Genomic DNA, 57,671 nt, shown 5'->3' with positions numbered 1-57,671 from the left:
ACGTTTTGAGTCATCACTTAATTGGTCGCTTAAAGGCTCTAAATAATCAATTAATGCTTGGCGATAAACCATACGATTTTCTCTTGTTCCAAGTGAGTTAATCACTAATTGAGTATGTGTCACGCCTAAACGTTTAAAGAAATCTAGTGCGACTAAAATCCCTTCAACATCTGTTGCTGGATTACTACTACCTAATACTTCAATCCCCATTTGGTTAAATTGACGTAAACGTCCTGCTTGAGGGCGTTCATAGCGAAACATTGGGCCAATATAAAAAGCTTTAAACGGATTTTGATGTTCCGGTCCGAATAATTTATGCTCAACGTATGAACGAACTAATGGAGCAGTTCCTTCAGGTCTAAGCGTAATATGGCGATCACCTTTGTCTTTAAAATCATACATCTCTTTTGTCACGATATCTGTTGACTCACCAACACCTCGTGTAATAACTTCAATATGTTCAAACATTGGCGTTCTGACTTCATGAAAGTCATATTTTTTTAATACGTCACGTGCAGTTGATTCTACAAACTGCCATTTTTCTGATTCACCTGGTAAAATATCGTTTGTTCCTTTTGGTTTCTGATATTTCATCGTCATACACCATCCTTTTCTCGTTATATTCATACTACATAATATTGATTCGATACTCAATAGTTATCACGACTTATTTAAAAATAAAGCTCTGAATCTTAATCAATTCAGAGCTTTATAAGTGGTTTATTTATTTTCTAAAATCAAATTCGATATCTAAGTCTACAACTTCTTCAACAGCTTTTAATAATTCGCCATTGATTAATACATCTGTGGCTTTTTCTAATTCGTCATACATTTCAATATCTTTATCTAGATCAATGAATTTCACATATTTTCTAAAGACATCATACGCTACTTGAGTTCCTTTACCTAATACACCACGGTCTTTAATGAAGTCAATAGCTTGACATGCTGCCATCATTTCAGTTGCGACGATACGACGAGAGTTTTTCGTAATATCTCTAGCAGTTCTAGCTGCTGTTGTTCCCATACTGACAAAGTCTTCTTGGTTTTCACAAGATGTAATTGAGTCCACACTTGCTGGATGTGATAAGATTTTGTTTTCTGATGCTAATGATGCTGCAGCATATTGTGTAATCATAAATCCTGAGTTAACGCCTGGATGTTTCACTAAAAATGAAGGCAAACCACTTAAGTTAGTATTTACCAAACGTTCCACACGACGTTCAGACACATTTCCAATTTCTGCTGCGCCAATTCCTAAGTAGTCAAATGGTTGTGCCATTGGTTCACCGTGGAAGTTACCTCCTGAAATAACATCTCCACTACGAGTGATAATTGGATTATCTGTTACAGAGTTAATTTCGATTTCCACTTTTTTCTTCACGTAAGCCACAGTATCTTTACTTGCACCATGAATTTGAGGCATACAACGTAATGTGTAAGGATCTTGTACACGTTCAGCTGTTGCTTGCGTTGTTAAGGTACTTCCTTCTAACATGTGACGAATATTTTTCGCTGTTGCAAGTTGCCCACTTTGAGGACGAATAATATGTAACTCTTCATCAAAGGCATTTACAATACCATTGTGTACTTCTAATGATAATGCTCCGGCAATGTCTGAAAGTTTTAATAACTCGATTGAATCATGTGTTGCTAATGCTCCGATAGCGGTTAAAACTGTTGTACCGTTAATTAAAGCCAAACCTTCTTTTGCTTCTAAGTGAATCACTTCAACACCAGCACGAGCCATTGCTTCTTTACCTTCTAATAATTCACCATTGTAATAAGCACGCCCTAATCCTAACATTGGTAACACCATATGTGATAATGGTGCTAAATCTCCTGAAGCTCCTAAAGATCCTTTTTCTGGAATATGTGGTACAACGCCATTATTTAACATAGCCATTAAGGTTTCAATGGTACTTAAACGAATACCTGAATAGCCTTTTAATAAAGAGTTGATACGGATTAACATAATAGCACGTACTTCATCTTCTCCTAAAGGATCACCAAATCCACTTGAGTGAGTACGAATTAAGTTTTCTTGTAATTGTCTAGTTTCTTCTTGTGGAATACTTACTTTAACAAGGGAACCAAATCCAGTATTGACACCATAAGTTACTTTTTTACTGTCGACAATATCATCAATAATTTTTCTTGAAGCATTCACTGCCTCGATTGCTTCTTGTGATAACGTAATTGTTGCACCTTTTCTTGCTACCTCTACCACTTGTTCCAATGTTAAATCATTACCTGTTAATGTAATTACTTCAGTCATTATTGCTTCCTCCTAAACTCATTTTCAACTTAACAACTCACTTCACTCATTCAATACTCTTTAACCCTTTATTTCGCTTTACTTGCGTTTTTACCATTCAATACGAAATAGAAAATTGCAGCGATAATGATACCAATACCTCCAGCAATTAAACTCTTACTATTTGCTCCCATAACAAGCATCCATACACTAACTGCTACAGCAAGTAGTGGAATCACTGGACCAAATGGTAAGCTAAAGGCTGTTTCCACACCAGGATTTTTCTTACGTAAGAAAATAACGGCGATTGCTGTTGGAATATATTGAATAAATCTAAATACTACACTTAATTCTGCTAATTGTTCGAAACTTCCACTTAATAATAATAAACAAGTCAATACACAAGAGATGATAATAGCTACATAAGGTGCGTCTTTTTTATTTTTCTTAGAAACGATTTTTGGTAGTAAACCTTCATCAGAAATACTTGCTCCATAACGAGGAATCATCATTGAATCCCCAACGTTTAATCCAAGAATTGAAATAAGTGCCCCGATGGAAATAATCCATCTACCAGCAGGTCCTATCATCATAGCAAAGGCATCTTGTACAGGCGCATTTGTTTCTAAAATCCCCACTCCAAGCATCGCAATGGTTCCAGCGATAATCATGAAGTAAAGAATTGATACGATACTAATTGAGCCAATAATTGCTTTTGGAACATTTTTCTTCGCATTTCTCATCTCACCAGCTACAACTGGTAAAGCTTCAAATCCGATAAACGCATAAAATACTGTCATTGATGTTCCGGCCATAGCCTTAGATAACGTCATACCTTCTTTTAGTTGTAAGAATGGTGTAAAGTTACCAGCGTCAAAACCATTTTTAATAAAGAAAATACTCATAAAGGTAAACGCAATAATAGGAATCAATTTTGCGATCGTGATACTGATGGTAAAAATTTTGGATGTTTTAAGTCCGGTACTATTAATAATAGATAATAATATCACTAAAATAACACTAATCGCTTTATTATGCCCTTCTAATGCAGGTATTGTAACAATTAATAATTTGGCAAATCCTGCTGCCATTGCTGACCAAGCGATAATCGTTACAAACCAACCTAATAGTCCAACGATAAATCCAACTAAATCACCAAAAGCTGATTTAGAATATTGGAACGCACCACCATTTTTGTCAAAATAACACGCCACTTCAGCAAAACATACTGCCAAAAGTAACACCAACACCGCATCAAATACCATGGCTAATAGAGAAGCTGGTCCTAAATCTCGATAAATTGTTTGTGGTAATAAGAAAATACCTGAACCAACTACTGCATTAATACCGTAAAGTGTTGCACCGCCTAAACTAAATTTTGAACTTTCTGAGTTTATTTCGGTTAATTTAATCTCATCAACCGGTGTTTTTGTTTCGGTAATCATAAGGGGCCCCTTTCCGATCATCTGATCGTTAACATAATTTGTTCATTTTTAATATATAAAAATGCTTCCTATCCAAATTATTTTTATTAGAGCGACTTTTCATTTTTCCAAACAACAACTTCGACAACTGCTGGTGATTGTTGTGGTTGATGAGATTCTATACTAATCATCGAAATCGTACGACTCTCTTCTACCATGACACAATCTCCGGCTTCCAACTTGGCAACATGTTTTTCTTCTTGGTCTATATACGTCATGACTCCATCAACCAACATATAGTAAAAGTATCGAACACAAGGTAATAATTGTCTATCACGAATAGTTGAAACAGCAGACATTTCACTAGTGTAGGTTGGTTTAAAGATAACGTTAAAGTCTTGACATTTCCCGACACTTTTTGTTTTATCTGCTCCATCAAACGCATCAACTTCAAACGGTTTCATTTTTTTATTAACAGTAAACGATTCTGATTCATGTGTCAGTTCTAATGGATGATTCAATGACATCAACAAACGCTTATAGCCAGGTAACGCTGAAAATGTACTTTCTTCGATTTCTACTGAAGCCGTAGAAATGCGGTAGTCAAATTTTCCAGGCTCATACTTACCCGTTGGTGGGTAGAGAAACACTTGGGTCGTTTCTCCCCCACTCCAACGAGATGTTTGATGATCATTCTGTTTAAATAAATGATACGACATATTTTTTCCTCTACCTTTTAGAACAATCCAGTAATGTTACCTTCTTCATCGATATCAATTCTTTCAGATGCAGGTGATTTTGGTAGTCCTGGCATTGTCATAACTGCGCCAGTTAACGCTACGATAAAACCTGCACCAGCAGATACTTTGAGATTTTTAATCGTAATCGTAAAGTCTTTTGGTGCACCAACAAGTGTCGCATCATCAGAGAATGAGTATTGCGTTTTCGCCATACAGATAGGCAACTTATCGTAACCCAGTTCTTCTAATTGTTTCAATTGTTTTTTAGCCGGTGCTGTTAATTCAATTCCTTTACCACCATAAACTTTTTGTACAATCTTAGTTAATTTTTCTTCTATTGAATCTTCTAAGTCATATACGTAGCTGAAACTATTATCTTGTTCTGCTAACTCCATGACTTTTTCAGCTAACTCAATACCACCTTCGCCACCATTAGCCCAAACGTCAGATAAAACAACTTCTACGCCACGCTCTTTACATGCTTTTTCAACTGCTTCGATTTCAGCATCTGTATCTAATGGAAATTTGTTGATTGCTACAACAACAGGTAACCCATAAACGTCTTGAATGTTTTCAATATGTTTGTCTAAGTTAGTTAATCCTGTAACAACGGCTTCTACGTTTTCTGGTTCTAATTCTTTCTTAGGAATGCCACCGTGCATTTTAAGAGCTCGAATTGTTGCGACTAATACAACGGCATCAGGTTTGATATTTCCTAAACGACATTTAATATCGATGAATTTTTCAGCACCTAAGTCTGCTCCAAAGCCAGCTTCTGTGATCGCGTAATCTGCGTATTTCATCGCCATTTTTGTTGCGATAATACTGTTACATCCATGTGCAATATTGGCAAATGGTCCACCATGAATAATGGCTGGTGTGTGTTCTAATGTTTGAACTAAGTTTGGATGAATCGCATCTTTAAGTAAAGCTGCCATTGCACCTTCTGCTTTCAAATCGCCAGCAGTAACTGGTTTTCCTTCAAAATTATATGCTACTACCATGTTTTTCAATTTTTCTTTTAAGTCATCAATATCATTTGATAAACATAACACAGCCATAATTTCTGATGCTACAGTAATATCATAACCATCTTCTCTAGGAACACCATTGACGCGTCCTTGTAATCCATTCACAATATGACGCAATTGACGGTCATTCATGTCAACAACACGTTTCCATGTAATGTTACGACTATCAATGCCTAACGCATTACCATGATGAATATGGTTATCAATCAAAGCAGCTAACAAGTTATTTGCTGCGCCAATCGCATGGAAATCACCAGTAAAATGTAAGTTAATATCTTCCATAGGGACAACTTGAGCATGTCCACCACCTGCTGCTCCACCTTTCACACCAAATACTGGTCCTAATGATGGTTCACGTAAAGCGATCATTGCCTTTTTACCTAATTTAGTAAAGGCATCAGCTAACCCAACAGATGTGGTTGTTTTTCCTTCTCCAGCTGGAGTTGGTGTAATAGCTGTTACTAAAATTAATTTACCGTCTTTTTCATTTTCTAGCCTAGTTAATTCACGAGCATCTAATTTCGCTTTATAATTACCATAAAGTGTTAAATCCTCTTCTTTTAATCCTAATGGAGCCGCTACCTCTTTAATTGGTTTCATTTCAACTGAATTTGCGATTTCGATATCTGATAAATGTGCCATAACTTTTTCTTCAACCCTTCCATTTAATTAATTAACATCTTTTTCAAACGACTTTTAATGTTTCCTCATAAATTTCATCTGCTAATAAACAACCCTTAGCTAATAATACTTCACCGTCTTGTCGATAAGACGCGACAAATTCTTCATTCTTGATACCTGATAAATTAATTAAAACATTCAGCCATGCGCCTTGAATCCCAGCTTTTAAGCTAAGTGCTGCAACACCTAAGTCACTTGCTGCATTAGTATTTGATTTTCCAATAGCACGTTTTGTCACTTCAAGTGCTTCTAACATTAATTTCATCATGTCTAGTGGTGATTTAGCGGCTCCTTCTAAAGCTGATTGCATAGCCGCACGTCTAGCTGCTTTTTCATCATCTGTTTCTTTTGGCATACTAAAAACTGCTGAAACTGCGTTAAATGCTTCTGTATCTTTATCTATTGCTTCAAGTAAATTCTTTTGGAGTTGTTTTGTTTCATCGAACACTAATTTAATGTCATCTTCATATTCAGCATATTTCTTTTTACCGATTGTTAATTCACAAACCATTTTTGTTAAAGAAATTCCCATTGTTGCAGATAATGCCGCCGCTGATCCTCCACCAGGAGCAGGAGCATCTGATCCCAATGTTTCAACAAATTCACTCACTGTTAATTCGACTAATTTCATATTTAGCAGCTCCTTAATTTAATAAATGATTTTCTAATACTTGTTTACCGTAATCAAAATCTTCTACTTGTAAGTAGTACTCAGCACAATCAATCAATGCTTTTGCAGGTGTTAAACCAATAATTTCACTACCAATGATGTTTACGCCATAACGTTTTGCTTCAAAACGGATTGTTTCAAATGTACGATATAAAGGTGTTCCTTCAAAGTTAACCATGTTCATAGAAACTTGGGCGATGTTTCTATCTTCTAACATAACCCCAATACCTTTACAATATTTAAATCCACCACCAGAAGCACGAATGATACGAGCAATCTTGTTAGCAATATCAATGTTATCAGTATCTAAGTTGACGTTGAAGGCTACTAATGGCATTCTTGCTCCAACTGCTGTAATTCCTGCTGTAGGATGGATAACTCTTTCACCAAAATCAGGCGCCCATTCTTCTTCTTTTAATTTTTCTGGCATGCCTTCAAATTGTCCTTTACGCACTTTTGCCAAGTTTTTACGAGTTGGGGCAGATGCTGATTCTTCATATAAGAAAATTGGGATATCTAATTCATCGTTGATGCGTTTTGCTACTTTTTTCGAAATGTCGATACATTCTTCTAACGTTACATCTTTAATCGGGATAAATGGAACAACGTCGGTTGCACCCATTCTAGGATGTTCTCCTGTATGTTTTGTCATGTCAATATTTTCACTTGCATATTTAACTAATTGAAAAGCAACTTCTTGAATACCATCTTCATCCCCAACAAGTGTAAACACACTACGGTTATGACTTTTATCTGAAGAATGATCTAACAACGTCACTCCACCGACACTTTTTGCCACTGAAACTAATCCGTTAATTACTTCTTCATTTTTACCTTCACTAAAATTTGGGACACATTCAATAATTTTTGCCATTATAAACAACATCCTTTCAATTTATGGTTTGATACACGTAAAAACTATGTACAGATACTATAACCTACTTTTATAATAAAAAGTAAGAATTTACTTCTTTTTTTCACTCCCTTACTTTTGTTAAAATAAAGCACAACTTATTAGGTAGCGCTTTCAATCGACATCCAAAGAATAGCACCCTTTAAATAACAAGTCAACAATACTTTTATATAAAAAGACAACGTGTGAAATAATTAGTAATGATCATTCTTTATACAATTTTTTTATTTTATTTACTAACAAAAACCAAGTTAAAAAAATCGTTTTTTCTAGTCTTAATCTTTTGACCTTTTTTTGACAAATTTGCCATTGAATAAGATAAAGAGTTATAAAATCATTGTCATGTCAATACTTATTGTATTGTAAACCTAGTTTTTCAACAGAAGTTTTTTATCATATCGACAATTTAAATACCTTATCAAAAATAAAATGATTTTTTATTCTAGTTTTACTCATTAAAATTTCATCGTTTTTAAAAAAGAGTTTTGACGATTATTAGATAAAAAAATTATGTTAAAAAAATAATTAAATAACAAAAAATTTTTTTAGAGGTGATAAAAATGACGATATACTTACTAGCAGATTTTGGAAGTACCTACACTAAATTGACTGCGATTGATGATGTGAAACAAGACATTATTACAACTAGCAAAACCTATACGACAGTTGAAACAAATGTATTAGATGGATACAACCAAGCCTATAATGATTTGTTTTCTGGTGTAAACAAACCTCATATAGATAAAGTATTAGCTTGTTCCTCAGCTAAGGGAGGGGTTAAAATAGTCGCTATCGGTTTATACTTTAACCGCGGAAGCTGCTAAACGAGCGGCTTTAGGTGCTGGTACTAGAGTGTTAAAAGTCTACAGTTATGGATTAAAGCCTCATGATATAGAAGAAATAGAACAACTTCAACCAGACGTTATCCTTTTAAGTGGGGGAACAAATGGAAGAAATGAAAAAATATTTTAAAAGATGCTACATTATTAACCGAACTTTCTTTAAAAGTACCCTTCCTAGTAGTCGGAAATGGAGAAACTTATCCAGAAATAAAAGCGCTTTTTAAACAATTTTGTGTTAATTTCCGTTTTACAGAAAATGTAATGCCGCAAATCAATCAACTAAATACTGAACCAACTAGAAAAATATTACGTCAAATATTCATTCATAATATCGTAAAAGCAAAAGGAATGGGTGACATACAAGCTTCATTATCTAACGATATTATTCCTACCCCATCCTCTGTTTTATACGCTGCAGAGCTTTTATCGAAAGGAACGAAAAAAAATAAAGGTTTTGGAAATATTCTTATTGTTGATGTAGGTGGAGCCACGACGGATATCCACTCCATTGATAGCGGCAAAAAACAACAAAAAAACGTCCAATTTGATGGATTAGAAGAACCATTTAGTAAGAGAACTGTCGAAGGAGATTTAGGAATGCGTTACTCTGCTAATAGTTTATTAGAAAGTACCTCTTATCAATCATTTGCTACTTATACTTCTTTTGACGAGGAAACGATTAAAGAAAAATGTCATTTTAGAAGTCAACACCCTGAATACATTGCTGATACTATAGAAGAAAAAATCATGGATAACACTATTGCAAAAATCGCCATTAAAACAGCGATTAATCGTCACGCTGGCTACTATATAAAAGAGCAAACACCTTCTCGTACGATTTATCATCAATATGGCAAGGATTTACGACTCTTCACGACAATTATTGGTACAGGTGGAGTTCTTGTTCACAATGATCACCCTGAGGATGTTTTATCCGCTGCTCTTTCACCAACTAATAAGACCCTCTTAACACCTGAACAAAGTATATATACTTAGATAAAGCATATATACTTTCAGCAATAGGGTTATTATCAACAGTGGATAAAGATTTAGCTTGTAACATTGCGATGAAATATCTTACTAAATTAAACTAAAAAAATCCTCCGAGAATAGCTTCTCGGGGGATTCTCATTTTCTTTTTAGAAGTAATTAGTGATAAACGCAACTGTTTCTACATCTAATCCTAATCCTTCAAAATCTTTTTCAAACTGTTCTAATTCTTTTGCTTCATACTTATCATATTTATCCACATCATGTAATAGACGTTTAATATCATGTAATGCTCTACGTTGCACATACCATTTTTTAATTTCGTATTTTTTATCAGGAGTATCTTCTAAACTAACTTCTTCATCTAAGTATTTGTCTAATTTTTCCATTACTTTAGCAATATCATCTAATACTTTTTCTTCTTTCTTATCATAGTTTGTCATATAAATCTCCTCCTAAAATAGCACATTTATTATTACATGGTTAGTCTACTACTATTTAGTCAAAATTGAAAATGATAACCTATAATAAACGGCTATCTATTCACATTTAATTAAAAGTCAAAATATGATGTTGGGTTTAAATAATGTTTCCACATATCTGTACTTATCCCAAAATGTAAATGACTTCCTGTTGAATTTCCAGTGCTACCAACTAATCCAACAATATTGCCACTTGTTACTTTTTCTCCAAGAGACACACTAATTGAATTTAAATGGAAATAATTTGTGTATAAATCATTTAAATGTTTGATAATCACATAATTTCCTGCAGACGGATCAAATCCTGTTCCAACAACCACACCATCACTAGAAGCAAGTACAGGTGTATTAGCAGCAATAGCTAAATCGATTCCATCATGATGTTCACTTCCCCTTTGTCCAAATGGGCTTGAAATAATGTATTTTTCATCCAACGGTAATATAAAGATGGCTTTTTTCTTTGATTCTGGATTCATAATTTCATAAGTATCTACTTGTTTATTATGTTTTGTTACACGCTTACCTTTTTTCACTGCTTGATCAAAATAAGTTAAATCATATGTTTCAATTAAAGAATTTAATTTTTCATCATAACGTGTATCTGTCGCATATTTTCCTGTTAAAAAAGCAGTTGCTTCTTTATATGACTTAGCTTCCTTTTTACTGACTCCTTTATAAAAGTTTTCATTAGATGCTAGTCCTGACTTCATTAATTTTGCATAATCTTCAAGAGATTCTTTTGTTGAAGGGTATTTTCTAAATTTTGCTTGAATACCATATAATTGACCAGAACCATTATCTTCTAATGTATAAAAAGAAGCTGATTCACCCTTATATTCACCTTTTATACCAAATAAATTATAATTTGGATAAGCTGATAAAGAGCTTTGACCACTTCCAGATTCTAAAATAGCTTGTGCAATCATGACTGAAGCATATAAGTCATATTCTTGACCAATTTTTCTAGCAGATTCACCTATCTCATTAATGAACTCTTGTGTTGTTTTTGTGACTGCAAAATGAATTGGTGAATTTTCTTTATTACTAGTTATTTGACTGGCATCACCAAAATAAGTAGCTTCTGACTGAGCAGGATAACTAACCACTGGTTTTTGTTCTGGTTTTTGTTCTGGTTTTTGTTCTGGCTTTTGTTCTGGCTTTTGTTCTGGCTTTTGCTCTGGTTTTTGTTCTGGCTTTTGTTCTGGTTTTTGTTCTGGTTTTTGTTCTGGTTTTTGTTCTGGTTTTTGTTCTGGTTTTTGTTCTGGTTTTTGTTCTGGTTTTTCTTCTGGTTTTTGTTCTGGTTTTTCTTCTGGTTTTTCTTCTGGTTTTTCTTCTGGTGTGTTTTTCGGTACATCCTCTACCACAGTATCAGTGTCATTACTTGGTACCATTTCAGTTGTACTATCAGTTGTTTCTGCTACTTCTTGATTTATTAATTCACTATCTACCTTATGAAGATCCCTTGCTTGGACAATGGTCCCTACAGATAGACTTTGACATACTAAAGTCGATAATAATAAATACGGTGTAATTTTTTTCATTTTCCTGTCCCCTTAACGATCTATTTTCATCTGAGATCTGTCACATTTAATAAATAACACTTTTATATGTATATTATGAATTATTTAGAAAAATAACACAAGTTAATAACAAAAAAAAAAGAAGTGTTTTTTTAATTAAAAAAAGTTGTCAGATGAGACAAGCTCAATCTAACAACTTTAATACTTTTTATTCTATAAAGGAATCATCATCCATAAACCAGCAGCTAACGCGCCACCCACTAATGGCCCTACAACTGGTACCCAAGAATATGACCAATCAGACCCACCTTTATTTTTGATGGGCAACATCTGATGCGCAATACGTGGACCCAAATCACGAGCTGGATTAATTGCATATCCTGTCGGACCTCCTAGAGACAGGCCAAGTGATAAAATTAATATTCCAACAACAACTGGATTGAATCCGTCTGCAAATGTATTTTGTCCAAATGCTAACAAACCAAACACTAAAACAAATGTTCCAATTGCTTCAGTCACAACATTTGATGTATAATTACGAATCGCTGGTCCTGTTGCAAATGTTCCAAGAATAGCTGCTTCATCTTTTGTTGCTTCAAAATGTGGTAAATAAGTAATCCAAACTAAAATTGCTCCTACTATACCACCTAAAACTTGTGCGATAAAGAATGGTGCCACTAAATTCCAAGAAAAATCACCTGCTATTGCTAATCCTAATGTCACAGCGGGATTTAAATGAGCCGGCCCCATAAATCCAGAAATATAAACTGCGATCGTTACAGCTGCTCCCCATCCTAGTGTTACAGCAACCCATCCAGCTCCTTGAGCTTTACTCTTATTTAAACTAACAGCAGCTACTACACCATCACCAAGTAATACCAAAATCAATGTTCCTAAAAACTCACTAAAAATTTGTAAACTCGTTGCGTCCATTATATTTAACTCACCCTTCTATTTTCAAGTCTGATAAAAATGATTCTGACATTGCATTATCTAATTCTTTTGTATAATTGCTCACTTCTTCTTGTCTCCACTCAAAATATTGAGACATAGCATTTATAATAGACTCTTTTATCTTCTCTAAGCGATCACGTTTAAATAATAAATAATTTGTACGTCGTAACACATAATCAACTGGCGTTAATGTCATCTCTTCTTCAAGCGCATACATTAAACTCATCGATTCTGCTTTGGTTAATCCCATAAAATCAACTTTATCATATGACAAGACTTTATTTATATTTGCTCCATAAAGATTAGCTAAATCACTAGCTTCTTCGTTACTTAAGCCTTGTTCTATAGCTAATTTTGTAAATACTTCAGTCATTTCTTCGACTTTTGTTGGGTCAAATTCTCCACCTGATACAGGATAACGCTTAGAGTCAACCAAATGATACTCTCTACCAAAGTTTTCTTTGAAAATTGAAGCAATCAAATTTAGTGCTCCTTCTGCCATCAAGCGATAATCGGTAATCTTTCCACCTGCTAATGTCACTAATCCATCTTTTGTCACATCTAAGCTACTTCCACGTGACACAGAAGAAGCAGATACCTCTTTTTCACCACTACTTGTCTTAGCTTTTTTAATGGTCTGTTCAATGGATTCTTTTGACCCTATCCCTGCTTCAAAATCTTTTACAGATTGAATGACTAACTCTAAACTTTCATCTGACAACGATGCTTTTGATCCACCATTATAATCTGAACCCGCATTTCCAGATAAAAGCGGTCTCAATCCTGCCCAACTTGCTTCTATATCTTCTAAAGTAATATCTCGTTTAGGGAAACGATTATTAACAACTTTTAACAGATAATCAACATCTTCTTGTGTCACTGTTGGGTGCATCAAATCTCCTGTATAATCGGTATCCGTTGTTCCGAAATATGTCTTATTCTCTCTTGGTATGACAAAGACCATTCGACCATCAGATAACCCTGTATCAAAATAGACTGGTTGTGTCACAGGTAACTTATCATAATCAACCACTAAATGAACCCCTTTAGTTGGTCTCATTTGGTTTGTCACAGTCTGATCTTTTGATAACCCACGAATCGTATCACTCCAAGGTCCAGTTGTATTCACTACGACATCAGCATGAATGTCATACGTTTCTCCAGTTAACACATCTTCTACATGAACGCCTGATATTTTATGATGATCATCATAAATCAATCCTATCACTTTCGTTTTGCTTAATAAATGAGCCCCATCTTCATGTGCTTTTTTAATATTTTCTATCACTAATCTGGCATCATTATTTTTAAAGTCAAGATAAATACCACCACCAAGAAGTTTGTCTTGATTTAGATGAGGGCTAACTTCCAATACTTCTTCTTTTGTTAGTACACGATTTTCATATTTTGTTCCGGTAACGTGTGCTAAATTATCATATAAATCCATTGCTACTTTTAAAGAAAATAGAGAAAAGGTATTGTTTGGTTCATCATAGATTGGTAATAACATTGGATTAGGTTTTGGGATATGAGGAGCTATTTTTTGGACATTCGCCCGTTCACTCACTGTATCTGATACCACTTCAACATCAAATGTTTTAAGGTATCTAATACCTCCATGTACTAGTTTAGTCGAACGTGAAGATGTTCCTTCAGCAAAATCTTGCATCTCAACTAATGCTGTAGTCATACCAGAAGCAGCGGTCTGTAAAGCCAGACCCGCTCCTGTAATACCACCACCAATAATTAATACATCAACCGAATGATTTTTTAAATAATTAATACTTTCTTGTCTTGTTTTTAAAGAAAAACTCATTGTCATCAGTCCTTATATTGTATTATTTAATTCTCTTGAATAGTTGTGTTGCTTTGACTGCTTCTTTCCATCCGTCATACAACTCAGTACGTTCTTCTTCACCCATTTGAGGAGTAAAGATGTCACCTTCTTGGGTAAATTCTCTTAATTCATCTAAGTCTTTCCAGAAGCCAACTGCTAAACCAGCTAAGTAAGCAGCACCTAATGCGGTTGTTTCAAGATTTGAAGCACGTTGAACATTAATATCTAATATATCTGCTTGGAATTGTAATAAAGAATTATTATTTGCTGCTCCACCGTCTACTTTAATTAATGGAATGTTCACACCAGCATCTTTTTGCATCGTATCAATAACATCTTTTGATTGATACGCAATGGCTTGTAGTGTTGCTTTAACAAAATCTTCTTTAGTTGTACCTCGTGTTAAGCCAAACACTGCTCCTCTAGCATCTGGATCCCAGTATGGTGCGCCTAATCCTGTAAAGGCCGGTACGACATATACACTGTTATCACTTGTTGAATCATTTGCTAATTGTTCTGATTCTGCCGATGAGTCAATCATACGTAACCCATCTCTTAACCACTGAACAGCTGATCCAGCAACAAAAATACTACCTTCTAACGCATAATAAACTTTTCCATTAATACCATAACCAATTGTTGTTAGTAATTTATTATTGGATAATTGTGGTTTTTCACCAGTGTTCATGACGATAAATGCACCAGTTCCATAAGTATTTTTAATTGATCCTTCTTCAAATGCTAATTGACCAAACAATGCAGCTTGTTGGTCCCCTGCCATACCAGCGATTGGCACTTCACTACCATAGAAGTGGAAACTTTGAGTATAACCGTAAATTTCTGAGTTACTTTTTACTTCTGGTAATAGTGATTTTGGAATGTTTAATAATTCTAATATTTCGTCATCCCACTCTAAGTCATGAATGTTATACATCATTGTTCTAGCAGCATTTGAGTAATCTGTTACGTGAGACGCTCCGTTTGTTAACTTCCATAATAACCATGTATCAATTGTTCCAAAGGCTAACTCACCTTTTTCAGCTCTTTCTTGTGCTCCTTCTACATGATCTAAAATCCAACGAACTTTTGTAGCCGAGAAGTAAGCATCAACGACTAAACCAGTTTTTTTATGAATCATATCTGCGTAACCGTCTTCATTTAATTTTTCAGCTAATGGTGCAGATTGTCTTGATTGCCATACAACGGCATTATAGATTGGTTTACCTGTTTTTCTATCCCAAATGACTGTTGTCTCACGTTGATTTGTAATACCTATACCTTTAATTTGCGTTGGACGAACGCCTGACTCGATTAACGCGCCGGCAATAACTGACTGTACTGAATTCCAAATCTCATTTGCATTGTGTTCTACCCAACCAGATTCAGGAAAAATTTGGGTAAATTCTTTTTGAGAACTGCCTACGTTATTTCCTGCTTTATCAAAAATAATTGCTCTAGAACTTGTTGTCCCTTGGTCTATCGCCATAATATAAGATTTTTCTGTCATTGATAATTCCTCCCAAACACTTAAGATAGCGTTTTCTTTTTGATGAATTCATTCTACCTTTTTTTTGATCATACAAACAGTCAATAATTATTTAATTTTAAAAATTATTGACTGTTTCAAGTTATCTCTATAGCGAACATGAGTTATACCAATTATAATTGAATTTTTTTAACAGTCATATCTTTTTTCATTTTACGAGTTGATATGTTCCTAATAAGTTGTATAATATGAGCCATATCATAGCTTGTCCCTAATTCTGAAAGTAAATAAACTTCAGTATTTATATGCGTCAATGGTTTGTTAGTAATAATTAAATCAAAAGATTGATTATCTTTATATTTACTACAACTAACTCCATTTAAACAATTAAGTTTTTTTATTAATCGTGTAGTGGACACTTCCTGATAAACATCCTCTAATAATAATTTCACACCTATTTTAACATTTTTATTAATATGACTATCGATTAAAGCGATGACGTGTAAATATTGTAATTTAGAATGTGCAATTAACTGAGCATTATTCTCGCTTGAAAACCCAACATAGTCACCTTCAACTGAGTCGAATAAGCTCTCAACTAAAGGATAAATCACATGTCCTGACCATTCTTTCTCCGTTTCTAAAATATACTCTCTAGATAAGGATTCAATCATTCCATAAAAAAAATATAATCTTGAATGAATACGAGATAAATAGTAATTAATTTGACTTTCTAATTGGTGAGATAATTTAAGTGGCGTATAATATAATATCAAAGATTCTAAAATATACGTATCCACTAATCCCACAGGTGTCAATTTTGATCTAATAATGGCATACTGGTGGTAGTCTTGCTGAGAAAGCACTTGAAAACTCATAAGAAAACTAAAATGAATCATAGCTTCTTCTTCATCTACCTCAACAGCATAATGCCCCAACAGACGTAATACAATCGATTTTAGTTCTAAAAACAAATAATCTTGTTCATAAGGAACCATTTTTTCTTTTAATTCTGTATAAATAGGTGACATAAAACTAATTCTTTTTTTAGAGATAAGTAGCCACAAATTGATTCGTTTCATGTTTTCTTCTGAAAAAGAGACACCCAATCCCCTCTGAATTGCCTGAATTAATGATTGTTGCTTGAAGGGAATATCTTTTTGTGCGTAATTATCTAAATACCAATAAAAACAATAGTAAAAATATCGTATCTGACTTTCTTCTCCAATCAACTTTCCTTGCCAAATAGTTAATCTAAATTCTTTTAATAAGATATTTAATTCTTTTATTTTTCTAAAAAGAGTAGATTCACTAATACCAATACGTGTGGTCAGAGCCGCTGTTGAGTAATCAAAATGATGATATAAATAATTCATAATTTGATACTTGATTGACTGTTTATATAAGTTAAGTTCAATCATTTCCAATGAAAAACTTGGAGCTAACTCTAAAGACACCAAGTATCCATCATAAGTTAAGGTTGCTAGTCCTTTGTATTCATCATTAATCCAAACTAAATCAGCGATGTATGTTTCAAGAGATGATTTTGTAATATCAAGTTCTTTTGCTAATGTACTGATTTGTGACATGCTATCCTTTAATAGCAAATGCTTTAACAACATTAACTGCTTCGCCTCTTTTTTTTCAAGTAGATCCTCAAATTTCACTCAAGTCATCTCCTTTTCCAAACGCATCGCCGAAACTCAGAGATGTATTTGCAAAGACTGCATGATAAAAATGCGGTAGTTGATTTAATGTCCTAATATCTATTTTTTCTTTAATCATTAAGGCGAAGGTATTAATCTTATCTAGTACAGGCTCTTTTGAAATAAGTTGAACGCCTAACAAATGATACGTTAAGGCATTATATACTAGTTTCACTGTAACATCTTTTTTATAAATAGTTGATATAGGTAACGTCATCATGACACTTTTTACTCTCTCATCATATAAAAAAGCCTCTGACTCCATTAATCCTGTACTAGCTAAATAATAATCAAATAACTTTACACCAATCGTCTTCAACATTGGTCTGAGTATTTCTTTTTTTTCTATCATATTTTTAGCACAAGTTAAGCTTGTCTGAACAGCATTAACAATCAGAGGTGCGTACACATTAGTTTGAAAAATAAAACTTGGCACTTGAATCAAATCTCCTACAGCAAACACATCTTGAACAGATGTTTCTAGATAATCATCTACGAAAATAGTATTATCGCTATTAGATTTTAATTGATTATCAAAAATAGATAACTCTGGTCTCACACTATTAGCGCTTAACACTAGTTTCTCTTTAATGTCTATCGCATTGCCACTAGAAAAAAGAAGTGTTGAGTCGTCAATTTGCTTGACAGTTTCATTAAAGTAAAACGTCAAGCCCTCAATTTTTCCTGTTGTCGTATAAAACGATTCCAAAAAATCTTTATCAAAATATTTATACAAAGGATAATCCATCGTTTCAATCACATGAACTGTTTTTCCATGATGAATTAATCCGCTTGCTAATTCCATACCTGCTTGCCCAGCTCCAATAACAACAACTTCTTGTACTTCAGTAAGAGATTTTAAAGTTATTTCTGCTGATTCTCTATCTTTATATGTTTTGATATCACTAAATTCATCAAACATCTTAGATGATTTTTGTGAAGAACCAGTTGCCAACACCAATTTATCAAACAGTTTAATGCCATTAGAAGTTTGTATCATTTTGTTCGATAAATCATATGATATCACTTCCGTAGAAGTTAACACTATGATACCACTTTCTTCAAGTTCCTCTTTTGTCATGAAATAGGCTTCATCTAAAGTATCAATTTCACCGTTTAATAGCATAGATAAACCACTTGGGATATATCCTATCTTTTCCTTTTTTTCAATTAGTAATACATCAAATGAAGGGTATAATTCTTTCACTTTTATGGCACAATAAACGCCAGCGAAAGATCCCCCAACTATTGTCACGTTCATTTAAGCACCTCCCATTCCCGTAAAAAATCGATTGATTGACATCATCAATCGATTTTAGCAAATTTTTATTCTAATTAACAATCTTTTATTTTATGACGTCATCATTAATTCATAAGCTAATCGTTCTCTATCTATATCTGAATCAACAAACACTAGCCCTCTATAAATAAAATTAAATTTTTTCAATAAATTTTGCATCGTTGTGTTCATTCGGTGAGTGTCAATTCTAACAGATTTGTACCCTTGACTTAGTGCAATACTAATACTATTTGAAAAGAAATAAGAGGCTAGTCCACGTCCTTGATAGTCTGAAGAAATGGCTACCCGATGTATCACAACATAATCATTAGTTTGTATCCAGTTAGCTAATACGCTATAGTCTTTATCTTCTTGATTAATCATCGCCAAGTATCCTACAATATCGTTATGATAAACTAACACATAACCATAATTTTCTTCTATGTCTGAATAAATTAGCGACTCATCAGGCTTACCTTCTTGCCATTGAGGACTTCCAGTTTTCCTCAATACCTCTTTTGCCTCTTCTATAATTGTCATAACTTGTGGAACATCTTCTCTTTTGGCTAATCGTGTATAAATCACTTCTTTTTCCTCCACGTTCAGTTTTAAAAATTATACCATATAAACAAAAAAAGCATCCTCTCAGATACTTTTTTTGTTTATATTAATGACATAATAATTGGTAATGTTACCATACTTGTGACAGTTGTCAATGCAATATATTGTGATACTTTTGTTCCTTCACCAGCATACTCTTCTGCCAAAATAGCATCCAGTGAACCCACTGGCATTGAAGCAAGCAGCACTAAAACACCTAAAATAATTGGATCTGTGATAAAGAATTTCAATACTGGAATAAAAATAATGGGTATAATAATCGCTCTAACAAATAGAAATTGTAAATTATCTTTATCAAAGAACAACTCTTTTAGTTTTACTTGCGAGAACAAACTACCATTGATAATCATTGATAAAGATGCCGTCATAATCGACAAATCAACATTAAAAGTATGAATTGGTTTTGGTAATTTTACACCAAACATAAACAACACAAAACCTACTACAGCTGCTAAAATAGCTGGTGTGGTCAAAATACTTCGAATTCTGATTTCTCGACTATTTGATAAAAACATAATCCCTACCGTGAATAAAAACAAACTTGTTACAGTATTACAAACAACTAATACAATCAATCCAACTTCTCCATAAAGTTTACCAACAATAGGAATACCAATAAATAAGATATTAGAGAAAGTTAAACTTACTACCCACAAACTTCGTAACATCTCTTTTTTCTTAAACAAAGTTGCAATTAAATACGTAATAAGTAATGTCGCCACAATCATAATAAATGTATAAATAGCCGTTTGTTTCATCATAACTAATAACCGGTCACTTTTATCCACTTGAAAACTATTAATAATGGCCGCAGGTAAAGCAACTGTTGTCAGTAAATAACCAATATAAATATTGGCTCCCGGTGAATATTTATCCCGCTTATTTAACCAGACACCGACAAACATAAAAAAAATCAATACGATTGTTTCATTGAACACAGTCATTCCCAACTTATTTTCCTCCAATTCTTGACGTTACACCCTTGCTTACTAAACGTCTGAACTTATTTTATAGCTCCCTTAAAACACTGTCAATGTGGACTTTATAAAGAATAGGCTTACATTCAATTATTTTTTTATTTGTGGGTTAATAAGATAGATAGAAACAAAAAGAAAAGGTCGATTAATCTAATAATTTTGTACCAACATACTGTCTTTATATCATATAATATCTCGCAATAATAATAAAAAAGACCTAGATAATAACCTAGATCTTTGTTCATATCAATGACTGATTAAGTTTTAGACCCGTATAGATTAGCATATGTATCCTTTTAAAACTATTCTATAAATAAATCAAAACCAACTTTTTATTTTCGCTATAATTCTTTCAAATAGATTGCCTTGTTTTAATTCCTTATCAATTTTTGAAACGGTACTATCCACTTCACCCTCGACTGATTTTTTAAAATTTTTGTCTTGTGTGACATCAGGTTTATTTTTTCCTTCTTCAGCCAAAACAACTTCTTTTAAATCATTATTTCCGATAACAATATTAGTCGAATTAGGGTAAGCAAATGTCCCTTCTGGTGACCATTGATTAATAACGGAAATATTCTGATTTTTCATTTGATTATCCCAAATATTGACACTATCACTATAACCAACTAATATTCCAGCATAAGGATTCGAATTAGCTTTAAATTGAGCATTTGTATTATTCATACTACCTAATGGCTTTGGATTAGTTAATTTATTATTATGAACATCAACATTAGACGCACCTACAATCATTATTTGACCATTATATGCCCCTACCCAAGCGCCATCTTGGACATTTTGGTGGTTAGTATTGTTTCCATCAAAGTCATTTTCTGAAATTAAAATATTATCAATTTGAGCTTTTTGTTGGTTACCATCGTCATCTTTATCATAAAACACCTTTTCTCCCATACCATAAAGAAGTACACCAGCATCATCATTATTCAAAAATTTATTTTTTCTTATAATGACGTCTTTCACAGCTCTAAGCGAATGATTTTTAAAATCTGCTGGTTCTATATTAATCCCTGCGGAAGGATCAGTTCCTTTTGTTTTTTCAATGACATTATTTTCAATTAATAAATTCTCAGCATTTTCAATTGATATACCTTGTCGTCTGTTATTTGAAATATGAGAATTTTTAATTGTTATATGACTATTTGATGTCTTTGATTCTTTATCTGCAAATAAATCAATTCCATCTCCCCACATGCCAGAGATAGTAACATTATCTATTATAATATTGCTAGAGGATACCATTAAAATCCCCCAACCAGTTTCACCATTATATTCAGGATTCCCACGTCTAAGTTTAGCATATTTATATATATGATCTTCTCTGTCACCTAGTATCTGCCCACCATAAATGGAGACATTACTAGACTCTTTAAGATTTAGCACAGTATAGCTATAAAATTCATTTGGGATAGCTTTTAAAACAGCATCATCATCCATAAGAATCGTTGTATTAGATTTAACCTTCAACCCGACTGATGTATTAACAAAACGTTGGACATTCTCCTTTGTCGATTCAGAGTCATTAGTATTAATCATATAAGTCCCCTTAGGAAAATAAACCACTTTGCCTTTACTATCACCAGCTTCATCTAAAGCTTTTTGAATATTTTTAGTATCGTCATCTTTTCCGTTTCCAACTGCTCCAAAATCGGAGACATCAATGATATTTTTTTCTTCAACTTCAATATTATATTTTTTCATAAGCTCTTTTGAGCTAACTGCCTCTACTTTAATACTCATAAAAAAGAAAGTAGCTATCATACCTAACAATACAAAATATTTAGTGTATTTCATAATACATATACTCCTTTCTGATAAAGAACACTATTACATAAGTGACATTTAAAGTCAAACATCTTATATTAAAAAAAACATCCAATCAATCTCATAGTAGAATTGGATGTTTGTATTTTAATATAAAAAAGAAAATTAATTATTACAATGATGTCATAATATTATATCACTACTTGTTTAATTGATGATACAATTTTAAAGAGGCATCTAATATACGTTTTCTAGCATTTGTATCTTGATATTTATATAATTTCTTCAATTTTCTCTCGTGTTTTTTCAACATGTGTTCTCTTTGAAAAGCCTTGTCTAATTTTTTAATCATTCTTTTTCTATTTCTTACTATATCACCAGGTAAAAATCTACCTAGTTTTGCATCTTTTTTTGCTTCAACTAATTTAGTATCAAATTGATAATAGACAATTGATTTTCTTAACAAAGCAAAATCCAAAGCTGCACTTGAATAATCAGTCAATAAATAATCATTCTCTACTAACTCATTTTGCAAAATATAATTATCATAGCTAGTATCAATATATTCTGAGGTAAATAAATGTCTATATTGATTAAAATTAGGATGTAATAAAAATTTAGCTTTTATGTTATATCTTTTTAATAGTTCAATGAATTCTTCATCATTCAATAAACTTTGAAACTCTTGATAAAACTCTGTTTCCATAAATTTTTCATCACTTAATCTATTTTGACCTTTTCTCCATGATGGAAAAATCAATAATTGCTTATAATCTTTTGGAATAGACTTCCATACCTCATACTTTGCAAATAATTCATCAAATCGAGATAAACCAGTTAAAGCTATCTCATCTTCAGAGTAAAAATAATCATTTTTTATAATTTTCTTTTCTCTATCAGAACTACATATAAATAAATTAGTAAATTCTTTTTCTTTTTTCGCATACATAAAAGATAAATCACGTACGCCTAAAATACCATGTTGTAAGAAGACTTTAAATGTATTATCCAATTTATTTTGAAATGTTAACATTTTAGTTGGCTCAGCATACATAGAACTGTGAGAATGAAAAATCATGTCAGCTTCCATAAACTTTTCAAAATGTTTCATGCTCTTATAATAAACAACATTATCAGGATAGTCAGTAAGATTAACTAAATCTGGAGAATGCTTATCAATAATATAAAAACAATCAAATTGGTCTGAATGATTATCCACCATAAATTTAAATTGATTAAATGCAGTATCCTGTGCTTTTTCAGGATATTCACAAAAAAGAGCTGTTAATTTCTCCGACTTGTGAGTCTTCGCTTCCAAATTAAACCCCTCGCGAGACTCATATGGAATACTTTCAACAATGATAGACGACATCTTATTTAATGTTTGATAGAATTTCATTCCAGTTAAATTTTCTTTATATTCTTGTAAAAAGTAAAATTCCTGACTATTTTCATTTCCGACCCGATGCCTTCTAGCAAATAAATAATTAATTTGCGTTTGAAACATAACAGATAAATCAATAATATTATTAAAATAATTAGAATATCCTTCAAACTCTTTAAAATGAATCGAAATCTCAGGTGTAATATGAAAATACAATCTAGAAACATACTCTAAATCTTCCTTTAAGATAAATTCTGCTCTATTAGAAGCGATACACCATCGATTGATTGTTCCTCTAAACGTAAAAAATAAGTCCCCACTAATGACAGGTGATACCAACGTTCTAAGTTCAACCGCTACTTCAACAATCCCTTCATCTATTTGATTAACGGAATAAATTTGAGGATTAGATCTAATAAAACGATGACTTATTGGTAACTCTCCAACTAAAATTCTCATATATTTTTGTTTGGAGGGATATAAAGAAATGACCGTATCTTTAAAACTATCATACAAAGTTTCATTTTCTTGTAATACTAACTCAGAAAGATCGATTAATTCATTTCCTTCATCATCTATAATTTTTAAAATACTTGCTTTTCCACTAGTTAATTCATAAATATCTGTAAATGGAATGACGATGATTCCTCCCTGTTCCATATACTTCATTCTATTTTGTTTAAATTCTACATTAACATAATTATTGGGACAATTACTTATATGAAATCCATTATTTTTTATTAAAACTTCCATGACATCCTCCAATAAAAAACCTTTACACTAAGTTATCTGGGCTATTTCTTTTTATTTCTCCCCATTCATGTTTTTTCCCTTTGCTTGTAAATAAGAATTTTAACGTCCCTAATAACTTAGCGTATAGAGAAATCCAATGGTAAGAAAATGCTTCTATTATGGCTAAAAATAATAAATAAATTCTATCTAAATAGTAAATTCTTTGTATTTTTGTATTTTGGGCTATAACTGTAAAAGTAAAGAACAAGTTAATAAAATAAGATAAAAGAAAAACAAATACTGCCTCTTTCCATGTTACAACACTTACCGCAACAAAATATATACCTAACCCTAGTCCAATTGTTTCCATAAAGAAACTAATAATTTCTGTAAAAATAAATAAAGGTAGTCCAATAATTCCAACGTTTTTATAATGTTTATTAAATATCATTTTTCTATATTTAAATATCGTTTGTAAGAAACCTATTTGCCATCTAGAGCGTTGTTTAACTAAATCGCCAACTGTTGAAGGTGGTTGCGTCCAACAAACAGAGTCATAAATAAATATCTGTTTACTAGATAAATTATGATCATCAATATATTTTCTAATACCTAAAGTTAAATCAAAATCTTCCCCTATTGAGTGTGTATCATATCCATTTATTTCTCTAAGCATATCTAATTTATAGACACCAAAAGCCCCTGATATAATAACGGTACTATCAATATTACTTAAACTAGATCTAAATACTAATACACTTCTTAAATATTCTAAATATTGGAAACCAGTTAATAAATTCCACGTTCTAACTTTAATTGATCTTTGTGCAAAGTTTTCTTTTCTTGTCATTGGTCTAATAAGACCACCGATAGAAACAATATCATCTGAAAAATAAAAAGGCGTCATAAGCGTCAATAACGCATTTTTTTCTAAGAAAGAATCAGCATCGACAAACGATATATAAGGTGTTCTAGCATAGTTGATTCCTACATTTAATGCATCAGATTTTCCACCATTGACTTTATTAATTAAATAGATATTAGGGTGTTCCTCACTTTGATAAAAACCAAGAACCTTTTCAGTTGCAATACTACCGATTTTTTCTAAAAAATCAATTTTTTTCATATTCAATTCATTGATACAAACATCCATGGTATAATCTTTTGATCCATCATTAACAATATACAGTGTTAAATCCTTATAGTTTTGTTGAATAAAACTATTAACAGATTGTATAATCGTTTCTTTTTCATTATAAGCAGGTATAACAACTGTTAACGGTAAAGTATTATGTCGACTAATACTTGAATTTGAATCTAATAAATTGTCTGATAGGATAATCCTATCAGACTTTACTTTTTTCATTTCTCTTCTTGATAATATAATCTGAAAACCATATATCGTAAAAAATATATAATTGATTACAAGGGCCGCAATTCCTATAAATATTACTAAATTACTCATTATTTTTTATCCTCTCAATTTAAATAAAGTTCTGTTTCTAATTTATTAAATAAGTCAGCATTAAACTTATGATTTTTTTCCTGTTTAATTAAATTATAGAAATCCATATTTTTCGACTTCATCATTGAATAAAGAATAAAAAATTGTGCCTGTCCAGTGTATTCTTCAAAATTATCAACAAGAATATCTTTACAATCATCTAATTGAAGTAAATCAGCTAAGTAAAGAACTTCATAAATAACAGAGTCATCTGCACTATAAAAATAATTCATTATTTTTGGTTCTAACTTTATATCTTGTATAAACTGTTTTCTATCTATCCCACAACTTTGTAAACTATTATCAATATCTTGTTCAATTGATTTACAACTAAAAACTATAGAAATTAAATCTGCCAATGAACTTTTTTTCACGACACGTCTCATCTTTTTAGAAAAATACTTATATTTATTTTTCACAGTAAATTTATCTACATACTTTTTAACTTTTTTAATTTGTTTATTTTTTTTATTTCGACTGATCGCCATAGGTATTGGGCTAAATAAAATATAAATCAGCATTAATAAACTAAGAAAAATAGCTACTCCTAATAAGAAAAGCACAAAATCACTCCAAATTTTTTATTTAAATATTATTTATTACCAATATCTTTTTTGATTTGTGTTGTTGAAATTTCAGGAGTTCTCTCAAGATAGACAACATCTGCTCCTGTTTCTTTCACAAAATCAAATTGACCTTTCCAATCGTCTCCCATCACAAATACATCCACTTTAAATTCGTCAATATCGGTTATTTTTTGGTCCCACGCTTGTTCTGGTATAACTAAATCCACATAACGTATTGCTTCTAACAACATTTTTCTTTTTTCATATGAAAAATAACACTTTTTTTGTTTTTCATTCCAATTGAATTCATCAGTAGATAAAGCAACAATCAGATAATCACCTTGTGCTTTTGCACGACGTAGTAAGTTAATATGTCCGTAGTGCAACAAATCAAATGTTCCATATGTAATCACTTTTCTCATGGTAATCCCTCACTGTCTATTAATCATCATCACGTGATTTATAATATTTGTCATCTTCCTCTTCTTCAACGTCATTGATTGTCACAAGTATTTCTAACAATCGTGTTCCTTCTGCTTTATACGTTGTCAAATCAATATGATCGACATGAATGGTTAAGCGTTCATCCTTTTCAGGAATCACTCCCAATTCAGTAATCATAAATCCAGCCATTGTATCAACATCTGTCATCGAAATAGTTGTTCCAAATTTTTCATTAAAATCATTAATTAACATACGTGCTTCAATGAGATACTGATTATCACTTACTTGTTTTAATAAATGATCAATCGTTAATTCATCTGATTCGTCGTCAATCTCACCAACAATCTCCTCTAATAAATCTTCAAACGTTACTAAACCAGATACACCACCATATTCGTCTAATAAGATAGCCATATGATTTTGTGTTTTCTTTAATTCTCTTAATAAATCATCAATAAAAATCGTTTCGGGTACATATAATGGTTCATGTATCACATTCAACAGATTTAAATTTTCAAATCCTTTTTCTCTGGCTTCTTTTAGTAAGTTTTTTAAATGTAGAATCCCGATGACTTTATCTTTATCGTCATCATAAACTGGAATTCTTGAGAAATTGTTTCCTAATACTTTATCAATATTATCTTCTGCTGAGTCGTGAATATCAATCATGAAAGCATCAGTACGTGGTACCATTACTTCTCTAGCCATTGTAGTGTCCAATCCAAAAATACCTTGCACCATTTCCAACTCATCAGAGTCTAAGACCCCTTCATTAGTTAGCATATAGGCCATTTCTTCACGAGTCATACGTTCTTTTTCATCATCAAACTTCATTGGCGTAATACGACTTAAGAGATTTGTTGAACTTGATAATAACCATACAAACGGTCTCATCACTTTACCTAACAATGAAATAGGTCCCATTACAAATCTAGCAACCGCTTCAGGTTTATTTAAAGCAATTCGTTTTGGATATAATTCCCCAAATACAATAGAAATATACGTTAATAACACTAGTACAATCACTTGTGATGCTTGTTTTGCCCAAGCAACATCACCAAAAACAGGTGCTAACTCTCTAGCAAAAGAATTTGCCAAAGAAGCCCCTGACAAGATAGTAACTAACGTAATCCCTACTTGAATAGTCGATAAAAAATTTCCTGAATCATTGATTAGACCCAGCAATTTAATGGATGCTTTGTCTCCTTCTTCAGCCTTATTTTCCAATCTGTTTCTATTTACCGAAATAACGGAAACCTCCGCAGCAGCAAAAAAGGCGTTTAGTAATGTTAACACAATCAAAATAATAATATTGATAAAAATAGACTGACTCTCAGGGTCAGCGTTCATAAGCTTTTCTCTCCTAACATTTATTCGTTCTTTTTAATATTCCTCCGAAAATCGTATCATAAATAACAGTTAAATTCAATATAAAAGATAAATACCCCCATATTATTTAACGGGAGTATTTTCTTTTTTTATACGTTTATTTAATTGAATCATATCATAGACATAAACGACTATTGTTTTACACACTGCATAAAAAGGAACACCTAAAATCATTCCTAAAAGACCTGCGATGTTTCCTGCCACTAGCAAAATAATAATAATAGTAAGAGGATGAATGTCCAAACTTTTTCCTATAACATTTGGATAAATAATATTTCCATCAATTTGTTGAACAATCAACACCACAATACAGGCTAGAATGGCTTTAACAGGATCAGTAAATACCGTAACAAACAGTGCAGGTGCTAACCCAATATAAGGTCCAATATAAGGAATCATGTTAGATAGTCCAGCTATGACACCAAATAAAAAGGCGTAATTGACACCAACTAACATGTACCCTACACTGGTTGCCACGCCAACAAATAAACACTCTATCATCTGACCACTGATATATTTTGAGATGGTTTGACTCATTTTTATAAGTAATCCTGTCATCTCTTTCCTATGTGTTTCCGGGAAAAAGCGAATCACATTTGGTAAAAATTTATCCCCATCTTTTAACATGTAAAACAAGATAAACGGAACAGTGAAAATAATCATAACAATCCCTGCCATAGAAGAAATAAATGAACCTAATCCATTTCCTAGACTAGATAAAGTTGTTTTGACAATATTCCCAAACGAGATATTCCATTGTTCTAAATACTGTTGAATATCCACATTCTTCATCACGGGATGATGAGCAACTTCATTAATTGTTTTTTCAATTGCCACATAAAAATCTGGTGCTGATTTAGTCAACATGGTTATCTGTTTTATCAAATTAGGAATCACAGACATAATAAGTAATAGCACTATGCCCACTAAAAATAGCATAATAATGGCTACAGCCCATGTTCTTTTAACCCCTTTTTTTAACATAAATAATAAAATTGGGTTCACACAATAAAATAAAAAACCTGATATAATAATTGGTGAAAACATGGTAGTAAATAAGGTCCCTATCGGTTTGAATAAAAAGTTAATTTGTGTTCCTACTAAAATTAACGTTGCTATAATAAGTAATTCAAGTGACCAAAACATTAGTTTAGACGATTTTAATTTTTGTAACATATAGTCCCCTCACTTTATTTAAATTCACGTATGTTTATTATAATCTATTTGTTAAAAAAAAACTGCTAATTTGATAAAATGATACAAACCACATAAAGGAGACAAAAATATGTCACAACTGCTTCATACAAATGATCTTCACTCTACTATTTATCATGATGCAAAAGACATTCGATTAAATGTTTTTGTAAAAGAGCAAAACATTCCTAAATCTATTGAAATAGCTGATGAGGAGTTAGCCATTCATTGTGTCTTATATGATGAAAATAGAAAACCTTTAGGCACCGTTCGATTGCTACCAATTGATAAAACCACTATGGCAGTACAACGTATGGCTGTCGATAAAGAAGCAAGAGGAAAAGGAGTAGGCAAACAACTTATGACTTATGTAGAAGATGTCGCAAAGCAATACAATGTCTCTACTCTTATTTTAGGTGCACAGCTGCATGCTTTTGATTTCTATCGTTCACTAGGATATGAATCCTTTGGTGATACATATCGGGAAGCAACTATTGAACACCAACATATGAAAAAAACAATATAAAAATAAACAAGACAAAGAGTCTCTCTTTGTCTTGTTTATTTTTATAACCCCTTACATTTCTTTAATCGACATAACTTGTCTTTTTTTACTATAATTAATAGATGCTTCCTTTGGTATTGTCATTACTTTCTTTTCTGGCTCAATGACTTCTCGAATAATTTTTTCAGAGGCAAAATTGTCTGAATGAGACAACTTCACTATCATCAGACCAACACAAAGAACGGCACTTATTAAGAATAGGATAGATAGTTTTTTCTTCACTTAAATACCCTCCTTTATTCATCTTGTAAAAAGTATAACATAATAAATTCAAACAAAATGGTTATTTTTTTCGTTTCAAAAACAAAAAAATAACAAAAAACGATGACGCTCTCTCATCGTTTTTTGTTAACCTCTTCATTGCTTATCAAACCCTGAATTTACGAAACAGACAGTTGCTTCATTTTCTTGATAATTGTTGATACCGTTTATACCAAATATCGACGTATTCATCAGAGAAAGGACCTTTTCCTTCATTAATCCAGTCTACCAAAATCTTCACATTTTCTTTAAGAACAATATCAATTTCGTTTGGGTAATTCATTAGTCTTCGATGATCTTCATATTCATCAACATCTAATAAGCGTTTTTCTCCATCAGGAAACACTTTTATATCCAAGTCATAATCAATATATTTTAAAGCTTCCTCATCCAAGACATAAGGTGAGGCAAGATTACAATAGTAGGAAACTCCTTTCTCTCGTATCATAGCAATTATGTTGAACCAATATTTTGTATGGAAATATACAATAGCAGGTTCACGCGTCACCCATCGGCGTCCATCTGATTCTGTCACAAGTGTGTGGTCATTCATGCCAATTATCGAACACTCACTTGTTTTTAGGACCATTGTGTCGCGCCAAGTTCGATGTAAACTTCCGTCATGCTTGTAACTCTGGATCGTGATAAACTCTCCCTCTTTAGGAACACGCATCACTATTTAATCCTGCTTTCTTTGACAATGATTGCCAATTTTTCACATGGGCGTTAAATTTATTATTTAACACCAATATCAGAATTATTATAGCATACCTTCCTCTATTATATCACTAGTTATTCATACTTTTCTTTAGTAGTTCCACCATCTTTTGTTGCGGTTTTGGAAAAACGTACTGCGGAAATTCGTCTAAATAACTCCACTCTTGATTAGTTAGATGAGTATTATTTAGCCCCTTTATCTCATCTTGAACCACTAATATATGCCATTTTCGATGACTAAAGATATGTGTTACAATTCCTAAAAGTTTTTTACCTTTTACATTGTCTGCTTCATCATATAAACTTAATTGCTCAGCTACTACACCTGTCAATACATCCTGTGAGTCATAAATTTTTGAGAAACGATCGTAATCCTTTTTCGTTACTTCCCTCATTGGAAAAGTCCACATATCAGCTAACAACCCATCCGATGGTCGTTTTTCCAATAAAAAAGCCCCCGTATCATTTTGTAAAATATCGGCTACATAATAAAGAGGTGTCGCTTTTTCTTTTTTCTTTTTCACTGGGTATTTAGATATCGTATTCGTTTGTTTTGCTTCACAATACGCTTGTATAGGACATGTTTCACACGACGGCTTAGTTGGCGTACAAATCGTAGCACCTAAATCCATTAGGGCTTGATTAAAATCGCCCGGCTCACTTTGAGACATGGTGTCTCTTACATAACGATCAAATACTTTTCGTGTTTTAGGTAACGCAATATCATCAGCCAAACAAAATAAGCGACTATAGACTCGCATCACATTTCCATCAATTGCTGGCTCTGGTAATGAAAATGCAATACTCCCAATCGCTCCACCTGTATAAGGTCCAATTCCCTTTAAAGATAAAATATCCTCTATTTTATTTGGCATCTTTCCATCAAACGTTGCTACTATTTCCCTTGCAGCATGTTGCATGTTTCTGACACGTGAATAATACCCCAGTCCTTCCCACGCTTTTAACAATTTATCCTCATTAGCATTGGCTAACGCTTCGATTGTTGGAAACCACTCCATAAACCGATTAAAATAAGGAATCACAGTGACAACTTGTGTTTGTTGCAACATAATCTCAGACACCCATACTCTATAAGGATCTGTTGATTCTCTCCATGGTAAGTCTCTTTTTTCAAGACGATACCACGTTAATAAATCCTCTTGAAAACTGGCTGTTTTTTCTTGTGTCCAAGTTATCTCTTTACTCATTTTTTTACTCTAACTCCATCTCTTTTTCTTCTATATAACGATTAATATCATCAAATGAAAAGCCCTTTTGATATAAACTTTGTGTTATCTTCTGATGCCTTTTTCGTGCATCCAATCGCTCATGACGACGCCATAATTTATCTCCTTGTTTCACTAATAAGCTATATTCATCTTCTTCCTCATCAAAATCTAGCTCGTCGATTAATTGAGAAATCACATCAGCGTGAAATCCTTTTATAAATAATTGTTGACGAATTTTATTCACACGCTCTTTTTGACTTTTTTGTTGATATTTTCGCAACATTTTTTCTGTTAATCTTTTTCCTAAAACCAACTGATGAGTGTGATCAAATAAGCTCAATGCGTCATCAATCGTTCCACCATCTACCCCTTTTTTCATTAAAAACTCTTTGACACCTTGAGGGCCTTTATCAGTGGTTCTAATGGCTGTGCGAACATAACTTTCAGCAAATACCTGATCATTTAATAAGGATAATTCTTTTAATTTATCCATAATCTTGACTATTTGTGGGAAACTAATCTCTTGTTTTTTTAAATAATCTGTTATTTCTTGTTCGCTCCGTAATTGATAGCTTAGGTAATTTAGTGCTTTTTGATACCCTATATCAAAACTTGCTTCTTCTTTTACTTGATTTAATAACTCTTCTGATACCTCACTGCCTTTAAGGAGACGATGTCTGACGAGTGAATCTTCTGAAATCGTCATCGTCAATCCACTTTTGGTTGTTAAAAGATACCCTGTTTTTTCTTTTTTGATGCTTTGAATGACTTCCATTACTTTTAGCCCCCTTGCATCTTTTTACTATATCATATTTTTATTATATTTTATCCCAGTAACTATCATATTCTTCTATAAACTCGTGAATCGTCAACGTTTGATGGCGTTGTTGGACAGTCAAAAAATAATCAACCGTATGACGACATCTATCCAATCGTTTACTATCAATGGGGGTCAACAGACGCGTCACATTATCAAAATGATACTCGATAAATCGACCTCTTTCTTCAACCACTTCATCTAACATTTGGGACATCTCAGGATAAAAATATAACATATAATGTCTCATCGCCTCATGAATACGTGAGAGCAATGATTTACACTCATAATCTATCTCGATGCTTAAATAATTAGAAAAATTAATCATCGTTACACCTTTACTAATTTGATGACACGTTTCAATGTACATAATGTTAAAAAAGCTAGTATCCTTCCTAACTGATCCGTTTAACGGCACAAACAGACAACATTTATCAATCATAGGTTGTTTGTATCGTTTTTGACTAAAGTCATCGTATAACGCTACTGTATGTATGACTTTTTGGAAAATACGTTGATTTCTTTCGTTATACTCACTCATCAACATTTGAGTATTTGAGGTTGTCAAAATAGGAAGTGACGTCGATGAAAAAAGAAGGGTCTTATATGCCAATCCCAAATCAGAAATATCATGAATAAAATAAATATCTTCTGACAAATGAGTTTGCCCCATTTTGACACTACAAGGTAAAAATTTGTTATATAAATCGTTTAGTGTGATTGAATCTCCATGCGCTAATGCTTCATATATTAATCGTTTTCTGCCTTCAGTTTTCATTCGCTTCTCTCCTATATTTTGTTCTTTTATCGTTTATTATTTTAACATATCCTATTTATTTTTAAACCGTTTTCATACATTTTTAAATGATTTTACGCAAAAAATTCAAAAATTGGTTTTTTCGTTATTGACGCATTTTCCCTATACTCACAGTGGCTAGCCAAATGATTAACTTTTGAGAGGATAATAACAATGGAAGAACAACTATTTACTACCTATCATTCATTGATCTTAGGCGCATTAAAGAAATGTCACATCACACCGACACATCCAGAATTTGATGATTACCTACAACGAGCAAGAATTGAATTACTTATAGCACATAGACACTATCAGACCGATGTGGAAAATCACCCACCATTTCGCCCATTTGTGTACCAAAAAATTTATTGGGCAACATTAGATGCTATCAGAAAAGAACAGCGACGCTTTGATAAAGATGTCATCGAAGAGTCCTTTCTTGAGTCAATCCCTCAAGAAGAGGATATGACCTGCTGTCTGGTCGCGTCTGATTTATATCATGAGCTACTGGCTCTTTTATCTAAAGACGAAACCCATTTTTTAAACGATCGCTTTTTTGAGCAATTAACCATTAGTCAAATCGCTAAAAAACACCACGTTGCCAGACAAACGGTTTATCGTTGGCGAGATGGTGTAAGAAAAAAATATCAAAAAATTGAAAAAAAGGTGTGACACTTTTGAGTTGGGAAACGTTTATATAAGTGTAAGGCGCGCGACTTACAAAAAAACAAAAAGGACGTGACTATCATGGAAAAACTATTTGACAGTAAAAAAGCCATCTTATCATTTAAAGCAGTAGGAGACAATAAACCACGTAAACAAACCCTTGCCAATTTAATCGAAGACGCTTCTGATGAAAGCATTTTAGATTTAAGTGATGTCTTCAATAACCTTGCACCAACTGATGAACCATTAGAAAAACTAGCAATCGTTGATACACACCACTATGATATTTAATCACTCAAACTAACTAGGAGGAAACACCCATGAAAAAATTAAACTTAAACTTTTTAAATGAAGACAATAAAAAAACTACCTTAGTACCAAAAGTAGCTAAACAAGATTTAACAAAAGATGAAGTAAAAGAAGCCATGACTATCATCGCCACACTTGATTTGTTTGAATCAAACGGTAAAAAATTATACGTGACACCAAAATCAGCACACTATAGTGAAACAATTATTACAGAGTTGTTCTAACCTGTTAGACGACGTTTACCACAAACGTCGTCTTTTCTTATACCAGAAAGGAGTTTTTAGATGTTAAAAGTAATCGACTTATCAAACCATCAACGAGGGATGTCACTTGATACACTAAAAGCAGATGCCTTTATCTTCAAAGCAACAGAAGGCACTTATTTTATTGATGATACATGTAACACTTTTGTCCAACAAGCCAAAAAACTAAATAAACCTTATGGGGTGTATCATTTTCTAGATCAAAATGATGTCATCAAACAAGCAGACTTTTTCTTAACACACATCAAAGGTTACATAGGTGAAGCAATCCTTGCGCTTGATTATGAAGAGTATGGCAAACAAGGCGCACAAAAAGCCAAAGAATTTTTAGATTACGTCTACAAACAAACAGGCGTGAAACCTCTCATCTATATGAATGAAAGTGATGCAAACTCTGATGATTGGTTGGATGTCGTAGCTGGTGATTATGGCTTATGGGTCGCGAAATACTCTCAACACACACCTGTCGTTAAACAATGGCCAAGCTATGCGATGTGGCAATATACCAGTACTCCTGTTGATACCAGTTATTTTTATGGAGATAAACTTGCTTGGCAACAATATGCTACACCCAAAAAGACCATCACCCAACAAAAGGACGCTTATCATACAACAGGAACACGATTTGAAGCATTAAGAACACTCGTCATTCAAGCCGATGAATCCTTTAAAAAAGCATCTGGTATGCACTTTTCCAAAAGTACTGTCTTTGATATTGAGCAAATTTGCCACACCAAAACAACAACGCATGCTTGTATACTCTATAATCATCGCAAAGTATTTGTTACACTTCACAAGGATTATGTTAGAAAGATAGATTAGGATAAAAAAATACCCCTCCACGAGGAATCAAATCGATTTCTTGTGGAGGGAGTTTGTTTATATTTTTGGAAGTGTTATATAACTACCTAATTTTTCTTGAAGTTCTTTATCATAATTAGGTAGCAATCCACCTGCTGGTGTAAAGGTCAATTCACCAATATAAATTCCACTATCAGTTACTATTATATCTACCCTTACTAATGGAATTTCTTTAATATGTTCGTAAACTTTATCTAGTATATCAGTAATGGTACTATTTTTCTTTAATTCCTCAATATCTATTATTTCTTTTTTGGTAACCTCTTTTTTTTCTTTAAAATCAGTTTGTTTATTATCAATCATTCTAAATTCAACTGTACTAACAAATTTTGGTACTCCATTAAAACAAAATATTTGATACTCTTTTTCAATATTTAAAAATTCTTCTATTAAAATAGTAGATGTCATTTTTGAATAATGTCTTTCTCCTGAAATATCGCCATAATCTTGTTTCATCCAATTATTAATTTTATCTTTCAGAATTTCATAATCAGTATTATACTTATTATTAACTATAGCATTCATATTACTTGCGTTACTTTTTTTTATTACAAAAGCTGTAGGTAATGAGTCAAAATTTATTTCATCAACACTAGTATATGCACCAATAATTGGTGGTAGGTACTCCCTCAAACTAGATTTTTCCAAGACTTTCCTAAGTCCATACTTATCTCCTAAAGTGTAGGCAGGTTTATACGTTGGATAGTAAAATAACATTAACCAAGTTATTTTCTCTGATAAAGTTTTCGGATTTATTAAATTAGGTTTGTAACCCATTACTCTTTTAAATCTAATCTTTGTAAATAATTTTATATTATATTTTTTTATTGTTTCATTAATAATTTTTTTCATCATACTCATCCAATCTTTACTCTTGGTTCCTTTTTACTATAAGTTATTACCCTAGAAATTTTATAGCTTAAATTAACTTTTAATCTTGATTAAATATATCTCTTGTATAAATCTTATCCAATGAGTCTGCTAATTCTTTTTCGATACGATTGGTTACGATAACTTCTGATACTTTTTTAAATTCATCTAAATCTGTGTAGACTTTTGAATTAAAAAATGTGTCTTCTTTTAGTGTTGGCTCGTAAACAATCACTTCTATTCCCTTAGCTTTTAATCGTTTCATAATCCCTTGAATAGACGAGTATCTAAAATTATCCGAGTTAGCTTTCATCGTTAAACGGTAGATACCTACAATTTTGGGTTGCTTAGCAATAATCTGGTCAGCGATAAAATCTTTTCGAGTTCTATTTGCATCAACAATTGCCCCAATAATATTATTGGGTACTTGGTCATAATTAGCCAATAATTGTTTGGTGTCTTTTGGTAAACAATAACCACCATAACCAAATGAAGGATTGTTGTAATGACTTCCTATACGAGGATCTAAACCAACACCTTCGATAATCTGTTTAGTGTCTAGCCCTCTCACTTCTGCGTAGGTATCTAGCTCATTAAAATATGACACTCTTAAAGCAAGGTATGTATTTGAAAATAATTTAATTGCTTCAGCTTCTGTAGAATCAGTTAATAAAACAGGTACATCCTTTTCATAAGAATTATCCAATAATGCTTTAGCAAATACTTCCGCTCTGTCACTTCTCTCACCTACTATAATTCTTGATGGATGTAAGTTATCATATAAGGCTTTTCCTTCACGTAAAAACTCTGGTGAGAAAATAATGTTTTCCGTGTTGTACTTTTCTTTCAGCTCTTTTGTATATCCTACAGGAACGGTCGATTTTATAATAAAGATAGTATCTGAATTGATTGTTAATCCTTTTTCTATCACACTTTCAACCGTTGATGTATTAAAATAGTTTTTCTTTTCATCATAATCTGTTGGTGTTGCAATGATACAATATTCACCATGATTGATTGTCTTATCAAAATCTGTTGTGAATTCTATCGATAAAGATTTATCCGTTAAGAATTCCTCAATTTCATTATCAACTAATGGTGAGACCCCTTTGCTCAATAATTCTATCTTTTCATCTACTATATCATATGCCATTACATCATTATTTTGTGATAATAATAATGCGTTAGCTAAACCAACATAACCCAAACCTACAACTGAGACTTTCATTTTTTCACCTCTACTAGAATTTAAACATATATTTTATATCATTAGATTTTCCTTATCCATTGTGTAATCACTACTAATATATATATTTTTTTTAAAATCTAAAATTTACTTTCTTTCAGTTCTCATAAATTTCATAAACACATTTTCTTTAAACAACATAGTTACTATAAAATAAATTATCATACCAAAAACACCTTGAATTATTGTGGTTATAATATTAGCATTCATATCTTTAGTAATTACATAAACTACAATATACATTACTATAGAGGATGTAATATAGATTAATATCTTTTTAAAGCTGAATCTAAAAGTAGTATTCTTTTTTAAATCATATAACCTTATAATCGTTACTAAACATTCGGATACAAATGTTGCTATGATAGCTCCATACATTCCAATAATAGGAAGTAATATAACGTTTAAAAGTATTGATATTATTGCTGCTACAATAACTGAAATATTGAATTCTTTTATCTTATTTTTTGGAATCAAATACTGTCTTACTATAGATATACCTAATGGCATTATTACAACTAACGGAGCAAGAATTGGTACTGTTACATTCAATAATTCAAAGTCACTCCCAAAAAACCAAGGAATCATTTTATTATTAACTAGAACTATCCCAAACATTAATGGGATACTAAGAAAAAACTGTAAGTCCAGAGATTTCTCCATAGTATCAATCATTTTACTGTGATTGTTGTCAGAGAATAATTTTGTCATATGTGGCATAAGAACTGTATCTAATGTACCAATTAATGTTACAAATATTGTAATTAACTGTAATGAATTAGAGTACAGACCCACAGCTACACTAGATACCATTAATCCTAAAAGTGTTTTGTTCATATTAGTATATAGAGTTAAAGAAATTTTCCCTATAAAATACCTACTTGCTGGTTTAAAATGCCTATTAATTCTTTTTAAATCTGGTTTGATCCATAAGATTTTATTTCTCATAAATATCCATAGAGAAAGGTTAGATAAAAAAACACTCATACTCTGAATTCCAAAATACAGCCACAAATCATTAATATCTTTTACAAACAAAAGAATACATATAAAAGATAAAATTTTTATAATAAAATTTATTATAGATATAGACTTAAAATCCTCAATACCATAATAAAACCAAGATATATCAAATAGTGTAGCAAGTAAACTAAATGAAGATATTAAAAAGAATAACTTGTTCCCCACAAATAATAAGAAGATAAAATATAATAAAAGTATTATTGATATTATTTCAATGTTAAATATCTCTAATTCCCAAAATTTCATTGAAAGTTTATATTTATTATCTTTTACAATTGCTATTTCTCTAATTCCATAATTAGCCAGACCTAACCCAGCAAATAGAATAAAATATGATACTATAGAACTCACATAATTATATATACCCAATCCTTCAGCTCCTAATGCGTGTGAAACTATAGGTATTGTAATAATAGGTAATATTATTAGTGTTAATTGATATAATCCTTGATAAATAATATTATGTATTAGTTTTTTTTTCATATATACTCCTTAAAAGTTCCAAAAAAATAAATAAGGTAAAACATTAACCATATTATTGGATAGTTGATAATAAAAAGGAATTAAAGTTATTAACAGCGTTCCGACTGATGTAATAATATTAAACATATATTTTTCCTTTATAAAACAAGAAAAATAGGAAATCGTTAGAGGTATAAAAAACAAGTACATTATATTAAAATATAGAACTACCCTAATCATCATAATATTTTTATTAAACATTATATCTAGAATTAAAGAAATTAGTACACACGCTAGTAGAAATCTATAATACGAATCATTTTTATCAACATTTTTTTTCACTACGTATACTCCCATAAGAATAAATATCATTAAGAATAAAGAAAGTATCACCTTATTTCCATTACCTGTTGATGCTAAATTTACCGCACTATTTTGATTAAAATACATATTGTAGTCTGGAAATATTTTTGAAAAAATAATAGTAAATCTTGAAAAGAAAACTCCTGAAAGTATAGTTGATATACCTAACCAAATATATCTTTTCGTATTCCATTTTATTTTGTAGAGAATAAAATATAATACCCCTATGATTGAAACTTGATGAAAACTTAGAGCCAATGTAAAGTATAGTAAAAATCTCTTTTTCTTATTAATAAAATAATATATTGAAATAAATAAAAATATTACAGATATATATTGTCTTGTTGCATTCATTGTCACAAAATAATGATATAAAGTTATATATAATAAGCTAGACATATATGGATTTGTTGACAATCTTTTAAAACATATTGACATACCTAAAGATATAACGAGCGAATTAAATATCGTTATTATTTGTGGATTATTATTTACTCTATAGATAAATAGGTTATAGAGTGTGTATCCAGGAAATTTTGAAAAATCATAATATTCGGTTCCCATTAGTCCTATTGTTTGAAATATAGATTGATAGTTATATGTATCGGTTCCAACGCTTTGAGCTCTAAGTCCACTAATCACAAACGTAGTCACAAAAAAAACTAGTAGGTAATACGAAGAGAAGTCTTTACCCTTTCTAGCTTCAAGAGACTTAAAAATTAAAATACTTATTAAATTAATAATTATAAGTGAAGTATATATTATCATATTAAAATCCTCATTTTATCAATATCTAAAATCTAGAAATTGTTTCCTTTAAATATTTCACAGTCAAAATTCTTATATTATTTCTTTTCAACTTTTTATAGATTATCATCAAATCACTAATAGAAAAAGAGTTTCTGATAGCCAACACTAAATAACTCAAACCTACTATATTTAAATTATAAAACTCGTTTTTTTCCATCTGTAGTTCTATATATTTATAATATTCTATAAAAATATCGAGTCTATCTAATGTCTGTTTAACACTAATATCAGAAGTTAATGAATTATCTGATTCCACACAACAATATATTACATCTTTTGTAGCTAATATTCTATGTGTTTCACTAGCTGTTTTAGCTGAGAACATTACATCATTAGAAACATAAACCTCGTCAAATTTGAAGCCATGAGTACTAACATAATCTCTATTAATTAGTTTAGACCACGGTACAACAAATTTATATTTTAATGAATTTAGTCCATCTTTACTTCCTTTCAGGTATTCAGATACTAAGTATTCATAATACTCATGGCGAGTTGTTCGAACACTACTATTTTTAGACTCACTTATACTTGTTGGAGTAAAGTACACTATATCGATTTCTTCTTTATTTGTATATTTTTTTAATAAGTCTCTATAATCAGGTACAAAATAATCATCTGAATCTGCAAAAATTAGCCATTTATTAGATGCCTTGTCCATCCCTATGTTTCTTGCTTTTCCAGCCCCTCCATTTTTTCCCGTAGACAACAGCCTAAATCTTTTATTTTTCTGTAATTTTTGAAGCTCAATTAAACTTGTGTTTGAACTACAATCATCAATAACTATTATTTCATCTTGATCAATCAATGTTATTGAATCCAATAACCGCTTTAAACTTTCTACTGAATTATAATGGGGAATTATATAACTAATCGAATTCAATTTCCACCATCCTCTATATGCTTATTTGTTTTTTTCTTAGCATCGTATTATTTTTGAATTTAAATGATATTTTAGAAACCAAATATATTAAATTTAGATTCTTTAATTCTACTGGTTTAGATAAAATAAACTCTACTTTAGAACTTGAATTTACTTTAATATTCTTTAATTTATCATCTCTTAATAACTGTTGGGCTTTATACTTTATTATTTTTCTACTTGCTCCAATACTCAAATCATTATATAATTCTGAATAAAAAATTTTTATATATTGAAAATTTAAATCTTTTTTTACATCATATTTTTTATAATACTTCTCTAAACTAACAATATTTTTTTTTCTAACCTGATACTCATTTTCTCTATAATTATTTGTAAGTTTACTATGCTCAACCTGATATACATATAAGAATTTATTTATTACTGATACTTTCTGACATTTCTCTACATACTTTAAATTAAAATCAAAATCTTCTCCTATCTGTAATTCTTCATCAACTAATATATTATTTTCGTCTATAATTGATTTTTTATATAATTTATTTACCATACTGTTGAATATTTTTTTTTCTATCAATTTAGGAACATTTTTAGCAATTATATTATCCCCAACAAATATCTCATCTTCTCCATATTCCATATTAAAATTTATATCAGTATACTCTATACAACAAATAACACAATCAGAATCATCTTTTTCTGCTTTCAACAGCATCTCTTTTAAAAAATTTTTTTTATAAATATCATCGGAGTCTAAAAAGCAAATATACTTACCTTTACTTAAAGAAATCCCCAAATTTCTGGCTGAAGATACCCCTCCATTTTTTTTCGACACTAATTTTATAGTATTTTCATTTTTATTTTTTAATTCTAGTGCTTTTTCAAATGTCGAATCAGTAGATCCATCATTAACAAGTATAATTTCGCAGTTACTTTCTGACTGATATAAAATACTTTGTATTGTATTCTCAATGGTTTTTTCACAATTATACATTGGTATAACTATACTTACTACGGTTCCATCAACCAAAATTTATACACTCCTGTCACTCAATACTTTTATATATTTCTTTAATTTTACTATTAACTGTGGATACTGAAAATTTTTCATAATTTAATATAGAATAAGAAGATAATTGATCATATAATTTTCTGTCACTATATATTTTTTCTATTTCACTTGCAAAATTATAAGCTGTAAAATCTGTAAGAAAACCATTTTCACCTTGAACAACAATTTCAGAGCTTCCTCTATTTTTAGTTGCTATAATAGGTAGTCCACAGCATCCAGCTTCTATTAAAAATAATCCTAGTCCTTCTCTATAGCTTGAACTTACCGCTACATCACATACTTTTATAATAGGTATCAAATCATTTCTCATACCTAAAAAAATAATATTATCTGAAAGACCTTTTTCTGTTGTATAATTTTGGTATTTTCCTTCAAAATTATCTGTTCCTACTAAGAGTAACTTAATATTTTTATGTTTTTTTACCAATAATTCCATAGAATCTATAAGTAGCTTCTGATTTTTATTTTCATTTAATTCTGCTCCAAAGATAAGAATAAAGTCATCTTCAGATAACCCAAGCTCACTTCTACTTAATTTGTTTATTTTCAGTATTTCTGGTACATTAACACCCGGACCATTAATTAAATGTAACTTTTTCATATGCATTTTTTTGTTTGCAATATTATAATCTTCGTTATTAATAGTAACCAAATTTTCTGTTCTATAAGATAGTATTTTTTCAATTGGATAAAATATCAACCAATTCTTTCTTGGAGCTCCTTTATAAAAATGAAATCCATGAGCTGTATAAATAGTTTTTCCTATATTATTTTTTTGCAATCTCACTATCGCAGAGGCTATCGGTGTATGAGTATGTATAATATCAAAATTATTTTTTTCTATAAGTACCTTAAATTGTTTATACGCATTTATATTATCTCTACTATATATAGACCTCGAAAAATCTATCTGATGCATGACGGCATCTTTATTTATTTTTTTTATATTACCATAATTAAAGTTCGTAGCTAAATGGACTTCTATTCCTTCATCTATTAAATCATCTATTAAATGCTCAAAAAAATTCATAGTAACTGAAACTGTTGTAACTATTAATATTTTCATTAGTAATGCACTCCTATACTCTTCTTATTGGATTACCAACGTATATACCAGATTTTAAAATATCTCTTCTAACCAAAGAACTTGCTCCTATCATTACGTTATGTATAAGTTTTATATCATTTATTACAGTACTACCTATACCTATCCAAGTTTTTTTACCAACACTCACCCTACCTCCTAAGCTAACATGGGGAGATAAGTGGACAAAATCAGATATAATATTTTCATGTTCTACTATAGTTCCTGTATTGATAATACAACCTTTTCCAATTGTAGAATCTGTATTAATCACAACATTTTGATGAATTGATGTTCCGTTTCCGATACTACAATATTTACTAATATATGATGTAGGATGAATTAATGAAACAATATTACATTTTAATAAGGTTAATTCTTCAAAAAACTTTTCTCTAACGCTGTTATCACCAATCGCTACAAAGAAATCATGTGAAGTATAATTCTCCATATCACAAGTTTTACCTATAATATCAAAATCTAAACATTTTCTAGCACTCGGGAAACTATCGTCCAAAAAACTAATAGTTTTCCATTTATTCATCGACTCAGCTATCTCAGCACATACTTTACCATGCCCACCTGAACCTATTATTATTAATTCTTCCATTAATTTTCTCCATTGAATTTTTCTATCGTAACTGAAGTATCTGAACTAATGCCCTCTTTGATAAGTACTTTTTTTATTGTTAGAAAAATGATTTTAATATCTAGTGAAAAAGAAATAGACTCAATATAATCAATATCAAATTGAAATTTTTCACTCCATGAGATAGCATTTCTTCCATTTACTTGAGCTAACCCAGTTAATCCAGGTCTTACTAGATGTCTTTTAATTTGGTCATCTGTATATATATCAAGGTACTCTATTAATAGTGGTCTTGGTCCAACTATTGACATATCGCCTTTAAATATATTCCATAACTCTGGTAACTCATCTAAACTAGTGGAACGAAGTATTTTTCCAAATGACGTTAGCCTTACATCATCTGGCAATAAACTTCCCTGTTCATCTCTTTTATCTGTCATTGTTCGAAACTTATACATATTAAAAATTTTGTTATCTTTACCTGGTCTTTTTTGTATAAAGATAACTGGTGAACCAAGTTTTATTCTAACCAAAATAGCGGCTACCAAATAAACTGGTGATAAAACAATCAATGCTAACCCTGAAAGTATTATATCTAAAAATCGTTTCATATACTTAACATAGAATGTTTCCTTTATCATAAATCTTTCTCTCCAAATACTTCTTTTATAATGTTGATGACCCTCATTTGTTGTTCTACACTCATTTTGGTATCACTCGGTAGACATATTCCTTGATTGAATAATTCTTCTGATACATTGCCACCAATATAATCATACGAAGAAAAAACTGGTTGTAGGTGCATTGGTTTCCATATTGGTCTACTCTCAATATTTTCTTTTTCCAAAGCTTCCATAATCTCGATTGGTGTCACATGTTTTGTAACTAACATTGGTGTTAACCAATGATTTGAATACTCAAACTCATTTTCATTTGGAAAGATAACACCATCTAACTCTCCTAAATGCTCTTTATATAATGAGAATATTTGTCTTTTCTTTTCAACTCTGTCATCTAGTACTTTTAATTGCCCTCGACCAATACCTGCGACTATGTTACTCATACGATAGTTATAACCAATCTCTGAATGTTGATAGTGTCTTGCTTGGTCTCTACTTTGTGTAGCCCAAAAACGTGTTTTTTTTATTTTTTCTTCATTGTTTGAAACAAGCATACCACCACCTGATGTAGTGATAATTTTATTCCCATTAAAAGAGAAAATACCATAATCACCAATAGTTCCTGTATGTTTTCCCTTATAAAGAGTACCTAGACTCTCTGCAGCATCTTCAATCAACGCGACATTGTGTTCATCACATAATGCTTTTATTTCATCTAAATCAGCTGATTGACCATAAAGATGAACAACTAAAACTGCTTTAGGCGTATATTTTTCAAAGGCTTTCTTTAGTGCTTGTGGATCCATGTTCCAAGTTTTTCTATCACTATCTATAAAAACAGGCGTAGCTCCTACATAAATAATCGGATTAGCAGTTGCAGAAAAAGTTAAACTTTGGCAAAAAACGGTGTCACCCTCTGTTACGCCAACAGCTTTTAACGCTAGATGGATAGCAGATGTTCCTGAACTTAAGGCAGCTGCATGATCGATTCCTACATAGTCAGCTAATTCTTGTTCAAAACCATCAACATTTTTCCCAAGTGGGGCAACCCAGTTTGTATCAAAAGCTTCTTTCACATATTCTTGCTCATAGCCTTCATCACTCATATGGGGTGATGATAAATAAATTCTCTCATACTCTTTCATTTTATTACTCCTCACTTGATTGATTCGCAAATAATACTAGCTCTTTTGCTAATGCTGTGTAATCCTCTGGTAACTCTTTCAATTTTTTCATGACTTCATCATAGGTAAAGCCATTGACATTTCCTACAAATATTTTTTCATGGACTTGTTCTTTCGAGCGTTCTTTATCGACTAGTAACTCTTCGTAGAGTTTTTCTCCAGGTCTAATCCCACTTTCGATAATTTGTATCTCGTTTTCTGTATAGCCACTTAGTTTGATGACTTTTTTAGCTAAATCAACTATCTTCACTGGCTCGCCCATGTCTAAGATAAAGATTTCGCCACCTTTTGCCAGTGTTCCTGATTGGATAACCAAGCGACTGGCTTCTGGTATGGTCATGAAGTAGCGTGTCATACGAAAATCTGTGACAGTCACAGGCCCCCCTTTTTCGACTTGTTCTTTAAAGAGTGGCACAACGCTTCCTCTGCTTCCAAGCACATTACCAAATCGCACGGCTGAAAATTTGGTTGTTCCTTTGCCATTTAATCCCGTCACGATCATCTCTGCGATACGTTTGGTTGCGCCCATGACATTAGGTGGTTTCACTGCTTTATCTGTTGAGACCATAACAAAACTGGTAACATCATTGGCTAAAGCAGCTTCTGCTACGTATTTTGTTCCATAAATATTATTTTTTAATGCTTCTACTGGATTATACTCCATTAAAGGCACATGCTTATGTGCGGCAGCATGATACACAATAAAAGGTTTATGCGTGCTCATGACTTCAAAAATCCGTTTAGCATCTCTCACATCAGCAATCACTGGAACGATTTCTGTGTTTTTATCGGCATAATGTTGTCTTAATTCTTTTTCAATCAAATAAATAGAGTTTTCACCATGACCTAATAACACGATTTTTTTTGGCGAAAAAGCCATGACTTGTCGACAAATTTCTGAACCAATCGATCCGCCAGCACCTGTTACTAAGACAGTTTTATTGGCTAATTGATTCTTGATAGAATCCATGTCTAATGTGACTTCATCTCTTCCTAATAAATCAACCACATCAATGTCACGTAATTTAGTCACAGAGACTTCTCCCATGGCCAACTCTTCAATAGAAGGAATGGCGTTGATGGTCACCTCTAAATCTCGTGTCACATCTAGTAAATGCTCATATTGTGGCGCAGTCATAGAAGGAATCGCGACGGTTAAAACTTTTACTTCATATTCTTTTATAAGCATAGGTAACTCATCAATGGAACCCACCACTTTTAATCCAGATAAGTAAGTATTTTTTTTATTGACGTCATCATCAATGAATCCTTTGAAGTTTAATCCTAACTGAGAGGATTTATAGCGTACAGTATTGTATAATAGCTCTCCACCATCTCCCGCACCAATAATAAAGGCATTGTCACATTTTTTTACACCTTTATAATGATACATGTTTAAATAATCCACGATTAATCGCCAAGCGACCCTTGAACTGGTGATAGCTAGTAGAACAATAAAATAAGCTAATAATATTTGTAAATGCTCGATAGAAGACGATGGAACAAAACTTAAAATGATGTACTCCGACATACTTGAAGCACTAACAGCGAAAAAGATGGATAGAATAGCGTTAATGCTTGTGTATCTGGTTAGTCGATTAAACACCTTAAACACCGACCCTAATAATAAGTACAAGACAAGTTGTAATCCTATAACCCTTAGTGGGACAGGATCATTTGTTTGATATAAAAAATTGGTATAAAAACTAACAACTATATTAGCTAAAATAATGATACTTGCGTCCACACCAATCAGTATAGACATTTTGACTTTTCGACTCACAACAACGACCACCTTAACCTTTTTAAGAAAATCCCCAATGTTTTTTTGCTGATACAATGGGTGCTACCTCTACCTGTTCTCCATTAACAATATCTTTTGTTATTTGTACAAATGCGTTTCTTTTTTCTTTACCAAATTCTTTCTCTAGTAAATCATAAGCCGCTTTTGTATAAAAACCACGTGTTGATACATTATGCGCATCTGATGACAACATATGAGCATAATTTTGTTTAATCATTTGTTTTGTCACGCGTTGAATTTTTTTCCCAAACTGACCAATATAACTACCATTTGTCACTTGTGACAAGCACCCCATATCAATAAAGGGTTGTAATCTTTTAGGTTGTTCTAAAAAGATATTATTTCTCTCTGGGTGCACAATAATTGGTCGATAACCTTGCTGGCATAAATCAGATAAAACTGATTCACTATAATCTGGGACAGTTGAAAACGGGAACTCTATCAACAAATACTGATCATTTAAGTCAGCAAATAAGATATCATCTTTCACTATTCGACGGGATAAATCAGGTGAAATACGCACTTCCTGACCTTCAAATAATGTTAATGGTATCCCTTGCTCATCAAGTATTTTCTGACACGCGGCAACCTGCTCGATGATATCAGCCTTTTTATTAAGATAATGACCATTATTGTAGTGTGGTGTACAAAGGATATGAGAGATACCTTCAGACACAGCAGCTCGTGCCATGAATAAAGAATCTTCCATCGATTGTGCCCCATCATCTATGCCTGGTAATATGTGACAATGTAAATCAACAACCATAATCCTTTTCCTTCCTTTTTAACTATAATAGTAGTTTGCATAGTTGACTTCTACTTTGTCCAGATAAACACACCCTAAAATGGTTGTATCGACTTTATCCAGTAGATAAATGGATCGATTTAGTGCTTTTTTATCGGTTACTTCTTTTCTTACTACAACCACGACACCATCTAAGTGTGGAGACACTAATTGAACGTCTGTCACAGTTGAGGCAGGTGGCATATCAAAAATAACAAAATCATATAACTCATCTAATACACTGATGAGTTTTTTCATTCGAGGACTAGCTAATAATTCAGATGGGTTAGGTACTCTAATCCCACTTGTCATCACGTCAAGATAAGGAATATTTGTCTCTTGTACCACTTCACTAACAGATAATTGTGTTAAACTTAATAAATTGCTAAGCCCCGTACCATTGTCCAGTTCAAACGTTAAATGAGATGTTGGGCGTCTCATATCTGCATCAACTAATAATGTCTTTAATCCAAGTTTAGCAAACATAACAGCTAAATTGGCTGCTGTTGTTGACTTTCCTTCACTAGGTCCAGCAGATGTAATAGCCACACTTTTTGTTTGTTTTCCTAATTGTGAGTATTGGATATTAGTTCGAATGGTTCTAAATTGCTCAGAAATAGAGGAGTTTGGCTCAATTAATGTAAACAAGGTTGAAGGCTGAGGTGATTCCATTTTTCCTGATTTTTTTCGATTTGTTCTTTTCTTTTGACTCATTATGTTCTCCTTTTCACTCATTAATCAGATATTTCATCGTTTGATTCAAAGCGTGCCCTATATAGATCAGCATCTAATCCATCAACTTCTGTATTTAATGATTCTTTATACAAATCATTTACTTCAAAAAACATTTCTTCATTTACAAAGGCATTACTTTGTAATTTACGGATTTCATTCATCTCACGATCACTCATCAACGGGATAATCCCCAAGACTGGTAATCCTAGTTTATCTGATAAATAGTCCTCTGTTTTTACCGTACGATTAAATAATTCTGATAATAAAGCTAACATCACCCCTACGATTAAACCTAGAACAGCGCCAATTGCTATATTCACTTTTTTATTTGGTGAAATAGGCTGGTTATTCGGGGTGGCTTTTGATGCAATGGATACTTTATCTGTATCAGTCATCACAACAGCTTCTTGTTGAAAGATTTCTGAAACAGTATTTGCGATCGTGGCAGATTTAATAGGATCAGTCGTCACAGCTTTAATTGAAAAGAGCTGTGAATTTTGATTTTGCTCAACAGAAATAGCATGTGATAAGAAATCTTCTGAAATACCAGTCATCCCATCTTTAACTAGCTGATCCTTCGTTTTTTCTGTAACAACTTTACTTTTCACCAAATCCTTATAGGTGTTGATAAGTAGTAAATTGGAATTAATCTTATCCGTATTTATATTTGAGTCGGATCCTTTAGTTTGCACCACTAATTGGGTGGTAGCACTATACTTAGGGGTAATAACAAATAATGTCACGACTGTCGATATAATTGTTCCTAAGATTAACATACTAATAATCAACGCCAATTTTTTCTTTAAAAGTTGAAAAATCTCATCTAAACTAACTGTTTCTTCCATTGTTTCCTCCAATTTATTTGCTTTTCATTTTTTCTAATTATTTTCATAACCACATTATATCACAAGGAATGGATTTTAATTGTAACAATTTCGACTTAACTATCATATTTATACCAAAACATGTTATTTTATTCAGATTCTTTGTTAATAATATCATAAAAAGCCAACATTGCTTTTTTATTATAGTGACTCGGATTAAATGATTTAAACCGTTTCTTCTTCATAAGAGTGGCTTCCATCGCGTTAAATACACCTTCAGCATCATTCTGTTTTGCTAACATACCATATTTACCATTCCCTAATACTTGTCTACAAGCCGGTATGTCAGTTGACACCACGTTCATTTTTAATGTCAGTGCCTCAAGTAATACAATGGATTGCCCTTCATAAGAAGACGTTAAAACGAATACATCACAATGGGTCATAAAAAGATAAGGTTGATTTAATTGTCCCATCATGGTTATAACTTTTTCTAAATGATATTGTTTAATTTGATTCATTAAATTTTCTCGTTCAGGACCATCTCCAATTAGATAAAGATGCCCTTTTTTATATGTTTCATAATATAATTTAAATGACTCAATGAGGAGAGCTTGATTTTTTTCTTGTGATAGTCGTCCGACCGTCACAAAGGTTGGCTCGTTGACGGTATTAGGGTATTCAAAAAAAGTCCCTTCATTATTCATCACGCCTTTTGATAGATCGTAAGTTACATGATCTTTCCTTATCCAAACTTGTTTATTTTTAAGTTGGATTTGGTAAAACGTGTTGAATTGATTGGTTTGTGCTCGTTGAATCACACGTACTTCTTTTGGCACACGTGAGAGCAAGCCTTTATGTGTCAATACGTCATCAAGTGAGGCATAAATAACCACTTCTGATGTCTGAACGATTGCTGGAAAACATTGTGGCTCTTTTAACAAAATAAACGGATCGTGAGACACTGTAACAGATAACTCGGCTTCTTTTATAAAATAAGACAGACCATTTTCTAATTTAACTTTCACCCAGCCAGTTTGACTATTTTTTGATTGTAAAATCACTGATGTGCCAATGTCTAATTGAGTAGTTTTAGCGGCACTATCGGGCTGCTCATATGCTTTTGTCACGTTGGTTAACTGAGCTAATTCGTTAATCGGGTACTGTCTTGATAACGAAGTCAAATCATCAAGTCGCTTTCTATTAACCGTTGAAAACAAGGTATTTAACCATTTTTTAGTTAGTTGACGTTGAAACATCGCCACTGAACTCATCTCTCTAATGGCGGATGGACTCACCCATCCAAGTGGTTCTTTCCCGTTGGATAATTCATAACTGGTCCCGGTATGAGTGATCACTTTTTTTGTTACCAATACATATAAACGATCAAAATGATTTAATGAACAAATTATCTTACTGTCACTTAATCCTAAAGGATGCGTATATAACTTATGATGCTCCCCACCTTGTAACTTAGAGAGTTTATAAAGGATGTGTTCTGATTGGATACTATCAGCTAACAACGTCACATGACTTTCTTTAATCCAACCTATGTAACGATCACCTTGACTAATTTTCACATAACTTTCTTCTTGATACACAAATCTACCTAATACTGTTAATTCAGCTTTTGATAATACCCTTGTTGTATTATTAGCATATTGACTATCAGGTCTGGTATCAAAAATCACCAATGGTTCTGATGGATTGTTTAAATATGCCTCTCTAAATAATCGTTGTGTCGGTTTTGAGTGAGTTGACACTTGTTCTGGCTCAGTTGCTAAAATATGTGGAATATTTAATAGATTTTCTGCATACACAAATTTTGATTCATCAGCATAGCTAGACAAGTTTTGCTTATTAACATCACGAATGACACTAGACACGGATACTAACTTGTCATAAAAATCATACACACTAATAATCCCTTTAACATTGATATAGTGAATTTTTTTACCATTTACCTCGCGATTCATATCAGCCAACATATCACTATGTAAGTAACAGACTTTCATCGCTGAGTCGACTGCTAGGATATTTTTTGTCCAATGCAAGCTATAGCCACTAAAGTCAATACTTACATCAAATTTATTTTTTCCTAGTAATCTCTTGATATTCCGTTGATAAATATGTAATGGGAATTTTTCTTTTTTCTTTGGATTGACACCACGCATGCGATAATACAAATCTTGGTAGCTTTCCCCCATCGTATAACTAGGTTCACCAAAATTAAATAGTAACGATACCTCTTTTGGAATACGTTGAATAGACTCTATTTGATCTTGTATGGTTGGATTACCCAATAAACACGTCACAGCATATTTTTCATAATCAATGGTTGATAAAAGGTTTAAAAAACTTGTCGTAATCCCATTTTTTCGTAGGCCTCCAGGATAAATAAGCAATTTTTGCTTATCTGGATTCTGGCGAATTTCTTTGATTTTTTCTGATAGTGGTTGGTTAAATAATAAATAATCAACATAACGTTGTGTTGCATTTCCATCATCATAAGATACATATAATCGTTTAAATCGCTCATAGTTCCAACGAGTGTCTTCGATTCTTTTTTCTAAATGATTCATAATATTGATTAACCCATCCAAGTTAAAGGCAACAGGACCAGGTAATTCATCATAATCAAAGTATTTACCGCGTTCATGACTGTATAAGTCGTCATCCCAACAATAAAAAATAATTGGCTTATCGGTTACTAAGAAATCAAAAAAGATACTTGAATAATCTGTTACTAACACATCTACTAGTGATAGTAATTCATTTGTGTCAATTCCATCAGGGATTAAATAAGCACTTAACGCTTTTTCCTTTTTGGCTTTATCATAAATAAATGGGTGAACTTTAATTAAAATGTTATAGGTTTCACCAAATTGATCTCGCAAAATAGTTGTCTCACTAATCATCTGACGAATTTCTTGTTCGGTGTAAGACACTTCCCCACTTTTACATGTTGGTGTATAGAGTAATAGTTTTTTACTTAAATCCAGGTTCACACCTCTTTCGTGCAATAACCGAATTAAATGATCATGGTCATGACTAAAGGTTGCATCCATCCTTGGATACCCACCTTCTAAAATCACACCTTGATAGTTATTTCTTAATCTAAAACTATCTAAAAACATATTAGTTGTATGAGCATTTGGGCTAAGCAAAACATCGGCCATGAAAAAATTGCGAACCACATTTCTAGCACCACTGGGGTTTCCCGGTATATCAAACCCCATTGTTTTTAATGGTGTTCCATGCCATGTGTTGATATAAGTCTGTTCTTCTTTAATTGTCACAAATGACTGAAAGGTGGCATTATTGATTAATACCTCTGCTTTCGTCAGCCACTTTAAATACTCATCAGAATTTCTTTCAACAAACAACACATTATCATATTCTTTAAAACGATTCATAAAATAAGACATCTCTTCAGATGACTGAATACTCCATATATGGGTATATTGTTTTTCCACATCTTTTTTTAATATATACAGACATATAGCAAGTGGAGAATCTGTTAGAGATTTTCCATCACGACTTTCATAAAAAATCGTCTTTTTATCGACTGATTCATTAATAAAATAATGGGTGTATGTTTCCACTCGTTTTCCGATAGGAGATAGTTTTCTTTTGACTAACGGTTGAGCAATCCTTTTCATTTTAGATAGTACAGCCATAGTTATTCACTCATTTCTTTTTTTATTATCTTCATAATAGATTGAGCTGATGTTCCAGTTTCTTTGTTACAGAACATTTGCTTAAAGGTTTCATACTGCTTATTATAATCTATTGTACCTAAATTTTTTAACTGTTCGATTAATTTATCTGGTTCCTTTATGATTGGACCTGGTAGCAAAGACTGAATCGGTTGATAAAATCCTCGGATATCTTGTTCGTATTGTGTTGAATCAGGCATGAAAAATAGCATGGGACGATTTGTTAGACTAAAATCAAACATACAAGATGAATAATCTGTAATCAATACATCACTCACCAACAATAAATCACTCATATCATACCCTACAGAAACATCTATCAATTTATCTTTTGGCCATTTCGAGGTATCTAGCGTTTGAGCAACTAAATAATGCATTCTAACAAGCAATATCATATCTTCACCACATGTCTCTATAAAGTTGTCATACGGAAACTCGATGCTAAACTCGTACCCATTGGCTGTCTTATGATCAGTTTCACGCCAAGTGGGTGCATATAAAATGATTTTTTTATCGTTATCAATACCTAATTGACGTTTCATTTCCATTATTTTTGATTCGTGAGACTTTCTGTTAACCAACTGATCATTTCTTGGAAATCCTTTTGTAATCATCTCACCTGTAAAGCCAAAAGCCTGTTTAAAGTGTGCTGTTGTATAATCACTTGAAGAGGTTAGATAGTTCCAGCGTTTGCTCTCTTGTAAAAATTCTTGATCATAACTCTCTTTTGTGTAACCAGGGATATTAACTTCCTCTATGTCTACTCCAATACGTTTCAAGGGTGTGCCATGCCATGTTTGGATATAGATTGTTTGGTTATCTTTACTTAACCATAATGGTGTTCTTGTATTGATTACCCAAAATTTTGCTCGTGGCATAACAAAAAACCAGTGCAAAGAAAAACGTGAGATGTAAGGAACCTTTTGTTTGATAAAGGTTTCCTCATATCCACGCGTTACTCCCCACACTAGTTCAAGTGTTGCGTCTTCTTTTTTTAAATAATCATAAACGGCTTTAGGATTATCACTAAACTGCTTACCATGAAAACTTTCAAAGTAGACCAGATTTTTTTTCGGCAATTTGCCCAATAGTTTAAACCATATTGAAATCACTGTTTCTATTATTTTTTTCATGGTAATCTCCTTTTACATAAAGTCCATAAATCGTGCTCTAAATTTCATATGAATATGTGATCCTAAAATAAGTAATACCCCAACAACCAACCAGAAAAAGATTGTTTGGACACCTTTTTCCCAGAACCAACGACCATATAATAGCGAGTCTCTAAATCCATCAATAATATAATAAATAGGATTTAATTCTAACAACCTCGTCACCCATGCATGTTTTGTTCCGGCAAAAATACGCTGAAATTCCCAAATTGGGCCAGATAAATAGAACAACAAACGCAGAATAGATTGAAGCATAATATGATAATCTCTTATCAAGACTGAAATGGTCGAATTCAAAATACCAAACGCAAATAAAAACGCCAACATACAAAATAGATAATAAAAATACTGAATCCAATAAATATTAGGATAAATCCCAGCAGCAAACATCGAAGTAAGCAAAATTAACATCATCCAACGATAGCTTTTAAAGTTACTTGCCATATTAACAGTTGGTAAAATACTGACTGGAAATTTCATCTTTGAGACCATTCCTATTTGCTTATAGATGCTATTGGATTCTCCTAATATTGAGCTATTGATAAAGAACCAAGCGATAATCCCTACAAGCATCCAAATAATATATGGTATGCCATCAATATCCTTTCGCTTCATTCCAAGCCCAAAAACTAGATAATAAATCCCTATTTGAATGGCTGGATTTAATACTTGCCACAATAATCCAAGATAGTGACTTTGATAAGTGGCTTTTTCTTCATATTTAGAAATACGACGAATAATCCCAAAATTTTTAAATTGTTCTGTAATTACGGTCTTTACGTCATTCACGTTTTTGCTCTCCTTACTGTTTACTTTGTTTTAAATGCCACACTAATCCTTTCGTGACAAACAAAGGTACTTGAAAAATACGATTTAAGCGCTTCGGGTTACTTACTGAGCGATACAACCACTCTAAATTTGTTTTAATAAATACTTCAGGCGCTCGCTTTACCGTTCCACTATAAACATCAAAACTTCCTCCAACAGTCTGGAAAACAGTCGCATTTAATTGTGGCATATAGCGTTGTAACCACTCTTCTTGTTTAGGTGAGCCAAGGGCAACAAATAACACATCTGAATGTGTTTTATTTATCATATCAATTACTTCACCACTACTTTTTTTCTGATAACCATCCAACCACCCAGCCACGATAACTCCAGGATAGTCTAGTTGAATATTTCTAGCAGCTTGTGCCACAACAGATGGTTTAGCACCATATAAAAAGATTGATTTTTTATTTGCTGCACAAAATTCTAACACACTTGCCATCACATCAATCCCAGCAACTCGCTCTTTAATGCTTCCTTTTGTCCATTTCGACATCTTAACTACACCAATACCATCAGCAAAGCGATGGGTCGCATGCTCAATAAATGATTTCACGCATCTATTTTTTTCAGACATTAAAATAATTTGAGGGTTAATACTGGCTAACACCATTTTTTGATGATGGTCAAAATACCAAGACATATCACGTTCAATATCTGACATTTTTAACTGATCAACTGGTGTATCTAAAATATACTCTACCTTTTTTGTCATTTTTCTCCATCCATTACCTTTTTGATCTCTCCTACTACCCGACTGGTTGCCTTACCATCATTATAAGTATTCCATAATTGATTAAATCTTTGGTTATCTATTGGTTGATTACTATTTAACTGCTCTAATAATTCTGTTGGTGTATAAACAACTTTTTGTGGAAAGTCTTGCTTTATCCCTTTTTGTATGCCTGTTATTTCTTCATAAATCACTTCATCAGGCCAATACATAATTAATTGTTTATCTGGGTTAGCCACAGTAAAGTCAAATGCCACTGAAGAATAATCTGTTATCAGGACATCTGATTGTTTAATATAGTCATCTGCAGATTGACTTGATGAAATCCACTCAACATTCTCCATTGTCATCTCTTGTGTTAATTTAACATGTGGATGTAATTTAACTTGCAAGAGATCATGTTCATTTAATTGCTTGGATACACCTTCTATATCTAGCAACCACTTTTCCAATGGAATCCTGTCACGATAAGTTGGTAAATATAAAATATGGCGCTTATCTTTCTGGTTATTTGTCTTTGTCCCATTCACTAAATGATCTGTCCGAGAAAAGCCAGTCAAAAGAATTTGTTCATCAGAAAAACCGTAACTTCGTTTAAAAACCTCACCCATTTTTTTGGATGCTACAAAAACATAATCAAACGCATTATAAACACGTTTAAATCGCTCTTTATCTTTTTTTGAGCGTTTCATCGCTGCTTTATCTTCTAACCCAAATTGTTTGATTGCCCCAGTAGCATGCCATAATTGGTACACGGTTTGCGTTTCTTTAAACGTGATGTCCCCTAAACAAGCAAAATAATTATCTGCTACAATGATCTTACTTATGGATAATTGCTTCATACCATTAATTAACCCATTAATCGTGTCTAAACAATAAATGGATACACCCTTTTTCTCTAATAGTTTCGCTTCATCTTTACAACTTTTACTATACAACACAACGATTGGGTAATGTCGTTGGATTGCTTC

The 57,671-nt window shown here is 32.1% G+C and carries 52 protein-coding genes and 1 pseudogene (2 of these 53 cut by a window edge); 6 read left to right on the top strand and 47 right to left on the bottom strand.

Going from position 1 to position 57,671, the window contains the following annotated elements:
* The 7 genes from hisS to ftcD form a co-directional block, all read right to left on the bottom strand.
* Window positions 1-594, bottom strand: partial view of a histidine--tRNA ligase gene (hisS, locus tag AC37UB_RS05825; protein WP_117972626.1) — the start only. 705 nt of this gene lie to the left of the window's left edge; only the first 594 of its 1,299 coding nucleotides appear in the window; the start codon lies at window positions 592-594; the stop codon falls past the left edge of the window.
* Between the two features lie 130 nt (window positions 595-724).
* The gene (hutH, locus tag AC37UB_RS05820) at window positions 725-2,278 is read right to left on the bottom strand and encodes a histidine ammonia-lyase (protein WP_490685435.1); all 1,554 of its coding nucleotides are present in this window, start codon (window positions 2,276-2,278) and stop codon (window positions 725-727) included.
* A gap of 68 nt (window positions 2,279-2,346) precedes the next feature.
* Complete coding sequence (locus AC37UB_RS05815; RefSeq protein ID WP_241699327.1) at window positions 2,347-3,702, bottom strand: APC family permease; 1,356 nt, start codon at window positions 3,700-3,702, stop codon at window positions 2,347-2,349.
* 86 nt (window positions 3,703-3,788) lie between these two features.
* Entirely contained in the window at window positions 3,789-4,400 is a 612-nt protein-coding gene (locus AC37UB_RS05810) for a HutD/Ves family protein (protein ID WP_490685434.1), read from the bottom strand.
* A 17-nt stretch (window positions 4,401-4,417) separates the two neighbouring features.
* Entirely contained in the window at window positions 4,418-6,094 is a 1,677-nt protein-coding gene (locus AC37UB_RS05805; protein ID WP_117972622.1) for a formate--tetrahydrofolate ligase, read from the bottom strand.
* A gap of 43 nt (window positions 6,095-6,137) precedes the next feature.
* Complete coding sequence (locus AC37UB_RS05800; RefSeq protein ID WP_117972621.1) at window positions 6,138-6,764, bottom strand: cyclodeaminase/cyclohydrolase family protein; 627 nt, start codon at window positions 6,762-6,764, stop codon at window positions 6,138-6,140.
* Window positions 6,765-6,777: 13 nt separating this feature from the next.
* Window positions 6,778-7,677: a glutamate formimidoyltransferase gene (gene ftcD / locus AC37UB_RS05795; RefSeq protein WP_117972620.1), complete on the bottom strand. Its 900-nt coding sequence runs from the start codon at window positions 7,675-7,677 to the stop codon at window positions 6,778-6,780.
* A 599-nt stretch (window positions 7,678-8,276) separates the two neighbouring features.
* On the opposite strand from ftcD, the pseudogene glmL reads away from it, so the two are divergent.
* Window positions 8,277-9,554, top strand: a pseudogene (gene glmL / locus AC37UB_RS05790) (methylaspartate mutase accessory protein GlmL).
* 143 nt (window positions 9,555-9,697) lie between these two features.
* Here glmL and AC37UB_RS05785 read toward each other — a convergent pair.
* From AC37UB_RS05785 to AC37UB_RS05710, 16 genes are all read right to left on the bottom strand, one after another.
* Window positions 9,698-9,991 (bottom strand): hypothetical protein, encoded by a 294-nt coding sequence (locus AC37UB_RS05785; RefSeq protein WP_242094180.1) that lies wholly within the window; start codon window positions 9,989-9,991, stop codon window positions 9,698-9,700.
* A 110-nt stretch (window positions 9,992-10,101) separates the two neighbouring features.
* Window positions 10,102-11,571 (bottom strand): M23 family metallopeptidase, encoded by a 1,470-nt coding sequence (locus tag AC37UB_RS05780; protein WP_490685433.1) that lies wholly within the window; start codon window positions 11,569-11,571, stop codon window positions 10,102-10,104.
* A gap of 192 nt (window positions 11,572-11,763) precedes the next feature.
* Window positions 11,764-12,483 (bottom strand): MIP/aquaporin family protein, encoded by a 720-nt coding sequence (locus tag AC37UB_RS05775; protein ID WP_117972614.1) that lies wholly within the window; start codon window positions 12,481-12,483, stop codon window positions 11,764-11,766.
* A gap of 10 nt (window positions 12,484-12,493) precedes the next feature.
* On the bottom strand, window positions 12,494-14,320 hold the full coding sequence (gene glpO, locus AC37UB_RS05770) for a type 1 glycerol-3-phosphate oxidase (RefSeq protein WP_490685432.1): 1,827 nt from the start codon (window positions 14,318-14,320) through the stop codon (window positions 12,494-12,496).
* 22 nt (window positions 14,321-14,342) lie between these two features.
* Complete coding sequence (glpK, locus tag AC37UB_RS05765) at window positions 14,343-15,848, bottom strand: glycerol kinase GlpK (RefSeq protein WP_241699321.1); 1,506 nt, start codon at window positions 15,846-15,848, stop codon at window positions 14,343-14,345.
* Between the two features lie 152 nt (window positions 15,849-16,000).
* Complete coding sequence (locus AC37UB_RS05760; RefSeq protein ID WP_117972611.1) at window positions 16,001-17,494, bottom strand: helix-turn-helix domain-containing protein; 1,494 nt, start codon at window positions 17,492-17,494, stop codon at window positions 16,001-16,003.
* Entirely contained in the window at window positions 17,484-18,794 is a 1,311-nt protein-coding gene (locus AC37UB_RS05755; protein WP_241699319.1) for an FAD-dependent oxidoreductase, read from the bottom strand. The genes AC37UB_RS05760 and AC37UB_RS05755 overlap by 11 nt, the downstream gene beginning before the upstream one ends.
* Window positions 18,795-18,884: 90 nt before the next feature.
* Window positions 18,885-19,397 (bottom strand): GNAT family N-acetyltransferase, encoded by a 513-nt coding sequence (locus AC37UB_RS05750; RefSeq protein ID WP_490685431.1) that lies wholly within the window; start codon window positions 19,395-19,397, stop codon window positions 18,885-18,887.
* Between the two features lie 77 nt (window positions 19,398-19,474).
* On the bottom strand, window positions 19,475-20,377 hold the full coding sequence (locus tag AC37UB_RS05745) for an AEC family transporter (protein WP_233519167.1): 903 nt from the start codon (window positions 20,375-20,377) through the stop codon (window positions 19,475-19,477).
* Window positions 20,378-20,728: 351 nt separating this feature from the next.
* Complete coding sequence (locus AC37UB_RS05740; RefSeq protein ID WP_490685430.1) at window positions 20,729-22,225, bottom strand: right-handed parallel beta-helix repeat-containing protein; 1,497 nt, start codon at window positions 22,223-22,225, stop codon at window positions 20,729-20,731.
* Between the two features lie 169 nt (window positions 22,226-22,394).
* A complete protein-coding gene (locus AC37UB_RS05735; protein ID WP_242094168.1) occupies window positions 22,395-24,332 on the bottom strand; it encodes a CDP-glycerol glycerophosphotransferase family protein in 1,938 nt (645 codons plus the stop codon).
* 22 nt (window positions 24,333-24,354) lie between these two features.
* Window positions 24,355-25,677, bottom strand: coding sequence for a glycosyltransferase family 2 protein (locus tag AC37UB_RS05730; RefSeq protein WP_242094166.1), 1,323 nt, complete (start codon window positions 25,675-25,677; stop codon window positions 24,355-24,357).
* Between the two features lie 113 nt (window positions 25,678-25,790).
* Window positions 25,791-26,378: a hypothetical protein gene (locus AC37UB_RS05725; protein ID WP_242094163.1), complete on the bottom strand. Its 588-nt coding sequence runs from the start codon at window positions 26,376-26,378 to the stop codon at window positions 25,791-25,793.
* Window positions 26,379-26,407: 29 nt separating this feature from the next.
* Window positions 26,408-26,803 carry a glycerol-3-phosphate cytidylyltransferase gene (gene tagD / locus AC37UB_RS05720; RefSeq protein WP_242094161.1) on the bottom strand — a complete coding sequence of 132 codons (396 nt, stop codon included), beginning with the start codon at window positions 26,801-26,803 and terminating at the stop codon, window positions 26,408-26,410.
* Window positions 26,804-26,822: 19 nt separating this feature from the next.
* Window positions 26,823-28,175, bottom strand: a complete 1,353-nt coding sequence (locus tag AC37UB_RS05715; protein ID WP_242094159.1) for a hemolysin family protein — start codon at window positions 28,173-28,175, stop codon at window positions 26,823-26,825.
* 102 nt (window positions 28,176-28,277) lie between these two features.
* On the bottom strand, window positions 28,278-29,390 hold the full coding sequence (locus AC37UB_RS05710; RefSeq protein ID WP_241699315.1) for an AI-2E family transporter: 1,113 nt from the start codon (window positions 29,388-29,390) through the stop codon (window positions 28,278-28,280).
* 109 nt (window positions 29,391-29,499) lie between these two features.
* Between AC37UB_RS05710 and AC37UB_RS05705 the strand changes: the two genes are divergently transcribed.
* Entirely contained in the window at window positions 29,500-29,934 is a 435-nt protein-coding gene (locus AC37UB_RS05705) for a GNAT family N-acetyltransferase (protein WP_490685429.1), read from the top strand.
* A gap of 51 nt (window positions 29,935-29,985) precedes the next feature.
* Here the strand turns inward: AC37UB_RS05705 and AC37UB_RS05700 are convergent, their stop codons facing one another.
* The 5 genes from AC37UB_RS05700 to AC37UB_RS05680 form a co-directional block, all read right to left on the bottom strand.
* On the bottom strand, window positions 29,986-30,195 hold the full coding sequence (locus AC37UB_RS05700; protein WP_241699313.1) for a hypothetical protein: 210 nt from the start codon (window positions 30,193-30,195) through the stop codon (window positions 29,986-29,988).
* Window positions 30,196-30,373: 178 nt separating this feature from the next.
* Window positions 30,374-30,907: a nucleoside tri-diphosphate phosphatase gene (gene ntdP / locus AC37UB_RS05695; RefSeq protein WP_117972596.1), complete on the bottom strand. Its 534-nt coding sequence runs from the start codon at window positions 30,905-30,907 to the stop codon at window positions 30,374-30,376.
* 115 nt (window positions 30,908-31,022) lie between these two features.
* Window positions 31,023-32,159: an A/G-specific adenine glycosylase gene (gene mutY / locus AC37UB_RS05690; protein ID WP_490685428.1), complete on the bottom strand. Its 1,137-nt coding sequence runs from the start codon at window positions 32,157-32,159 to the stop codon at window positions 31,023-31,025.
* A 4-nt stretch (window positions 32,160-32,163) separates the two neighbouring features.
* A complete protein-coding gene (gene recX / locus AC37UB_RS05685) occupies window positions 32,164-32,955 on the bottom strand; it encodes a recombination regulator RecX (RefSeq protein WP_490685427.1) in 792 nt (263 codons plus the stop codon).
* Window positions 32,956-32,998: 43 nt separating this feature from the next.
* Window positions 32,999-33,775, bottom strand: a complete 777-nt coding sequence (locus tag AC37UB_RS05680) for a competence protein ComK (RefSeq protein WP_490685426.1) — start codon at window positions 33,773-33,775, stop codon at window positions 32,999-33,001.
* A gap of 192 nt (window positions 33,776-33,967) precedes the next feature.
* Between AC37UB_RS05680 and AC37UB_RS05675 the strand changes: the two genes are divergently transcribed.
* From AC37UB_RS05675 to AC37UB_RS05660, 4 genes are all read left to right on the top strand, one after another.
* Window positions 33,968-34,468: a sigma-70 family RNA polymerase sigma factor gene (locus AC37UB_RS05675; protein ID WP_241699309.1), complete on the top strand. Its 501-nt coding sequence runs from the start codon at window positions 33,968-33,970 to the stop codon at window positions 34,466-34,468.
* 75 nt (window positions 34,469-34,543) lie between these two features.
* Entirely contained in the window at window positions 34,544-34,753 is a 210-nt protein-coding gene (locus AC37UB_RS05670; RefSeq protein WP_117972591.1) for a hypothetical protein, read from the top strand.
* 29 nt (window positions 34,754-34,782) lie between these two features.
* The gene (locus tag AC37UB_RS05665; RefSeq protein ID WP_241699308.1) at window positions 34,783-34,995 is read left to right on the top strand and encodes a DUF2922 domain-containing protein; all 213 of its coding nucleotides are present in this window, start codon (window positions 34,783-34,785) and stop codon (window positions 34,993-34,995) included.
* Between the two features lie 60 nt (window positions 34,996-35,055).
* Window positions 35,056-35,856: a GH25 family lysozyme gene (locus AC37UB_RS05660; protein ID WP_490685425.1), complete on the top strand. Its 801-nt coding sequence runs from the start codon at window positions 35,056-35,058 to the stop codon at window positions 35,854-35,856.
* A 57-nt stretch (window positions 35,857-35,913) separates the two neighbouring features.
* Here the strand turns inward: AC37UB_RS05660 and AC37UB_RS05655 are convergent, their stop codons facing one another.
* The 19 genes from AC37UB_RS05655 to AC37UB_RS05565 form a co-directional block, all read right to left on the bottom strand.
* The gene (locus AC37UB_RS05655) at window positions 35,914-36,747 is read right to left on the bottom strand and encodes an ATP-grasp fold amidoligase family protein (protein WP_242094145.1); all 834 of its coding nucleotides are present in this window, start codon (window positions 36,745-36,747) and stop codon (window positions 35,914-35,916) included.
* A 79-nt stretch (window positions 36,748-36,826) separates the two neighbouring features.
* Window positions 36,827-37,993, bottom strand: a complete 1,167-nt coding sequence (locus tag AC37UB_RS05650; protein WP_242094143.1) for a nucleotide sugar dehydrogenase — start codon at window positions 37,991-37,993, stop codon at window positions 36,827-36,829.
* A 105-nt stretch (window positions 37,994-38,098) separates the two neighbouring features.
* Window positions 38,099-39,517: an oligosaccharide flippase family protein gene (locus tag AC37UB_RS05645; protein WP_242094140.1), complete on the bottom strand. Its 1,419-nt coding sequence runs from the start codon at window positions 39,515-39,517 to the stop codon at window positions 38,099-38,101.
* Window positions 39,518-39,526: 9 nt separating this feature from the next.
* A complete protein-coding gene (locus tag AC37UB_RS05640) occupies window positions 39,527-40,627 on the bottom strand; it encodes an EpsG family protein (protein WP_371821042.1) in 1,101 nt (366 codons plus the stop codon).
* Window positions 40,628-40,652: 25 nt separating this feature from the next.
* Window positions 40,653-41,552 (bottom strand): glycosyltransferase family 2 protein, encoded by a 900-nt coding sequence (locus tag AC37UB_RS05635; RefSeq protein ID WP_242094138.1) that lies wholly within the window; start codon window positions 41,550-41,552, stop codon window positions 40,653-40,655.
* 13 nt (window positions 41,553-41,565) lie between these two features.
* A complete protein-coding gene (locus AC37UB_RS05630) occupies window positions 41,566-42,582 on the bottom strand; it encodes a glycosyltransferase family 2 protein (protein WP_242094136.1) in 1,017 nt (338 codons plus the stop codon).
* A gap of 16 nt (window positions 42,583-42,598) precedes the next feature.
* On the bottom strand, window positions 42,599-43,690 hold the full coding sequence (locus tag AC37UB_RS05625) for a glycosyltransferase (RefSeq protein WP_242094134.1): 1,092 nt from the start codon (window positions 43,688-43,690) through the stop codon (window positions 42,599-42,601).
* A 13-nt stretch (window positions 43,691-43,703) separates the two neighbouring features.
* Window positions 43,704-44,318, bottom strand: a complete 615-nt coding sequence (locus AC37UB_RS05620) for an acetyltransferase (protein WP_242094132.1) — start codon at window positions 44,316-44,318, stop codon at window positions 43,704-43,706.
* Window positions 44,318-44,938 carry a sugar transferase gene (locus AC37UB_RS05615; RefSeq protein WP_490685424.1) on the bottom strand — a complete coding sequence of 207 codons (621 nt, stop codon included), beginning with the start codon at window positions 44,936-44,938 and terminating at the stop codon, window positions 44,318-44,320. Before AC37UB_RS05615 ends, AC37UB_RS05620 begins: the two co-directional genes overlap by 1 nt.
* Window positions 44,935-46,062 carry a DegT/DnrJ/EryC1/StrS family aminotransferase gene (locus AC37UB_RS05610; protein ID WP_490685423.1) on the bottom strand — a complete coding sequence of 376 codons (1,128 nt, stop codon included), beginning with the start codon at window positions 46,060-46,062 and terminating at the stop codon, window positions 44,935-44,937. The genes AC37UB_RS05615 and AC37UB_RS05610 overlap by 4 nt, the downstream gene beginning before the upstream one ends.
* A 4-nt stretch (window positions 46,063-46,066) precedes the next feature.
* Window positions 46,067-47,866, bottom strand: coding sequence for a polysaccharide biosynthesis protein (locus tag AC37UB_RS05605; protein WP_490685481.1), 1,800 nt, complete (start codon window positions 47,864-47,866; stop codon window positions 46,067-46,069).
* 40 nt (window positions 47,867-47,906) lie between these two features.
* Window positions 47,907-48,671, bottom strand: a complete 765-nt coding sequence (locus AC37UB_RS05600) for a tyrosine-protein phosphatase (RefSeq protein ID WP_241699299.1) — start codon at window positions 48,669-48,671, stop codon at window positions 47,907-47,909.
* An 18-nt stretch (window positions 48,672-48,689) separates the two neighbouring features.
* Window positions 48,690-49,403, bottom strand: a complete 714-nt coding sequence (locus AC37UB_RS05595) for a CpsD/CapB family tyrosine-protein kinase (RefSeq protein ID WP_242094128.1) — start codon at window positions 49,401-49,403, stop codon at window positions 48,690-48,692.
* 20 nt (window positions 49,404-49,423) lie between these two features.
* Window positions 49,424-50,269 carry a YveK family protein gene (locus tag AC37UB_RS05590; RefSeq protein ID WP_242094126.1) on the bottom strand — a complete coding sequence of 282 codons (846 nt, stop codon included), beginning with the start codon at window positions 50,267-50,269 and terminating at the stop codon, window positions 49,424-49,426.
* Between the two features lie 128 nt (window positions 50,270-50,397).
* Window positions 50,398-53,928: a CDP-glycerol glycerophosphotransferase family protein gene (locus tag AC37UB_RS05585; RefSeq protein WP_490685422.1), complete on the bottom strand. Its 3,531-nt coding sequence runs from the start codon at window positions 53,926-53,928 to the stop codon at window positions 50,398-50,400.
* A 2-nt stretch (window positions 53,929-53,930) separates the two neighbouring features.
* A complete protein-coding gene (locus AC37UB_RS05580; RefSeq protein ID WP_242094122.1) occupies window positions 53,931-55,100 on the bottom strand; it encodes a CDP-glycerol glycerophosphotransferase family protein in 1,170 nt (389 codons plus the stop codon).
* Window positions 55,101-55,112: 12 nt separating this feature from the next.
* Window positions 55,113-55,928: an ABC transporter permease gene (locus AC37UB_RS05575; protein WP_117972586.1), complete on the bottom strand. Its 816-nt coding sequence runs from the start codon at window positions 55,926-55,928 to the stop codon at window positions 55,113-55,115.
* Between the two features lie 13 nt (window positions 55,929-55,941).
* Entirely contained in the window at window positions 55,942-56,682 is a 741-nt protein-coding gene (locus tag AC37UB_RS05570) for a WecB/TagA/CpsF family glycosyltransferase (protein ID WP_117972585.1), read from the bottom strand.
* Window positions 56,679-57,671, bottom strand: the 3' portion of a protein-coding gene (locus AC37UB_RS05565) for a CDP-glycerol glycerophosphotransferase family protein (RefSeq protein WP_117972584.1). It continues 141 nt past the right edge of the window; the window shows 993 of its 1,134 coding nt (coding positions 142-1,134); its start codon lies off the right edge, out of view; it ends in the stop codon at window positions 56,679-56,681. Before AC37UB_RS05565 ends, AC37UB_RS05570 begins: the two co-directional genes overlap by 4 nt.

The sequence above is a fragment of the Vagococcus changpingensis genome, assembly GCF_058211775.1.
The sequence above is the reverse complement of the archived record's forward strand: the minus strand, read 5'-3'. Positions and strand labels throughout refer to the sequence as shown.

Excerpts from the sequence above, each read along its gene's own strand:
- hutH (WP_490685435.1), bottom strand. The coding sequence starts at position 2,278 with ATGACTGAAGTAATTACATTAACAGGTAATGATTTAACATTGGAACAA.
- AC37UB_RS05815 (WP_241699327.1), bottom strand. The coding sequence starts at position 3,702 with ATGATTACCGAAACAAAAACACCGGTTGATGAGATTAAATTAACCGAA.
- AC37UB_RS05810 (WP_490685434.1), bottom strand. The coding sequence starts at position 4,400 with ATGTCGTATCATTTATTTAAACAGAATGATCATCAAACATCTCGTTGG.
- AC37UB_RS05805 (WP_117972622.1), bottom strand. The coding sequence starts at position 6,094 with ATGGCACATTTATCAGATATCGAAATCGCAAATTCAGTTGAAATGAAA.
- AC37UB_RS05800 (WP_117972621.1), bottom strand. The coding sequence starts at position 6,764 with ATGAAATTAGTCGAATTAACAGTGAGTGAATTTGTTGAAACATTGGGA.
- ftcD (WP_117972620.1), bottom strand. The coding sequence starts at position 7,677 with ATGGCAAAAATTATTGAATGTGTCCCAAATTTTAGTGAAGGTAAAAAT.
- AC37UB_RS05785 (WP_242094180.1), bottom strand. The coding sequence starts at position 9,991 with ATGACAAACTATGATAAGAAAGAAGAAAAAGTATTAGATGATATTGCT.
- AC37UB_RS05780 (WP_490685433.1), bottom strand. The coding sequence starts at position 11,571 with ATGAAAAAAATTACACCGTATTTATTATTATCGACTTTAGTATGTCAA.
- AC37UB_RS05775 (WP_117972614.1), bottom strand. The coding sequence starts at position 12,483 with ATGGACGCAACGAGTTTACAAATTTTTAGTGAGTTTTTAGGAACATTG.
- glpO (WP_490685432.1), bottom strand. The coding sequence starts at position 14,320 with ATGAGTTTTTCTTTAAAAACAAGACAAGAAAGTATTAATTATTTAAAA.
- glpK (WP_241699321.1), bottom strand. The coding sequence starts at position 15,848 with ATGACAGAAAAATCTTATATTATGGCGATAGACCAAGGGACAACAAGT.
- AC37UB_RS05755 (WP_241699319.1), bottom strand. The coding sequence starts at position 18,794 with ATGAACGTGACAATAGTTGGGGGATCTTTCGCTGGCGTTTATTGTGCC.
- AC37UB_RS05745 (WP_233519167.1), bottom strand. The coding sequence starts at position 20,377 with ATGACTGTGTTCAATGAAACAATCGTATTGATTTTTTTTATGTTTGTC.
- AC37UB_RS05740 (WP_490685430.1), bottom strand. The coding sequence starts at position 22,225 with ATGAAATACACTAAATATTTTGTATTGTTAGGTATGATAGCTACTTTC.
- AC37UB_RS05735 (WP_242094168.1), bottom strand. The coding sequence starts at position 24,332 with ATGGAAGTTTTAATAAAAAATAATGGATTTCATATAAGTAATTGTCCC.
- AC37UB_RS05730 (WP_242094166.1), bottom strand. The coding sequence starts at position 25,677 with ATGAAAAAAGTAAAGTCTGATAGGATTATCCTATCAGACAATTTATTA.
- tagD (WP_242094161.1), bottom strand. The coding sequence starts at position 26,803 with ATGAGAAAAGTGATTACATATGGAACATTTGATTTGTTGCACTACGGA.
- AC37UB_RS05715 (WP_242094159.1), bottom strand. The coding sequence starts at position 28,175 with ATGAACGCTGACCCTGAGAGTCAGTCTATTTTTATCAATATTATTATT.
- AC37UB_RS05710 (WP_241699315.1), bottom strand. The coding sequence starts at position 29,390 with ATGTTACAAAAATTAAAATCGTCTAAACTAATGTTTTGGTCACTTGAA.
- AC37UB_RS05705 (WP_490685429.1), top strand. The coding sequence starts at position 29,500 with ATGTCACAACTGCTTCATACAAATGATCTTCACTCTACTATTTATCAT.
- ntdP (WP_117972596.1), bottom strand. The coding sequence starts at position 30,907 with ATGCGTGTTCCTAAAGAGGGAGAGTTTATCACGATCCAGAGTTACAAG.
- mutY (WP_490685428.1), bottom strand. The coding sequence starts at position 32,159 with ATGAGTAAAGAGATAACTTGGACACAAGAAAAAACAGCCAGTTTTCAA.
- recX (WP_490685427.1), bottom strand. The coding sequence starts at position 32,955 with ATGGAAGTCATTCAAAGCATCAAAAAAGAAAAAACAGGGTATCTTTTA.
- AC37UB_RS05680 (WP_490685426.1), bottom strand. The coding sequence starts at position 33,775 with ATGAAAACTGAAGGCAGAAAACGATTAATATATGAAGCATTAGCGCAT.
- AC37UB_RS05675 (WP_241699309.1), top strand. The coding sequence starts at position 33,968 with ATGGAAGAACAACTATTTACTACCTATCATTCATTGATCTTAGGCGCA.
- AC37UB_RS05670 (WP_117972591.1), top strand. The coding sequence starts at position 34,544 with ATGGAAAAACTATTTGACAGTAAAAAAGCCATCTTATCATTTAAAGCA.
- AC37UB_RS05665 (WP_241699308.1), top strand. The coding sequence starts at position 34,783 with ATGAAAAAATTAAACTTAAACTTTTTAAATGAAGACAATAAAAAAACT.
- AC37UB_RS05660 (WP_490685425.1), top strand. The coding sequence starts at position 35,056 with ATGTTAAAAGTAATCGACTTATCAAACCATCAACGAGGGATGTCACTT.
- AC37UB_RS05655 (WP_242094145.1), bottom strand. The coding sequence starts at position 36,747 with ATGAAAAAAATTATTAATGAAACAATAAAAAAATATAATATAAAATTA.
- AC37UB_RS05650 (WP_242094143.1), bottom strand. The coding sequence starts at position 37,993 with ATGAAAGTCTCAGTTGTAGGTTTGGGTTATGTTGGTTTAGCTAACGCA.
- AC37UB_RS05645 (WP_242094140.1), bottom strand. The coding sequence starts at position 39,517 with ATGAAAAAAAAACTAATACATAATATTATTTATCAAGGATTATATCAA.
- AC37UB_RS05640 (WP_371821042.1), bottom strand. The coding sequence starts at position 40,627 with ATGATAATATATACTTCACTTATAATTATTAATTTAATAAGTATTTTA.
- AC37UB_RS05625 (WP_242094134.1), bottom strand. The coding sequence starts at position 43,690 with ATGAAAATATTAATAGTTACAACAGTTTCAGTTACTATGAATTTTTTT.
- AC37UB_RS05620 (WP_242094132.1), bottom strand. The coding sequence starts at position 44,318 with ATGGAAGAATTAATAATAATAGGTTCAGGTGGGCATGGTAAAGTATGT.
- AC37UB_RS05615 (WP_490685424.1), bottom strand. The coding sequence starts at position 44,938 with ATGATAAAGGAAACATTCTATGTTAAGTATATGAAACGATTTTTAGAT.
- AC37UB_RS05610 (WP_490685423.1), bottom strand. The coding sequence starts at position 46,062 with ATGAAAGAGTATGAGAGAATTTATTTATCATCACCCCATATGAGTGAT.
- AC37UB_RS05605 (WP_490685481.1), bottom strand. The coding sequence starts at position 47,866 with ATGTCTATACTGATTGGTGTGGACGCAAGTATCATTATTTTAGCTAAT.
- AC37UB_RS05600 (WP_241699299.1), bottom strand. The coding sequence starts at position 48,671 with ATGGTTGTTGATTTACATTGTCACATATTACCAGGCATAGATGATGGG.
- AC37UB_RS05595 (WP_242094128.1), bottom strand. The coding sequence starts at position 49,403 with ATGAGTCAAAAGAAAAGAACAAATCGAAAAAAATCAGGAAAAATGGAA.
- AC37UB_RS05590 (WP_242094126.1), bottom strand. The coding sequence starts at position 50,269 with ATGGAAGAAACAGTTAGTTTAGATGAGATTTTTCAACTTTTAAAGAAA.
- AC37UB_RS05585 (WP_490685422.1), bottom strand. The coding sequence starts at position 53,928 with ATGGCTGTACTATCTAAAATGAAAAGGATTGCTCAACCGTTAGTCAAA.
- AC37UB_RS05580 (WP_242094122.1), bottom strand. The coding sequence starts at position 55,100 with ATGAAAAAAATAATAGAAACAGTGATTTCAATATGGTTTAAACTATTG.
- AC37UB_RS05570 (WP_117972585.1), bottom strand. The coding sequence starts at position 56,682 with ATGACAAAAAAGGTAGAGTATATTTTAGATACACCAGTTGATCAGTTA.